Here is a 53,798-nt window from a genome sequence, read left to right as displayed (position 1 = left end):
GCGGCCAGCAGGCCGATCAGAACGCCGATCCCGAGCGCATAGAGCGTCATGCGGATCGGCTCATCGCGAATCGCTTCGCAGGCCCGAGAGCCGCGATGACGCGCCCAGTCGCGCACCTCGGCCGCATCCTCGCGCACGGCCCGGCGCAAGGGACGCGGTCGGGCGCCCGCCGCCAGAATCTCATCGGCGGCTCCTTCAAGGCGGCCGCTGCGCGTCGAGCGGCCTTCGGTGATGTCCTCAGGCGAAGGCGCGTTGTCGGCGCGTGGGGTCGGGTCGTTGGAAACCGGCATGGGCTGAACTCCTGACTTCTGCACTCAGAGCCTCGAAGAACCCGCCGAAATCGTCACGGTTCCGCCGCCTGCACATGGGCGCGGTTCGTGTCGACCGAACAGGGTTTTAATCCTTTCTCGGAACCTCCGCGCCGGCGCCGGGTTCTTTTGCGCAAGCGCCACCGTCTACGAAAGGAACATCTGAAATGACCGAAGGTCAGCCCACCCGCGGCTCCGGTGTTTCCAAGCGAGGCTTCGCCTCAATGGACCCGGAACGTCAGCGCGAAATCGCTCGCAAGGGCGGCGCGAGCGTGCCCAGCGAGAAGCGCAGCTTCTCTCAGGACCGCTCCCTCGCGGCCCAGGCCGGACGCAAGGGCGGCGAAGCCTCCCACGGCGCACGAAACAAGACCGGCCAGGATCCGGCGCCGCCCAAGCGCTGATCGCTGCGATCGATTTCAGAACTTTTCGACGGCGCGGGAAACCTCGCCGTTTTTCTTTGCCTGACGCGCAGGACGATGTGTTTAGCAGGCCAGAAGAGCCAGGGCCACGCGCGGATTTTCGCTGACCTCGAACGCTTCGACGCGCCAGCCGGCGGCTTCAGCCAAGGCGCGCACGCGGGTTTCGTCGAACTTGCGCGAGTTCTCGGTGTGGATCGTCTCGCCCTGCGCCAAACGGAAGACCAGCTTGCCCAACCGCACCGTCATCGGGCGAAGGGCCTCCAGATGCATCTCCATCCGCGCCTCGGCCGCGTTCCAGACGGCGCGATGAGCAAAGGCGTCCAGATCGAAGTCGGCGCCCAGGTCGCGGTTGGCGCGCGCCAGGACGTTCAGATTAAAGCGGGCCGTCACCCCCTCGGCGTCGTCATAGGCGGCGATCAGGGTCGAGGGTTCCTTGATCAGATCGACGCCCAGAACGAACAGGGCGTCCGGCCCCAGCATGTCGCGCATGCCCCGTAACAGGGCCTCGGCCGTCTCCGGCGCCAGATTGCCGATGGTCGAACCGGGGAAGAAGCCGATACGACGCCCCTGCCCCGCCTCAGGCGGCAGAACGCCCAGGTGTTCAAAATCGCCGACGATGGGCAGCACTTTCAGGTCGGGATAGGCCTGCCTCAGCCGCGCGGCCGCCTCGTCCAGCGCCGAAGAGCTGATGTCGATGGGAACATAGGCCGCCAGGTCCGGCGCGGCGTCCAGCACGATGCGCGTCTTCTCGCTGGCGCCCGAACCCAGCTCGACCAGAACGGCGTCGGAGCCGAAGCGGTCGGCCCAGTGCGGGGCGACCCGGCGCAACAGGGCCGCCTCCTGCCGGGTCGGATAATATTCCGGCAGGCGGGTGATGGCCTCGAACAACGCCGACCCGCGCGCGTCATAGAACCATTTAGGCGGCAGGCTCTTGGGCGACGACGCCAAGCCCGCGACCAGATCACGGCGGAAGGCCTCGTGCTCGTCGTCGGCGCCGTCGCGATAGGCGTCGTCGCCTGGATCGCAAGCCAGACGGACGCCCGCAAAGGCCCAGCGCTGATCCGGGTAGAAGAAGTTGCGATAGGTCGGCCGCGCATGTCCCGGCGCCGTGGCGAAGGCGCCGCCGCGCAGCACCATCTGATTGGCCATGAACTTGCCGTTGTACTCGGCCGCCGTGCCCTCGGTCGGACGAAAACCGGGGTAAGGGGCATAGGCGCTAGCGGCCCACTGCCACACCTCGCCGTCCAGGTTGGAGAAGGCGTCAGGGCGGCTGCGCGCCGCATGCTCCCACTCCGCCTCTGTCGGCAGACGCCGGCCCGACCACCGCGCGAAGGCGTCGGCCTCGTAGAAGCTGACATGGCGCACCGGCGCAGCGGGATCGACGGAGCGCCGGCCCGCCAGCGTCATGACCGTCCAGCCCTTCCCCTCATCCTCTCGTCGCCAATAGAGGGGCGCGGTCCAGCCGCGCGCCTGGACCGTCGCCCAGCCGTCGCTCAGCCACAGTTCGGGCCGCGCGTAGCCGCCGTCATCCATGAAGGCCAGCCAGTCGCCGTTGGTGGTCAGGCCGGAGGCCAGAACGAACGGCTCCAGCCAGACGCGGTGCGCGGGCCGTTCATTGTCGAAAGCGAACCCCTCGCCCGAAGCTCCCATCTCGATCAGACCGCCCTCGAACGCCTCCCAACCGCTACGCGCCGGTTGCAGCAACGCCGTACGTGGCTCGTTCTCATAAGCCGCCGGGTCGAGCGGCGAACGGGACATCAGATGCAGTAGGTCCATCAGGAACAGCTCCTGATGTTGCTGCTCGTGGTTGAGACCCAGCTCGAACAGGTAGCGCTCCAGCCCTTCCAGCGGGGCCGAGGCGTCGGCCAGGCGCACCTCCATCCGTCGGTCGATCTCGGCGCGATAGGCCATGACCTCAGCCAGAGACGGGCGCGTCATCAGACCTCGCTCATCGCGGCCGATGCGTTCGCCGAGCGCCTCATAGTAGGAATTGAAGACCTCCTTCAGCCGAGGATCGAACGGCTCATAGCCCGGCCTGTCCAACAGCATGATTTCGAAGAACCAGCTCACATGGCCCAGGTGCCACTTGCCCGGACTGGCTTCGGCCATCGACTGCGCCTGCAGGTCTTCGGCGGACAAGGATGCCGCCAAGGCGGGCATCACCGCGCGCACGCGGCGATAGCGCTCCAGATCCCCGGCGACGCGCGCCGGCCTGCGCTGCGTTCCGGCCATAGTCCCGCCTGCCCCTGGGTGAGTGTTCGCTGTGGTCACCCTGTAGAAATGCAGGCTGAGACGAGGCGGTTCCGCGTGATTGAAACCCGTCTCCGCGCGCCTTCACGGTCCTGTTTCAGAGGAACAGTCACGATCAGAGAGCGTTCTGATTCAATCAAGTCGCCGTAACGGCGCAGGTTTTTCAGGATCCCGCCGCATGCCCGAAGTTCGCATGCCCGAGGGGCCGAACGCCATCGAGCCCCCGCCATCGCCGCACCCGCTTGATCGGGCGCCGGATCTGGCCGACCCGGCCAACTGGCGCGCCATGCTGGCCTGTCAGATACCGGCGCTGAGAGCCTTCGCCTTTTCGCTGGCCCGCAACAGGGCGGATGCGGACGACCTGGTTCAGGAAACCCTGGTCAAGGCCTGGGCGCATCGGGCGCGGTTCGAGACGGGGACCAATCTGCGGGCCTGGCTGTTCACCATCCTGCGGAACAGCTGGTACACCGGCGCCGCCCGCCGTCGACGCGAAGTGGCCGATGAAGAAGGCCGCCACGCCGCCAGCCTGACCTCCGAGGCCAACCAGGAATGGACCGCTGAATTGACGGCGCTTCAACAGGCGCTGAACACCCTGCCGCCCGACCACCGTGAGGCCATCATCATGGTCGGCGCCGCCGGTCTTTCCTATCAGGAGGCGGCCGATATCGCCGGTTGCGCCGTAGGCACGGTCAAGAGCCGGGTCAATCGCGCGCGGCGCCGCCTGGCCCTGCTGCTGGCGCACGAACTCCCGCTCGGCGACACAGAAAATAATGAGGGCGACGACAGCTAGGCGGAGGGAACGGAGGAACCGGCGAAGGGGTTCAATTCCCGATCTCAGGAGAGTCCGTCATGATGACTCCGCAACGTCCTCCCTCCCCCGAACCCCCGCGCACGGGCAAGCGCGGCTTCATGGACTGGCTGTTCGGTCGCACGCCGCAGCCGCCCAGCAAGGCCAGCCCCAACCTCTATCTGGGCGACATCGTGGACGGCGACTTCAGTTCGCCCTCCGCCCATCATCATCACAAGCGGCCGCCCAGCGACGGGCTATGAGCTGAGCGACAGCCTAGCGTCCTGCCCGCCCGGCATACTCCAGTCGGGCGATGGTGCGGTTGTGCACCTCGTCCGGACCGTCGGCGATGCGTAGGGTCCGCACCATGGCGTAAAGCTCGGCCAGCGGCGTGTCGCCCGACACCCCCGCCCCGCCGAACGCCTGAATGGCGTCGTCGATGACCTTCAACGCCATGCGCGGCGCGGCGACCTTGATCTGGGCGATCTCGGACTTGGCGCCCTTGGCCCCGACCTCGTCCATCATCCAGGCGGCCTTCAGCACCAGCAGGCGGCACATCTCGATATTGGTGCGCGCCTCGGCCACCCGCTGTTCCCACACCGAATGCTCGGCGATGGTCTTGCGGAAGGCGGTCCGGCTGAGCAGGCGGTCGACCATCAGCTCCAGCGCCTTTTCGGCCGCGCCGATGGTGCGCATGCAGTGGTGGATGCGGCCCGGCCCCAGGCGGCCCTGGGCGATCTCGAAGCCGCGCCCCTCCCCCGCGATCAGGTTGGAGGCCGGGACGCGGACGTTCTCCAGCACCACCTCGGCGTGGCCGATCGGCGCCTCGTCATAGCCGAACACCGACAGCATCCGCTCGACGCGGAAGCCGGGCGTGTCGACCGGGACGATGATCTGGCTCTGCTGCTGGTGAACGGCGGCGTCGGGATCGGTCTTGCCCATGACGATGGTCACGGCGACGTTCGGGTGCGCCATATTGGTCGACCACCACTTGCGGCCGTTGACGACGTAATGGTCGCCGTCGCGCTCGATCCGGGTCTGGATGTTGGTGGCGTCGGACGAGGCGACCTCAGGCTCGGTCATCAGGAAGGCCGAACGGATTTCTCCCGCCATCAGGGGCTTGAGCCACCGCTCCTGCTGGGCGGCGTCGCCGTACATGTGCAGGACTTCCATATTGCCGGTGTCGGGCGCGTTGCAGTTGAACGCCTCGGCCGACCACAGCGCCCGGCCCATCAGCTCGGCGATGGGGGCGTATTCCAGGTTCGACAGCCCCGCCCCATGCTCGCCCGGCAGGAACATGTTCCACAGGCCCTCAGTCCTGGCCCTGGCCTTCAGCGCCTCCATCACCGGCGGCTGGCGCTTGGGATCGGCGCGGACCTGGGCGCGATAGTCCGCCTCGCGCGGCAGAACCTCCGCCTCCATGAAACGACGCACCCGCTCGCGCCAGTGCTCGCCCCGCTCGCTCAGCCGGAAATCCATCTTACGCCTCTCCCGAAATGAAAACGGCGCGGCCCCGTCGGAGCCGCGCCGTTGAACATCAAGCCTCAGCCCGCGCTCACCCCTTGAGCAGCGGCGCCAGCTTCTGGGCGATCATCATGTCGCCCGCGATCTTCAGCTTGCCCTGCATGAAGGCCATCATCGGGTCGAGGCGGCCTTCGGCCAGCGCGACGAAGTCGTCCCACTTGATCGAAACGGTGGCGTCGGCCGGCTTGTCGTCGTTGCTGACGGTGTTCGGAGCCGAGGCGCCGTCGATGAAGATCTTGCCGTCATCGCCGAAGTCCAGCTTCACGGTCTTGCCCAGACCCGAGTTTTCGCCGACGGCGGCGCGAATCTTGTCGGTGGCGAGGGCCAGATCGGCCATGTGCGTCTCTCCCGTTGAGAAGTTGAACCACACGCCTAACCCGCGCGCCGGGCGGCGCCAAGATCACGCAAGGGAAGGCCAGGTCAGGAAGTCCCAATCGCGCCGGTTCCATCACATATGGCTCAGCTTACATGAGTTTGCGTTCGGCCGCGGCGAGATGGCCTAGAAGTTGCGCGTTTGCGTAACAAGGACTCGCCAATGACCCGCCTGCTCACTCCGGAGGAAGTTCGCCTTGACCAGTTGTGGCGCGAACACTTCGGCCAGCCCCTGCCCATGATCGGCGCCCCCGAGGTCGCCCGGCGCATCCTGCGCCAGCACGGCGTCGCCGTGCGCCGCCCCAGCGACGCCAAGGCCGCCGCCCCTTCGGAGGGCCGCGACTGACGTCGGATTTTTCGGAAAGAATTCTGGCGGAGACGGAGGGATTCGAACCCTCGGTACCCCTTACAGGGTACGACGATTTAGCAAACCGTTGCCTTCAGCCACTCGGCCACGTCTCCAGCAGGCCGCGTGGATAGCGAGTCGCGCGACGCTTCGCAATGCGGAACTGACGCCCTTTGTGTTAACCCGGCATAAGAGTGGCATGTGACACGGGGTTCGCACCTCATTTTGCTCGATATCGGGAAAAAGACTTGGCTATCACCCCTGCTGACACTCTGGGCTCCGCGACCGAAGGCGCGCGCGCGAATCGCGCGGCGCGGGTCGAATCGCGTGCGCCGACGGCAGAGACAGGGCGTGCGGGCCGGGCTCGGCGCGGGCCCTTGCGGCCGGACGTCTGGCTGAACACCCGACAGCGGGCGGCGGCGCGGCGGCGCGTCTTCTACTTCCGCGGCGTCGACATCGTCGCATCGAGCTTCCTGTGCCTTGTGGCGATCGGCCGCATGAACGCCGGCGGACTGGCGCAGGTCACCCTGTTCGAAGCCGCGCCCATTCTGATCGGCGCGCTGATGACCCTGGGCCTGATGCGATCGCTGGGCCTGTATCGTTTTGACAATAGCCGGGCGCCCGCGCGCCATCTGGCAGGGGTCGCCGCCGTGGCGGGCCTGGGCGGCGCCTTCGCCTGCCTGCTGGGCCTGGCCCTGCCCAACGGCGAGACGCCGCTGGCCGAGTACGGCTGGTGGGCGATCGCCTCAGCGGTGCTGCTGACCGGCCTGCACACCATCTGGCGGATGCTGGTGGCCCAATGGCGCAGCCGAGGCGATCTGACGCCCAACGTCGTCGTGGTCGGCGCCACCCGTCACGCCGAATCGCTGATCCGCGAGGCGCTGGACCGGCGCGACCTGAACATTCTGGGCGTGTTCGACGACCGCCTGGCCCGCACGCCCGACGCCCTGGCCGGCGTGCCGGTTCTGGGCGGGACAGACGCGCTGCTGGAACACAGGCTGACGCCCTATATCGACCGGGTCATCCTGGCCATCGATCCCAAGGCCGAGGCCCGCGTCCGCGCCCTGACCCATCGCCTTGAGGTTCTGCCCATTCCCCTGACCCTGCTGGTCGACCCCAAGGGCGCGGCCCAGCGGAACGAGGCGCTGGAAAAGCTGGCCTCCTCCTCCCTGCCCCTGCTGGGCGGCGCGGTGGACGGCGAGCGGCGCGCCTTCAACAAGCGCATTCTCGACATCATCCTGTCGGCCCTGGCGCTGGTCGTGCTCAGCCCCGTGCTGTTCCTGATCGGCCTGGCCGTGCGGATGGACAGCAAGGGCCCGGCCCTGTTCCGCCAGCGCCGCCACGGCTTCAATCAGGAAGAGATCGTGGTGTGGAAGTTCCGCACCATGCGCCAGGAAGCCTCTGACGCCACCGCCAGCCGTCAGGTGACCGCCGGCGACGACCGGGTGACGCGCCTGGGCAAATTCCTGCGCGCCACCAGCCTGGACGAGTTGCCGCAGCTGGTGAACGTGCTGCGCGGCGAGATGTCGCTGGTCGGGCCGCGCCCCCACGCCATCGGCATGAAGACCGGCGACGCCGAGTCGGCGCGTCTGGTCGCTGAATACGCCCATCGCCACCGCATCAAGCCCGGCATGACCGGCTGGGCCGCCATCAAGGGCTCGCGCGGGCCGCTGCATACGGCGGATGAAGTGCGCGACCGGGTTCAACTCGACATCGAATACATCGAGCGTCAGTCCTTCTGGCTGGATTTATGGATCATCGCCGTGACCGTTCCCGTGCTTCTGGGCGACCGGATGGCCGTGCGCTGATGTTCTGGCGGGGGGTGTTCGGCTACCTGCCGGCCAATATCGTGCAGGGCGTGGTCGGGTTTCTGACCATCATCATCTTTACGCGCCTGCTGTCGCCCGAGGATTTCGGCCGCTATGCGCTGGCCTATGCAGTGCTGACGCTGGCCCATGTGGCGACGTTCAGTTGGCTGGAAGCCTCCATGGCCCGCTTCTGGGCGGCCCAGTCCGACGAGGCGCAGATGGCCGGGCATTTCGCCAGCCTGTATCGCGCGGCCTTCCTGATCACCGCCGTCTTCGTGCCGGTCGCCGGGCTGCTGGTGTGGCTGTGGCCCATGCCGGACAACTTCCGCCTGCCGCTGGCCGTGGCGCTGGCGGGGATTCCCGTGCGCTGCTTCCTGAAGCTGGCGCAGGAGCGGTTCCGCGCCGCGGGCGAGGTCGGCCCCGCCGCCGCCATCGACATCTGGAGCGCGGTCGCGGGGCTGGCCTTCGGCGTCGGCCTGGCCCTGCTGGGGATGGGGGCCGAGGCGCCGCTGGCCGGGATGCTGCTGGCCCCGCTGGTCGCCCTGCCCTTCGTCCTGCCCGCCGAACTGCGCGAAGCCCGGCGCGGGCGGCTGGATCGTCAACGGCTGAAATCCTACGCCGTCTATGGCTACCCGATCGCCGTCGGTCTGGGACTGACGGTAGTGCTGGCCTCAACGGACCGCTTCCTACTGGCCCTGTTCATGAACGAAGCGGCGGTCGGCGCCTATCACGCGGCCTACAGCATCGCCAACCGGACGCTGGACGTCATGTTCGTCTGGCTGGGCGCGGCGGGCGCTCCGGCTCTGGTTATGGCGCTGGAGCGCGGCGGACGCGAGGATCTTCAGGCCGCTGCGCGCGAGCAAGCCTCGACCCTGGTGCTGATCGGCCTGCCCGCCGCCGTGGGCGTGGCGCTGGTCGCGCGGCCGCTGGCCGAGTTCATGATCGGCGAAGACCTGCGCACCGTCGCTGCCTCGGTCACGCCGTGGGTGGCGCTGGGCGCCTTCCTGTCGGGCATGACGACCTATTACTTCGGACAGGCCTTCACACTGGGCCGCCGCACGGGCTGGCTGTTGCTGGCCATGAGTATCCCGGCGGGGAGCAACGTCATCCTGAACATCCTGCTGATCCCGCGTTTCGGCGTCATGGGGGCGGCCTGGGCGACAGCGATCAGCTTCGCTTTAGGCCTGATGGCCTCCATGGCCATCGGACGGCGCATCCTGCCCCTGCCCGTGCCTTGGAACGCGCTGGCGCGCTGCGGTCTCGCGGCCGTCGTCATGGCGGGCGTGGTGCTTCTGCTGCCCCCGATTGGGGGCTTCCCTGAGTTGATGATGGACGCCGGGGTGGGCGCCGTCGTCTATGGCGCCGCCGCCTTCGCCCTGAACGCAGGCGGGGTGCGCGACCTGCTGCGCCGTCTGCGCGGCTTCCTGCAGGCGCGGAGGGCTGCGGCATGAAAGTCATAATCCATGACAACGCCGCATGGGACGAGGCCCGTCCCCCCCTGTCGGTGCTGATGCCCTTCCTGCGCGACGATCCGTCGAACCTGTTGCAGATGCTGGACCGCGAGGCGCAAAGCGTCGGCGGCCGCGCCGAGTTGATCGTGCTGGACGACGGCACGGCGGACCCAGCCCTGACAGCGCGCCTAACCGCCCTGATCGACGCCCTGTCCCTGCCCGCCCGGCTGATCACGCTGGGCGCCAACGAAGGACGGTCCAAGGGCCGCAACCGCCTGGCCCAGGAGGCCCGCGGCCGCTTCCTGTTGTTCCTCGACAGCGACATGCGCCCCGACCATGCGCGTTTCCTGACCGACTGGGTCGATCTGGCGGTGAACGACAATCCCGCCGTAGCCTTCGGCGGCTTCTCCCTGCTCCAGGCGCCGACCGACGCGCGTTACGCCGTCCATCGCCAGATGGCCGCCCGGTCCGACTGCATTTCCGCCGATCAGCGCACGCTGCAACCTGAGAAATACGTCTTCACCTCCAATCTACTGGTGCGCCGCGACGTCTTCGACACCGAAAGCTTCGACGCCGGGTTCAGCGGTTGGGGCTGGGAAGACGTGGAATGGGCCATGCGCGTCTCGCGCCGATTCCCGGTCGTACACATCGATAATCCAGCCACCCACATGGGCCTGGACACGGTCGAGGCCCTGGCCGCCAAATATGAGCAGTCAGCGCCCAACTTCGCCCGCGTCGCCGCCCGACACCCTGATTTCGTCGCCGCCTATCCCAGCTATCGCGTGGCGAAGAAGCTGAAGGCCGTGCCCGGTCTGCGCATGATCCGCCCCCTGTTCAAGCTGGTCGCGTGTCTCGGCCTGCTGCCGCCCGCCCTGCGTGGTTTCAGCCTGCGCCTGTACCGCGCCGCCTTGTATGCGGAGGCGATATGAGCGCGCCCGATGTCGCCGTCGTCATTCCTACCCTGCGTCGCCCCGATGAACTGACCCGCGCCTTGCGCTCCATCTTCGCCCAGCAAGGCGCTGAAGGTCGCCTGCGCGAAATCATTGTCGCCGACAACGACCCTGAAGCCAGCGCCCGCAAGACAGTCGAGGCGCTGACGTCGGAATCGCCAGTCCCCCTGATCTGGACCCATGCGCCGCGTCCGGGCGTGGCCACCGCCCGCAACACGGGCCTGGCCGCGACCCAGGCGCCGCTGATCGCCTTTCTGGACGACGATGAGGCGGCCAGTTCCGGTTGGCTGGCCGCCCTGTTACGCGGACAGGCCGCGACCGGCGCCGACGCCGTCTTCGGTCCGATCCAGGGCCGCGTTCCTGACGGAACCGGCTGGGCGTCGCCGTATCTCGAGCGGTTCTTCGGCCGCGAAGGGCCTGAGCACGACCAACAGATCGAAGAGCCCTACGGCTGCGGTAACGCCCTTCTGGTGCGCGCGACTGCCTTGCCCGGCGATGCGCCCTTCCACGTCGGATCGGATCAGATCGGAGGCGAGGACGATGTCCTGTTCGCGGCGCTGAAGACGCGCGGCGGACGATTCGGCTGGGCAGCGGACGCCTGGGTCGAGGAGTTCCCACCTCCGCACCGTGCGACCCTGCGCTACGCCCTGACCCGCGCCTTCGCCTATGGTCAGGGCCCCAGTCAGACGGCGGCCGAAGCGCGCGACGGGCTGAACGTCGGCCGCTGGATGATCATCGGCGTCGCCCAGACGCTGGTGTGGGGCGCAGCAGCCCTGGTCCTGACGCTGCTGGGCCGCGACAGCCGCGCCGTCATGGCCGACCGCGCCGCACGCGGTCTGGGCAAGGTGCTGTGGATGAAGAATTTCGAGCCGCGCTTCTACGGCCAGAGCGAACTGGACCGCCTGAACCGCCAGCGCGCCTCTAGCTGAAGAACCGCTTCAGCAGCTTGGGCGGACTCCAGGTCGAGCGGTTCATCACCAGACCAGCGACCCGACCGCCGGCGGCGTCGATCTCTTCACGCAGGGCGGCGGGCGCGGCGGCGCCCGTGCTGTCGGCCGCGACCACCATCACCGTGGAATCGACCAGCGGCGCCAGGGTCAGGGCCATGTCGCTGCGATCCGCCGCCGGTGCGTCGATCACCACCGTATCGGCATGGGCGCGCAGCCGGGTCCAATAGCGAGGGTCGTCCACCGCCTCGACGCGCTGGCCCGCGCGCAGCAGCTCCATATGGAAGCGGGTGACATACAGCCGTCCGCCCAGGCAGGCCTTGGCCGTCAGGATGCGTCCCGGAGCGGCGGGCTTGCCGTCGCGTCCGCGCAAGGGCGGCGACACAGCATAGAAAGCCGATCCGTCCGGCGACGCCTGCACCGACGGTCCCAACCGTCCGAACCGATCCGGTTCAGCAGCGATCTGCTCCATCTGGCCTTGCTGCGGCAAATCCCCGTCGATCAGCCAGACCGGTCGGCGTCCGCGTACGGCGGCCATGCGGGCGAACTCGCGCGCCACCGTCGACACGCCCTCGCCTGAGGTCGAGGCGGCGAACAGAATTACGCGGCCGCGATGCGCCGGCGCTGGTCCCAGCGCGGCCCACAGACCAGCCATCTCGGTTGTCAGATCGACCATGCGAATCGTTTACGCGCGCGCCATTTGGAACAGCCTAGCACGACACAACCGTCGGTTTCTGCGGCCTGTCGGCGTCATGAGGCGGATCAGCCGCCCTTGACGGGTGCGACGGCCAGAACCGGCGCGTGCAGGGTACGGCTCAGGGTCGACGGCATGGCGAACCCCGGGCGCAGGAAGACCCGCAGCAAACCGACGCACAGAGCGGTGAAACCCGCGAACAGCAGCACGGCGACCATCAGCGGAATCCGCATGCTCTTGCCCTTCGACGGCGGCTGGGCGCGCTCGATAACGGTGACGTTGTCGGCGCCCGCCTTGACCAATTCGTTGTCGGCGCGGCTCTGGGTCTCGCGTTGCTGGAACTCGCGGATCGAGGCGGTCAGAACTTCGCGATTGCCCGCCAGGGTCGAGTTGCGCGATTCCAGCTCCGTCAGGCGGGTCTGGCGCGAGCGCAGGTCCGACAACTGACGATCAAGCACAGCCAAGCGCGCCGCCAGGGAATCACGGTCGGCCTGGGCGTTGATACGGGTCGTCTCCAGCTCGACCCAGACAGGGTTCGGACCGGTGCGAACCTCCTTGGCGCCCACGGCCGTGCCGGTGCCCACATAGGCCTGCATCTGAGCGATCTTGGAATCGATTTCACGCACAGGCTGGGCGTCTGGTTGATAGCGCGCCAACAGGCTCTCGCGCTCGGTGCGTAGTTGCAGGATCTGGTCCTGAGCCGACACGTTCAGATCCTGGTGCAAGGCCACCTCCGCCGGCGTCCGCGACATTTGACCGACCAGGGTCGCCAGACGCTGCGAAGCCTGCTGCAACTGAGCTTGCACGCCCATGCGCTCTGTGAAGACGGATTGATAGCTGTTGGCGATAGTCGACTTGGCCGTGGCGAAGTCGCCGATGTTATTCGTGCGCAGGAACTCTTCATAGGCGCGGTCGGCGTCGCCCAGCTCATCCTCGAACGTCTGACGCTGCGTGCGGATCGCAGCCGTGGCGCGGTCCTGGAAGACCTCGCGACGATAGGTCAGATACTGGTCGATGACCGTGTTCAGGATGCGCGCCGACTTGGCCGGGTCATTGCTCTTGTAGCTCAGGCCGATGACCGGGCTCAGCGGCGTCACCTCGACGCCCAGTCCGGCGGCGACGGCGCGCACGGCGGCGGCCTCCTGGCGGGTCGGGTCCGCAGGCGCCGGCGCGCCCGGCTCCTGGAAGCTTTCGACGCCCAAGGCGCGCACAACCCGGCGTTTGACCTCTAGGCTGTTCAGTATGGCGGCTTCGGACTGGGCCACCTCCGCAGCCGACGGCGGCATGGCGCGTTCGCCCATGCCGACGCGCGGCTGATAGACGTACTCCTGCCCTACCCCAACAAACAGGCTGGCGCCGGCGGTATAGGTCTTCTTCATCGTCATCACGACAGCGGCGCCGATTCCGAAGATCACGGCAAAGATGAGGATCATCAGCAGCAGTTCGCGGAACAGCAGGGCCACGACGTCCATGACGCCGTAACGGGGACGGGTAGCTGTGACGTGCGAACGCATACGGGCTGGATCATCCACCAGTGTCAGACCGGGACACCTTGAAGCGTTGGCGTTAACCGGCCGTTACCCATAAGGCGTCAGCTTGGCTGAACTTCAGTTTTGCAACCGACCGGACCGCCCGCCCATGGACGTTGATCGCCGCCTGCTTCTACTGGCGCTGGCCGCCGGCCTGTCGGGTTGTGCGGCGTCCGCAGGGCGAAGCGCGTCCAGCGGCCTGCCCCGGCCGCAGACCGTCTCGGATCTGCCGGCCGACCTGCCTTTCGCCCCCTGGACCGATGTCGAACCGGAGTATCGGCTTTATACCGGGGACGAAATCGAAGTGGTTCTGCCTACCGCCACTGAGCTGAATCGCCAGTTGAAGATCGGCCCCGATGGGCGCGTCTCCCTGCCTTTGGTCGGCCATGTGACGGCCGCCGACCGCAGCCTGTCGGAGTTGGAAGGCGACATCTCCGCCGGGTACGCGCCTCACCTGCTGCGCCCCGAGGTCGAGGTGACGTTGCGTCAGGCCGGACCGCTGAAGGTCTGGATCGACGGCGAAGTACGCAATCCGGGCGTTTTCGACATGCCGGGCCAGATCGACGCCTATCAGGCCCTGATCCTGGCGGGCGGCGCCCTGCCGACCTCAAACGCCCGCAACTGCGCCCTGATCCGCCGTGGCCCTGGCGATCTACGCATGCTGAAGGTGCTGGATCTGCGCGCGCCGCGCGGCGAGATCCTGCCCCTGCGCCGCGGCGACATCGTGTTCGTGCCGCGCTCGACCCTAGGCGAACTGGCCGCCTTCTTCACCCAGGTGCGTAACGCCCTGCCGATCGGTTTCTCCTACGCGATCAACGGAAGCTACGCCTCGACTTGACGCAAGAAATGCGTCCGCGATTCCGATCTTCGCTCAGGCAATAGAACGTCAGCGCTAAACGACATTAGATGGTCTCGAGAGGCATGCGCGCCCAAGTATCGCTTTCGACCCATTGCGGACATTTACGGATTGAACCTAGGGAGAGATGATGATCATCGCCTCGATGTTGTTCGTTGTTTATCAATCGGCGCCGCCTGCCGCAGCGCGACCTGAACCTACCGTCTGTGAACGATCCGAGCGTGACCTAGCGACAGGATCTCGCCTTTGGTGCCCTGCCGAGCTCCGGAAGCGAGTACCGCAAAGCCTAATGACGACGATGCCCATCGATGGAAGCGGCAAGGGATGGGCGCTGTTGAAATGCGACCTAGGCGAAGGCGGCGTCACGACGGCGTGCAGCCTTGTCGATGAGTCGGAACCGGGTTCTTCGTTCGGCGTATGGGCGACACGCGTTCAGCTCAAAGCGACGGCGCGGAGCACCGATGGCAGTTTTCCCCCGGCTGGCGACAGCTACTACGCCTTTGCTCGATGGGAGGTTCGCTAACGCCTACTGTCCACCCGCGGCGAACATTCTCAAAATCTGCTCTTGGGGGCGAAAGCGCAATGCCAACACAGCCGATCAAAAGCCAACGCCCAGCTCTCAGACAAATGTAAAACTCATCCAGCCCAAACGGGCTTAAACCGTGGTCGGGGCGAGAGGATTCGAACCTCCGACCCTCTGGTCCCAAACCAGATGCGCTACCAGGCTGCGCTACACCCCGGACCGACGGAGCGCCCTCATGGCACGTCGGGTGAGTCTCCGCAACGGCCTAAGACGCAAGTCGCGCCTCAGGGACGAAAGAAGGGGTGCTTGATCGTATCGCCTGGCTTGGCGCCGATCTCGCCAGCCCGACCCGCACGCAATTCCAGCACGCCGTTGGCGGCGCCGTTCGAGGGAATCGGCGCCTCTGAATTCGGCGTGGCGTGGCTGGCGATGGAGACGATGCGACCACGCGGATCAATGTAGATGATGTCCAGCGAGCTGGGCGTGTTCTTCATCCAGAAGCTCTGCTCGGACGCCGTCTGGAATTGGAACAGCATTCCGCGGTCGTCTTCCAGCGGCGGTCGAAACATCAAGCCCCGCGCGCGCTCGGCGTCATCGTCCGCGATCTCGACCATGAACTTGTGCTCGCCGGACGCCGTGACCACGGACAGCGCTTCCAACGGCTGACCGGACGCATCCATCGGCCCCGTGCGCGTACAGGCCGAAGCCATAAGAACTCCAGACAGAACAACAGCGTACAGCGTTATTCTAACCACGACACGGCGACGGATCATGATATTCGTCCTCTTCGGACGAACTCAACCGCCCTGTCTGATATCGGCGACCACAAGACCCTTCGGCCCCTCGGCGAAACGTACGTTCACCGGATCGCCCGGCAGCAGGTCATCCAGACCGCAACGCCGCAACGTTTCGACGTGGACAAAGATATCCCCGTCCTGGCCGTCGCGCACTACAAATCCATAGCCCTTGGTGCGATTGAACCATTTGACCACGGCGGCTTCCAGAGGCGCGTCCGAAGAGACGCCGACATGACCGATCGACGATGAGCGAACGCTCTCTCGGCGCGTCGGCTGTACGGCAGCGGCTTCCAGCTCGGCAATCGTGACCACCTGCCAACCCTTGGGTCGCTTGGCGCACTCGCAAGTGATCGTCGCCCCCTCGCCCGCCAGCTCGTGCCCCGCCTCGCGCAGGCTGGTGACATGAAGCAGAACGTCGCGCATTTCCGTCAGAAGCGGGTCGTCCGGGACGATGAAGCCGTAGCCCTTCCCAGCGTCAAACCACTTGACCTTGCCCACGACCTTGACGGTCTCGAGCGTATCGCTCTCTTCGAAACTCATCACCTACATCCCCGCCCGAACACACCGGGACAGTCAGAATAACACAGTTACATCAAGATTGGCAATCTCGCGGCCCACTTTACGCCACATTGTCGTCAAAAAGACAAGGCGAACGTGTAACATCCCCCGCTCTTGAAGCGAGAGAAGACAGCCTGGCGATCGAGGGAGGAGCATTGCTCCGCGTGGCAGTCCCTAGGGGAGTCGAACCCCTCTTTTCAGGTTGAAAACCTGACGTCCTAACCGATAGACGAAGGGACCGCTGCGCGGAGGAGCGGCCTGATAGCCGTCCCTTTTCGGCGATGCAAGAGGGCGTTGCGCGCTTTTGCAAAAAAACGACCGACGCGCCGTTTCAATGCCGGATCGCGGACGCCGCAGACATCCAGACGGATAAAACCGCCGTGGAAAAACGCATTCAAATGTCGAGGGAGATAAAACTCCGCGTGGCAGTCCCTAGGGGAATCGAACCCCTCTTTTCAGGTTGAAAACCTGACGTCCTAACCGATAGACGAAGGGACCGCTGCGCGGAGGACCGTGTAGATAGCCGCCGATTCCGCTTATGGCAAGCACGGCGAAGCGGATTTGTGCGACTTTTTCAAAGACCTGCGTCGTTTCACGGCCAAGGCTGACGGTTTCAGGCCATGCGCGGGTCGGCGACGTCCTCGATCTCGAACTGCACGCCGCGACGGCCGTTCCAGTCGTCGGCTTTCAGGCGCCCGACCAGGTTCAGACCGCCCTGCCCCGCCAGCAGCGCCTTGCCCGTCGGCAGGTCAGCGCAGCGCCAGGCGATGGCCCGCACCGAGGCGCCGTCCGGCCCGACCAGACGGCACCGCACATGGCCGCCGTTCACGGCGACCGGCTCGCGCGCCTGGACGCCTTCCAGCGCGAACAGAGGCTCCGGGTTGGCCGGACCATAGGGGGCCAGTTGCTCGAACGCCTCGAACAGGTCGCGGGTGGCGGCGCGCGGATCGATCAGGGCGTCGACCTCGACCCAGTCCTGAGCCACGGCCTCAACGCGCTCGGCTGACAGGCGATCGTTGAGAAAGGCGCGAAGCTCGTCGATGCGGTCCGCCGTCACCGTCAGGCCCGCCGCCATGGCGTGCCCGCCCCCCGCAATCAGCACGCCCTCGTTCCATGCCGCTTGCACTGCCCGGCCCAAATTCATGCCCGGCTGCGACCGGCCCGAGCCCTTGCCCACGCCGTTGACGGCGTCGACGCCGATGACGATGACGGGCTTTCTCCAGCGTTCGCGCAGGCGCCCGGCGACGATGCCGACCACGCCGGGGTGCCAGTCCTCGCCGCTGACGACCACGGCGGCGCTGTCGTCGGCATGGGCGCCGGTCGCCTCGACGCGGCGGACGGCCTGTTCAGTGACTTCAGCCTCGACCTCGCGCCGGGCGAGGTTCAAGGCGTCCAGTTCCTGGGCCAGCATCCGCGCTTCATCCGGGTCGTCGGTGGACAGCAGGCGCGCGCCCAGATCCGACTTGCCGATGCGGCCGCCCGCATTGATGCGCGGGCCGAGGATGAAGCCCGCGTGATTGGTCTTGGCCGGTCCCGGCTCTGCCCCCGCCGCCGCCAGCAGGGCGCGCAGGCCCGGATTGCGCCAGTGCGACATGACCCCCAGCCCCAGACTGGTCAGGGCGCGGTTGAAGCCGGTCAGGCCCGTCACGTCGCAGATGGCGCCCATGGCGGCCAGATCCAGCCACTGACGGATGTCGGGCTCAGCCTTGCCCTCAAACAGGCCGCGCCCGCGCGCCTCGCGGTTCAGGGCCGCCAACAGGACGAAGACCACGCCCGCCGCCGCCAGATTACCCTGCCCCGAGCCGCAGCCCGGCCGGTTCGGATTGACCACGGCGAGGCAGGCGGGCGGCTTTTCACGCATCATGTGGTGGTCGATGACCACGACCTTCAGGCCGATGGCCGCCGCATGGGCCACCGCCTCATTGGCCGCCGCGCCGCAGTCGACGGTGATGACCAGATCGGCGCCGCGCGCCTTCAGCGTGTCGAAGGCCCGCGCGCTGGGACCGTAACCCTCGGTCAGGCGGTCGGGGACATAGATGGGCAGGTCCGCGCCCAGGGTGCGGAACCAGCGCACCAGCAAGGCCGCGCTGGACGCCCCATCCACGTCGTAGTCGGCGAAGACATGGATGCTGGCCTGCGCCTGAAGCGCATCGACGATGGCGGCGGCGGCGGCGTCCATGTCCATGAAGCTGGACGGATTGGGAAACAGCGCCTTCAGCGTCGGCTTCAGGAAATCAGCGCCCTGCTCCGCCCCCACCCCGCGCGACGCCAGCGCCCGCGCCAGCGGCTCGTCCAGACCCAGCGCCTGGATGTGCGCCCGCGTCACGCCCGCCTCGGCGGGGCGCAACCGCCAGGCCCGGCCAGACAGGGATCGGGACACGTCGAGGAAGGCGGACGAGACGGCGCCGTCAGCCATCAGCGCGCGCCGCCGAGACGGCAAAAGGGTTCAGACGGGACATGGGCCATGACGGCTCCTCGCACTCAAGGCGGCGAAACGCGGCCGGAGCGGCAGGATCGCCGGATTCGCCCAGGCGGGCGATGAAAGCCAAACGGCGACCTTGGGCCCCCGCCACGACTATTGCGGACGCGGCCGATCGATGGGGGGCGGCGCCTTGGCGCGCTGACGCAGCGCCTCGGCGTAGGCCTCGACCTCTTCCGCCGTGCGCGCCGTTTCAGGCGACATCCGGCTGGCGTCGATGCGGCGGTTGATCGATTCGGTGAAAACGGCCGGGTCTTCGTTCAACGTCCATTCGATGCGCGCGACCTCGGCGCCCAGGGCGGCGCTACGCCCTTCCAGATTCGCCACACGCCCGGCGATCTCCGCCGGCGCCGGCAGAGGAGCGCTGGACTTCGGAAAGTCCGCCCAGCGCGGATACTGGCGGTTCTCGTCCACCAGTTGCTGCACGCGCGGCGCCAGCGGCGAGGTCGGGTCGGTTTCGGGCGCGAAGGCGCTGACGCAGCCGCTCAGCAACGCAGCCCCGCCCAGCATTGCCGCCAGACCTGTCTTTTTCAGCATCAGCACGTTCATTTCCTGCAACGACATATGCCATCATCGCGCCGGGAGGAAGGCGTGCGCGTCGCGCGCCCCCATCGGAGGTTCCGCGCCCATGGCCAAGCGCCCGACCAAGACCCCGTCCGCCACGCCGAACGCGCCCGCCGCGCCGCGCAAGTCCGGACGCCCCACCTCGGCCAAGCCGCGCGCCGCCAAGAAGCCCGCCCCCGCGGACAAGGTGAAGGCCGCCGCGCCTGAAAAACCCGCCGCCGAGGCCCCTGCCCCGCCGCCCGAAACGCCGAACGCCGCACCCGACTTCATGACCTTCAGCGCCGAACAGCGTCAGCAGCTGGAGACCCTGTCGCTGAACCTGGCCAAGGCGGCGATGATGGCCCAGACGGCGGTGGCCGAGGCGGCTCTGTCGCAGGCCGACCGCCCCGCTGCCCTGTCGCCCGACCCGTTCAATGTGGCCCCGGCCATGTCCTCGGTCATGACCGGCCTGGCCGCCCGCCCCGAAAAGCTGTTTCAGGCCCAGGCCGACCTGTTCGGCCGCTATATGGAGTTGTGGTCGACCACCACCCGCCGGGCGATGGGCGAGACGGTCGACAGCCCCGCCCCGTCCGACAAGCGGTTCCGCGATCCCGCCTGGTCCGAGAACCCCATGTTCGACATGATGCGCCAGTCCTATCTGGCCACCTCGGACTGGATGAACAGTCTGGTGTCCAGCGTCGAGGACGTCGATCCGCGCGTGAAACGTCGGGCCGAGTTCTTCACCCGCCTGCTTACCGACGCCTTCTCGCCCGCCAACTTCCTGGCGTCGAACCCCGTGGCGCTGAAGGCCCTGGCCGAGACCAGCGGCGAATCCCTGGTGCGCGGGATGCAGAACTTCGCCGCCGATCTGGAGCGCGGCGCCGGGTCACTGAAGATCAGCCAGGCGGACTACGGCCGCTTCGTCCTGGGCGAGAACGTCGCCACGGCGCCGGGTCAGGTGGTCTGGCGCGACGAGCTGTTCGAACTGATCCAGTACGACGCCGCGACGGACCAGCAGCACGCCGTCCCGCTGCTGATCTTCCCGCCGTGGATCAACAAATTCTACATCATGGACCTGCAGCCGGCGAACTCCCTGATCCGCTGGCTGAGCGCGCAGGGCTTCACCGTCTTCGTCTGCTCATGGGTCAATCCGGACCGCGACAAGGCCGAGTTCGGCCTCGACGACTACATGAAGAAGGGCGTCTACCGCGCTGTCGAAAAGACGCTGGAGCAGACCGGCCAGACGCATGTGAACACCGTCGGCTACTGCATCGGCGGCACCATGCTGGGCGCCAGCCTGGCGCACATGGCGGCCAAGGGCGATGATCGCGTCGCCTCGGCCACCTTCTTCGCCGCCCAGCACGACTTCGCCGAGGCGGGCGATCTGCTGCTGTTCACCGACGAGCACTGGCTGGCCGAGATCGAGCGGCTGATGGACGAGGCGGGCGGCGTCCTGCCCGGCACGGCGATGGCCGACACCTTCAACGCCCTGCGGGCCAACGACCTGATCTGGTCCTTCTTCGTGTCCAACTATCTGATGGGCAAGGCGCCGCCCGCCTTCGACCTGCTGGCGTGGAACGCCGACCAGACGCGGATGCCCAAGCGGCTGCACCTGCAATACCTGCGCCTGATGTACGGCCAGAACGCTCTGGCCAAGGGCGAGCTGGAGATCGACGGCGAACGCATCGACCTGTCGAAAGTCCGCATCCCCCTCTATTTCCAGGCCAGCCGCGAGGACCACATCGCGCCGATGAACTCAGTCTATCGCTCGGCCCGGCTGTTCAGCGGGCCAGTGACCTATACGCTGGCCGGATCAGGCCACATCGCCGGGGTCATCAACCCTCCGTCGGCCGAGAAGTACCAGCACTGGGTCAACGCCGCCCTTCCCGAAACGCTTCAGGAATGGCAAGCGGAGGCGCAACAGCATCCTGGCAGCTGGTGGTCGCACTGGGCCGACTGGCTGGGCGCGAAGTCCGGCGAAAAAATCGCCGCGCGCGATCCCAAGGCCGGGGCGTTGAAGCCTATCGAACCGGCACCCGGCGCCTATGTGAAAGTGAAGTCTTGAAGCGTATCGAGCCCAACCTGCTGCTGGCGATCGCCACGGCCTTTCCCCTGATCCTGCTGATCGCCACGGCCACCCTGTTCGGCACGCCGGGTCAGTTAGTGAAATACGTGATGATCGCGCTGATCGTGCCGGTCGCTTTCGTCCCCATGAACGCCGTCATGCGCCGGAAAATGGGTTGGGTGCGCCCGCCGATGATCCATCCGCAGGCTGCATCAACCGCCGTCTGGGCCAGCCTGTTTCCCGCGCTGATCATCCTGGCGGCAGGCGTGCCGCTGATCTTCCCCGGCCACGATTACGGCCTGCTGATCATCATCGCCGCCGTCTTCTTCGCCGGAACGGTGGAGTCGGCGATCAAGGCGGCACGGGCGGGTTAAGCCCGCCCCTAACCGGCCTCAGCTGAGGCCGGTCGCCTCGTCCAGGCCCAGCATGATGTTGAGGTTCTGAACCGCCGCGCCCGAGGCGCCCTTGCCCAGATTGTCCAGCAGGGCGACCAGACGCGCCTGCTCCCCGCCGCGATCGCCGAAGACGTGCAGGCGCATCCGGTTGGTGCCGTTCAGGCCCTCGGGTTCGATACCGGTCATGGCCTCGGTCTCGTCGATCTCGGCGACCTCGACGAAATGCTGGCCCTCATAAGCCTCGACCAGGGCGCCGTGCAGCCGTTCGACCGAGGGCGTCTCGGGCAGGGCCGACAGGTGCAGCGGAACCTCGACCAGCATTCCCTGGCGATAGTTCCCCACGGCAGGCGAGAACAGCACCGGGCGCGACAGCCCCGCGTGCTTCGTCATTTCCGGCACATGTTTATGCTTCAGCGTCAGGCCATAGGCGCGGAAGGCGGTCGCAGCCCCTTCGGCCTCGAACTCCGCGATCATGGCCTTGCCGCCGCCGGAATAGCCGGACACCGCATTGATCGTGACGGGCCAGTCGGCCGGGACCAGCCCCGCCTTCACCAGCGGCCGCATCAGGCCGATGAAGCCGGTCGGATAGCAGCCGGGGTTAGACACCCGCGTCGAGGCGGCGATGGCCGCACGCTGGCCCGCATCCATCTCGGCGAAGCCATAGGTCCAGCCGTCCGCCACCCGATAGGCGGTCGAGGCGTCGATGACCCGCACCGACGGTGTCTCGATCATCGACACCGCCTCGCGGGCCGCGTCGTCCGGCAGGCAAAGGATGACCGCATCGGCGCTGTTCAGCGCCTCGCGCCGCGCCTCGACATCACGACGGCGGTCGCCCAGCAGCATCAGCTCCAGATCGTCGCGCGCCTCCAGACGCTCGCGGATTTCCAGACCGGTCGTTCCAGCCTCGCCGTCGATGAAGATGGTGTGGGTCATCTCGTGCCCTCGGACATGCAAAAAGAAAAAGGCGCCTCGGGTTTCCCCGAAGCGCCCTTGTATTCCCAGTCGCGGGTTCGCGACTTAGCGCTTCGAGAACTGGAAGCTGCGGCGAGCCTTGGCGCGGCCGTACTTCTTACGCTCGACGACGCGGCTGTCGCGGGTCAGGAAGCCGTGCGGCTTCAGAACCTTGCGCAGTTCCGGCTCGTAGTGGGTCAGGGCGTGCGACAGGCCGTGGCGGATGGCGCCGGCCTGGCCCGACAGGCCCGAACCTTCGACGGTGCAGATCACGTCGTACTGCGTGGCGCGGTCCGAGACGGTCAGCGGCTGGGCGACCATCATCTGCAGCACGGGACGGGCGAAGTAAGCCGCCACGTCCTTGCCGTTAACGGTGATCTTGCCGGTGCCGCGCTTCACCCACACGCGGGCGATGGCGTTCTTGCGCTTGCCGGTCGAGTACGAACGGCCCAGGGCGTCGATCTTCGGCTCGCGGACGATTTCCTCGGCGGCGGCGGTGCCCAGGCCCTTCAGGGCGTCAAAGCCGGCGGCGGTGTCTTGAGTCACGTCGGTCATGCTCAGGCGCTCCGGGTGTTCTTGGACGACATCGACTTGAAGTCGATGGTCGTGGGCTGTTGGGCTTCGTGTTCGTGAGCCGCGCCGGCGAACAGGCGCAGGTGGGTCATCTGCTTGCGAGCCAGCGGCGACTCCTTGGGCAGCATGCGCTCAACGGCCTTTTCGAGGACGCGCTCGGGGAAACGACCGCCCAGAACCTTCTCCGGGGTGGTTTCCTTGATGCCGCCCGGGTGGCCGGTGTGGCGATAGTAGACCTTGTCGGTGGTCTTCTTGCCGGTGAACACCACCTTGTCGACGTTGGTGACGACGACGTAGTCGCCGCAGTCAACGTGCGGGGTGTAGGTCGGCAGGTGCTTGCCGCGCAGACGGTTGGCGATGAAGGTCGCGAGGCGGCCCACGACGACGCCTTCGGCGTCGATGTGGATCCACTTCTTCTCGACCTCGGCCGGCTTCAGCGAAGCCGTAGTGCTCTTCAGCATGATGAGGGTCCTGGAAGACGAAAAACGCGGCCCGAACCAAATGGATCAGGCGGAGGCCGGGGTGATAGAGGTTCCCTAATCAGAGGTCAATGCCAGTGCTGATGCCGATAACAACCTATCTAACTGATATATAATCACTTTTTATGAACGGTATCAAAATACCCGATCATTGCCACTCAAACCGCCCCGCCCCTTGCAACATCGCTCGCTCACAGCCCAGGCGTTTTCATCTTCTCGCAGGAATCCAGACGCGGTAATCGCCAGTCATGGCCCTTCGCTCGCTGTTCCCGACCCAAGTCTATGAAGCTTTTGTCAGTGCTGGGCGCGGCTGGAGCGATTTGCATGAAGAACTACTGGACCTCTGCCTGGTCATGGCCGAGGAGGACGAGGCCGGGATCGAGTGGTGCCGGGCCAACCACTATCCGGGCTACACCTCCTACGGCTCGATCAACGACCTGCCGCAGCGGTTCCCCGAGTTCGCTGAGCTGAAGAAGCTGCTGGACAAGCACGCGGCGAGCTTCGCCGAAAGCCTGCATTTCGACCTGGCCAAGAAGCTGCGGCTCGACAATCTGTGGGTCAACGTCCTGATGCCCGGCGGCGGTCACACCGGCCACATCCACCCGCACGCCGTCCTGTCCGGCACCATCTACATCCATGTGCCTGACGGCGCCTCTTCGCTGAAGATCGAAGACCCGCGCCTGGTCATGATGATGGCCCGCCCCGGCCTGACCGCCGCCGCCGGCGAGGCCGAGCAGCCCTTCGTCTATCTGAAGCCCGCGCCCGGCACGGTGCTGATGTGGGAAAGTTGGCTGCGCCACGAAGTGCCCGCCAATCGCGCCGAAGAACAACGCATCTCAATCAGTTTCAACTACGCCTGACGCCGGCTCGCCCTTCCCTCGCCGCATTTGCCCCGAACCTTGCGTCAACGGCGAAGCTTTGGAGGGAATGGATGCGGGTTTTCAGCGCGGCGGCGGCGATCGCCATGTTCACGACGGGCGCCCTGCTTCTAGGCGCATGCGGCGAAAAGGCGGATGCGCGAACGGCCCCTGCCCCTGATCCCGCCGTCGCGACCGAAGGCGCGCCCTATGTCCTGACGGGCACCCAGGTCTGGAGCGTGCCCGACCCCGTGTCCGGGCGGAACTATCAGGTCTTCGTCAGCCTGCCCGCCGGTTATGAAGCCAACCCCGGCCGCCGCTATCCCACGCTCTATGTCACCGACGCGGACTACGCCTTCCCCATCATCCGCCAGATCGCCAGGCGGGTGAATCTGGAGGGACCGGTCGTGCAGGAGTTCATCCTGGTCGGCCTGTCCTACGCCGACGGCGACAAGGGCGCCGAAAGCCGCCGCCGCGACTACACGCCGACGTCCAACGGCCCGCGCAGCTCAGGCGCCGCCGTGCATGGCGGCGGCGCGGCCTATCAGACCTATCTGAAGACCCAGGCCCTGCCCTTCATCGAGAAGACGTTCCGCGCCGACCCGGCGCACCGCGTCCTGCTGGGTCATTCCTACGGCGGCTTGCTGGGCGCCCAGATCCTGTTCAGCGACCCGGCGATGTTCCAGTCCTACGTCCTGGGCAGTCCCTCGCTCTGGTACGACAAGGGCTATATGATGGGGGTCGAGGCCGACTACGCCCGCAACCATCGCGATCTGAACGCCCAGGTCTTCATGTATGTGGGCGGTCACGAGAAGCCCGGCCCGACACGCCGCAACAGCGAAGCCGACATGGTCGGCGACATGCAGACGCTGCACCGCAACCTGGAATCGCGCGGCTATCCCGGCCTGAAAATCAGCTCCGTGGTGCTGGAGGACGAGGACCACCTGACCGTCGCCCCCGTCGGCTTCACGCGCGCTCTTGAGGCCGTGCTGCCCGCGCGCTGAGACCGCCTCCGAAAAGCCGCGCGCCTATCCGAAGATTTGCCCAAAGGCGTCGGGATCGCTACATCCCCCGTCAACTTCCCCTCCGCACTGAATCAAGGGCGCGACGCGACGTATGGCGCAGCAATATATCTTCCAGATGCAGGGTCTGACCAAGACCTTCCCCGGCGGCAAAAAGATCTTCGAGAACATCTGGCTGAGCTTCTACAACGACGCCAAGATCGGCGTTGTCGGGGTCAACGGCTCGGGTAAATCCACCCTGCTGAAGATCATGGCCGGCCTGGACAGCGAGTTCCAGGGCGAGGCCCGCGCCGCCGACGGCGTCAAGCGCGGCTATCTGGAGCAGGAGCCCCACCTCGATCCGGCGCTGAACGTGCGCCAGAACGTCGAGGCCTGGTGCGAAGAGAAGCAGTGGGTCAACCGCTTCAACGAAGTCGCCGCCGAACTGGGCGAAAACTACACCGACGAACTGATGGAGGAGATGACCGCCCTCCAGGAGAAGATCGACGCCGGCGACGTCTGGGACATCGACAGCCGCATCGATCAGGCCATGGGCGCCCTGCGCTGCCCGCCTGACGACTGGGAAGTCACCAACCTGTCCGGCGGTGAAAAGCGCCGCGTGGCGCTGGCCCGCCTGCTGCTGTCGAAGCCCGACATGCTGCTGATGGACGAACCGACCAACCACCTGGACGCCGAGTCGGTGGCCTGGCTGCAGCACCACCTGGAGAACTTCCCCGGCTGCGTCATCCTGGTGACCCACGATCGCTACTTCCTGGATCAGGTCACGAAGTGGACGCTGGAGCTGGACCGCGGCAAGGGCCACCCGCACGAGGGCAACTATTCCTCGTGGCTGGAAGCCAAGCAGAAGCGCGTCGTGCAGGAACAGTCGGAATCCGAAGCCCGTCAGCGCGCCCTCACCCGCGAACTGGAATGGGTCCGCTCGGGCGCCAAGGCCCGTCAGGCCAAGTCCAAGGCCCGTCTGGCCGCCTATGAGAAGATGGTCGCCGAGCAGGAAAATTCGCGTCAGGCCCAGTCCTTCGCCGTCATCCAGATTCCGCCCGGCCCGCGCCTGGGCAACGTCGTCCTCGAGGTCGACGGCCTGAAGAAGTCCTATGGCGACAAGGTTCTGTTCGACAACCTGACCTTCAAGCTGCCGCCCAACGGCATCGTCGGCGTCATCGGCCCCAACGGCGCCGGCAAGTCGACCATGTTCAAGCTGATCACCGGCCAGGAAACGCCCGACGGCGGCACGATCAAGGTCGGCGAAACGGTCAAGCTGGCCTACGTTGATCAGTCGCGCGACGACCTGAAGCCGGACGACACCATCTGGCAGGCCATCTCGGGCGGCACCGACATCATGATGGTCGGCAAGCGCGAGATTAACACCCGCGCCTATGTCGGCAGCTTCAACTTCAAGGGCGGCGACCAGCAGAAGAAGGTCGGCCAGCTGTCGGGCGGTGAGCGCAACCGCGTCCACCTAGCCAAGACCCTGGCCACCGGCGGCAACCTGATCCTGCTCGACGAACCGACCAACGACCTGGACATCGAAACCCTGCAGAACCTCGAAGAGGCTCTGGAAGAGTTCGCCGGCTGCGCCGTGGTCATCAGCCACGACCGCTGGTTCCTGGACCGTCTGGCCACCCACATCCTCGCCTTCGAAGGCGACGGCCACGTCGAATGGTTCGAGGGCAACTTCGAAGCCTATGAACAGGACAAGATGCGCCGCCTGGGCGCGGACAGCATCATCCCCAAGCGCATTCAGCATCAGAAGTTCGGTCGCTGATCCAGCTGACAGATTGACAAGCGGCCCTCCGAGCGATCGGGGGGCCGTTTTTCTATGCCCCCTCTCCCGCTCATCCCGGCGGACGCCGGGATCCAGTAAGAGCCCAAGACACCAGAGGGTCGAACGTCGCTCCTGTCGCCAAAGCACTGGATCCCGGCCTCCGCCGGGATGAGCGGTGAATGAGAAGGCTGGCGCTCCGACGAAAGCGGGATAGTCTGTCCCCATGACCCAGCGTCCCGCCGTCCTGATCATGCAGCGGCATCTGGCCCCGCTGAGCGCCTTTCTGGAAGGCGCCTACGATGTCTATCGCTTCTGGGAAGGCCCGCCGATCGAGGCCGCGCATGACATCCGCGTTCTGATCGTCGCGGGCGAGTTCGAGCTGGACAAGGCCCTGATCGAGCGCCTGCCCAATCTGTCGCTGATCGCCTGCTTCACCGCCGGATACGACGGCATCGACGTCGACTGGTGCCGCGCGCGCGGCCTGCCCGTCACCCATGCGCCCGGCGTGAACCACGAAGACGTGGCCGACCACGCCATCGGCCTGATCCTGGCCGCGCGGCGTCAGATCGCCGAGGGCGACCGCACGGTCCGGGCCGGCCAATGGAGCCTGTCCAGCCGCAGCATCACCACCTCCCTGAGCGGCCAGAGGCTGGGAATCGTCGGCCTGGGCCATATCGGCGAGGCCGTGGCGAGACGCGCCGAAGTCATGCGGATGGAGATCCGTTGGTGGGGCCCGCGCCAGAAAGAAGCCGCCTGGCCCCGTGCCGACAGTCTGATCGACCTTGCGCGCCGTTCCGACATTCTCGTCGTCGCCTGTCGGGCGGATGAGAACAATCGGGGTCTGATCTCGGCCGAGGTGATCGAGGCCCTGGGTCCAGCAGGCCTGCTGGTCAATGTCGCGCGCGGGCAACTGGTCGATGAGGACGCCGTCATCACCGCCCTGAAGGACGGCCGACTGGGCGGCGCCGCGCTAGACGTTTTCGCCCAGGAGCCGACCGAAGCGGCGCGCTGGGCGGGCGTGCCCAACACCGTCCTGACGCCCCATACCGGCGGCGCCACGACCGAAGCGGTGCAGGGGATGCTGATGCTGCTTCTGGAGAATCTCTCGGCCCACTTTGCCGATGAGCCGCTGAAGACGCCTGTCGCAGACTGAAACTCTGCTCCACCGGGCTGTCTCGCCCCCCATTCCAGACACGCAAAGAACGATCCGTGCCTGCATTACGCCCATAGAAGACCCGCGCGACCAGATTTCGCTTGCATAAACGTATAAGGATATCTTTATACGACCTATGACACTGACCGCTGACCAGACTGTAGAAGCCCTGCGCGCCGCCGGCGAACCGACACGCCTGCGCGTCCTGTCCCTGCTGGCTGCGGAAGAGCTGTCGGTGATGGAGCTGTCGCGGGTTCTGGACCAGAGCCAGCCGCGTGTCTCGCGCCATCTGAAGCTGATGGCCGACGCCGGTCTGATCGAGCGATTTCCCGACGGCGCGCGCGTCTTCTACCGCCTGTCGCACGACGCCCTGTCGCGGCGTCTGATCGACACTGTTCTGGACCTGCTGGACGACGGCGAGGGCGAGGCCGACCATCGCCGTCTGGACGAGGTGCGCAAGGAGCGCGCCATCGACGCCGCCCGCTATTTCGAGCAGATCGCGCCCCAGTGGGACCAGATGCGCAGCCTCTATGTCTGCGAAAGCGCGGTCGAGGCGGCGGTCGCGCGCGCGGCCGGGTCCGGCCCGTTCGAGCGCGTGGTCGATCTGGGCACCGGCTCTGGCCGGATGCTGACCCTGTTCGGCAGGAAGGCGAAGATGTCGGTCGGCCTCGACCTGTCGCAGAACATGCTGAACATCGCTCGCGCCAACGTCTCCAAGGCCGGGCTGGACAAGGTCGAGCTGCGCCACGGCGACATCTTCTCGACCCGCCTGCCGCACGAAAGCGCCGACCTGGTGATCGTCCATCAGGTGCTGCACTACCTCGCAGATCCCGCCGCCGCCGTGGCCGAGGCCGCGCGTCTGGTCATGCCGGGCGGCAAGCTGCTGATCGTCGACTTCGCCCCCCACAAGTTCGAACACCTGCGCGAGGCGCACCAGCACCGCCGTCTGGGCTTCGCCGACACCGAGATTCGCGAATGGCTGACCAAGGCGGGCCTGACCCCCTCGGCGCCCATCGCCCTGCCCCCCGACACCGAGGGCCTGACTGTTCACATCTGGACCGGCGAGCGCGCCGCGAGCCCTGCCCGAAAGAGCGCCTGATGGCCCCCTCCTCTCTCGCCGAAGCCCGCGCCCTGCTGTTGTCGCCGCTGGGCCCAGTCGCGCGCGCCGGTTCCAACCGCAGCAGCGTCAACGTCTCCTTCGAGTTCTTTCCGCCCAAGACGGACGCGGCCGAGGCCAATCTGTGGTCAGCGATCCGACGGCTGGAACCGCTGAATCCGGCCTTCGTCTCCGTCACCTATGGGGCGGGCGGCTCGACGCGCGAGCGGACCCACCGCACCGTCCAGCGCATCATCAGCGAGACCACCCTGCGCCCCGCCGCCCACCTGACCTGCGTCGAGGCCAGCCGCGCCGAGGTCGATGAAGTCATCGAAGGCTATAAGGCCATCGGCGTCGACCACATCGTCGCCCTGCGCGGCGACCCGCCCGGCGCGGCTGGCATCGGCGGCGCCTATACGCCCCGCGCCGACGGCTACGCCAACGCCACCGAACTGACCGCCGCCCTCAGCCGCATCGGCGGGTTCGAGGTCACGGTCGGCGCCTATCCGGAAAAGCACCCGGAAAGCCCGTCCATCGACCACGACATCGAGGTGCTAAAGGCCAAGGTAGACGCCGGCGCCACGCGCGCCGTGACGCAGTTCTTCTTCGACATCGAGGCCTTCCTGCGTTTCCGCGACCGGGTGCGGGCGGCGGGCGTGACCATTCCCCTGATCCCCGGCGTCATGCCGGTGTCCAACTTTGCGGGCCTGAAGCGGATGACGGCGGCGTGCGGCGCAGCCCTGCCCGACTGGCTGGCGGGCCATTTCGACGGCCTGGACGACGACCCGGAGACGCGCAAGCTGCTGGCCGCCTCCATCGCCGCCGAGACCTGCGCCCGCCTGCAGGAAGAGGGCTTCTCGGACTTCCACTTCTACACACTGAACCGGGCCGAGCTGGTCTATGCGATCTGCCGGGTGCTGGGCGTGCGCGAAACCAAGGCTGTTGCGTAGATGATTTCCCCCCTCACCCGCGCCGAACGGATCGCCGCCCTGCACGCGGCGGCGAAGGAACGCATCCTGGTGCTGGACGGCAGCTGGGGCGTGATGATCCAGCGCCGCGATCTGACGGAAGAGGACTTCCGCGGCGAGCGTTTCCGCGACCACAACCATCCGCAGAAGGGCAACAACGACCTGTTGATCCTGACGCGGCCGGACATCGTCGCCGATCTGCACGACGTCTATTACGCCGCCGGAGCAGACATATCGGAGACGAACACCTTCTCCTCGACCACCATCGCCCAGGCGGACTATGGGCTGGAGGACGCGGTCTATGACCTGAACTATGAAGGCGCCCGCATCGCGCGCGAGGTCGCCGACCGCTGGACCGCGAAGGAGCCGCACAAGCCCCGCTTCGTCGCCGGCGCCATCGGCCCGACCAACCGCACCCTATCGTTGAGCCCCGACGTCAACGACCCCGGCTATCGCGCCGTCACCTATGACGAGGTCTATGAGGCCTATAAGCAGCAGGCGCGCGCGCTGCACCACGGCGGCGTCGACATCTTCCTGATCGAGACGGTGTTCGACACCCTGAACTGCAAGGCCGCGATCAAGGCGATCAAGGATCTGGAGGACGAGGGGCTGGAACCCCTGCCCCTGTGGATCTCGGGGACCATCACCGACCGCTCGGGCCGCACCCTCAGCGGCCAGACGGCCGAGGCCTTCTGGAACTCGGTGCGCCACGCCAGACCGTTCGCCGTCGGTTTCAACTGCGCCCTAGGCGCCGAGCTGATGCGGCCGCACATCGCCGAACTGAGCCGCGTCGCCGACACCCTGGTCAGCGCCTATCCCAACGCGGGCCTGCCCAACGCCATGGGCCAGTATGACGAACAGCCGCACGACACGGCCCACTTCCTGGAGGAATGGGCGCAGTCGGGCCTCGTCAACATCGTCGGCGGCTGCTGCGGCACCACCCCCGACCACATCCGCCACGTTGCTGAGGAGGTCGCGGACGTGACCCCGCGCGCCGTGCCGGAGCGCCCCACAGCCCTGCGCCTATCGGGCTTGGAACCGTTCGAACTGGTGTCGTGATGCGTCCTGTCTTCATCAACGTCGGCGAGCGGACCAACGTCACGGGTTCGGCCAAATTCCGTAAGCTGATCGTCGACGGCGACTACACCGCCGCCCTTTCGGTCGCGCGCCAGCAAGTCGAGGCGGGCGCCCAGGTCATCGACGTCAACATGGACGAAGGCCTGCTGGACGGCCCCGTCGCCATGCGCACCTTCCTGAACCTGATCGCGGCCGAGCCTGACATCGCCCGCGTGCCGATCATGATCGACAGCTCCAAATGGGAGGTGATCGAGGCGGGCCTGAAGTGTGTTCAGGGCAAGCCGATCGTCAACTCGATCTCGATGAAGGAGGGCGAGGACGCCTTCCGCCACCACGCCGTCCAGTGTCTGCGCTACGGAGCCGCCGTCGTGGTCATGGCCTTTGACGAAGTGGGTCAGGCCGACACCGCCGCGCGCAAGATCGAAATCTGCACCCGCGCCTACGACATTCTGGTCAATGAGGTCGGCTTCCCGCCCGAGGACATCATCTTCGATCCCAACATCTTCGCCGTGGCGACGGGGATCGAGGAACACGACAACTACGCCGTCGACTTCATCGAGGCGGTCCGCGCGATCAAAAAGACCCTGCCCCACGCCCGCGTCTCGGGGGGGGTGTCGAACGTCTCATTCAGCTTCCGCGGCAATGAGCCGGTGCGCCGCGCGATCCACAGCGTCTTCCTGTACCACGCCATCAACGCCGGTCTGGACATGGGCATCGTCAACGCGGGCGACCTGCCCGTCTATGACGACATCGACGCCGAACTGCGCGAAGCGGTCGAGGACGTGATCCTGAACCGGCCGCAACGGACCAATGTGTCCAACACCGAGCGGCTAGTCGACATGGCGCCCCGCTACAAGGGCGAGAAGGGCGCGGCCAAGGTCGTGGACCTGAAATGGCGCGACGCCCCGGTCGCCAAGCGCATCGAACACGCCCTCGTCCACGGCATCACCGACTACATCGTCGAGGACACGGAGGAAGCCCGTCAGGCGTCCGAACGTCCGCTGCACGTCATCGAAGGTCCGCTGATGGACGGCATGAACGTGGTCGGCGACCTGTTCGGCTCGGGCCGGATGTTCCTGCCGCAGGTGGTGAAGTCGGCGCGGGTGATGAAGCAGGCCGTGGCCCACCTCGAACCCTTCATGGAGGCCGAAAAGGCCGGTCAGGAGCGTCAGGCCGCAGGCAAGATCCTGATGGCCACGGTCAAGGGCGACGTCCACGACATCGGCAAGAACATCGTCGGCGTCGTGCTTCAGTGCAACAACTACGAGGTCGTCGATCTGGGCGTCATGGTCCCGGCCGACCGCATCCTGGACGCCGCCATCGAGCACAAGGTCGACATCGTCGGCCTGTCGGGCCTGATCACGCCGTCGCTGGACGAAATGACCTTCGTCGCCGCCGAGATGGAGCGGCGCGGCTTCGACATTCCCCTGTTGATCGGGGGCGCCACGACCAGCCGCACCCATACGGCCGTGAAGATCGAGCCGAAGTATCACAAGGGCTCGACCACCTATGTCATCGACGCCAGCCGCGCCGTCGGCGTGGTGTCAGGCCTGCTGTCCCCGACCGACAAGGCCAAGAACGAGGCGGCCACCCGCGACGAATACATCCGCATCCGCGAGCAATACGCCCGCGGCCAGGAAGTGAAGGCCCGCGCCACGATCGGACAGGCGCGCGACAACCGCTGGCGGCCCGATGAGGCGCAACGCCCCGCCCCGGCGCCGTCCTTCCTCGGCGTGCGCGCCTATGAGGCCTGGGATCTTCAGGATCTGGCCGACCACATCGACTGGACGCCCTTCTTCGCCAGTTGGGAGTTGATCGGGCGCTATCCGCTGATCCTCGAAGACGAGATCGTCGGCGAGGCGGCGCAGGATCTGTTCCGCGACGCGCAGGCCATGCTGAAGCGCATCGTCGAAGAGAAATGGTTCACGGCCAAGGGCGTCGTCGGCTTCTGGCCCGCCAACGCTCGCGACGACGACGTGGTGGTCTGGACCGACGAAACCCACACGACGGAAGCCGCCCGCTTCCACGGCCTGCGGCAGCAGATCAAGAAGTCCAACGGCAAGCCGAACCTGTGCCTGTCCGACTTTGTGGCGGAAGACGGCGCCGATTATCTGGGCGCCTTCGCCGTCACCGCCGGTCATGGCGAGCTGGAAAAGGCGGCCGAGTTCAAGGCGGCTGGCGACGACTATTCCGCCATCATGGCCACGGCCCTGGCCGACCGTCTGGCCGAGGCCTTCGCCGAGCGGCTGCACAAGGAAGTGCGCACCCAGCTGTGGGGCTATGTTCCCGACGAACAGACCTCGGTGCAGGATCTCATCGAAGAGAAATATCAGGGCATCCGCCCCGCCCCCGGCTATCCGGCCCAGCCCGACCACACGGAGAAGGCCACGCTGTTCCGGCTGCTGGACGCAGGCTCCAACGCCGGGATGGAGTTGACGGAATCCTTCGCCATGACCCCGCCCGCCTCGGTCAGCGGCCTCTACTTCGGCCATCCGGGCAGCCACTACTTCGGCGTCGGCAAGATCGATCGCGACCAGGTCGAGGACTACGCCGCCCGCAAGGGCTGGGAGGTGGAGACGGCCGAGCGCTGGCTGGCGCCGATCCTGAACTATGATCCAGCCGCCATCGGACGAGACGACGCCGCCTGACCCGCGACCGGGGCCGCCATGTCCCCGACAGCGCGGGGGTGCTAAGGGTCAGGGCGTCGTCTTTTTCGCCGGATGCCTGAGACCTATGAAGCCCCTGCCCGCCCTCGCCGCCCTCGCCTCGGACATGACCGCCTGGCGCCGGGATTTCCACGCCCACCCCGAGCTCTCGGGCGAGGAAAGCCGCACGGCGAAGATCGTCTTCGACGCCCTCAAGGACATGGGTCTGTCGCCTGAAGGCGGCATCGGCGGCGCGGGTGTTGTGGCGGTGGTTCAGGGACGCGAGCCCGGCCCGTCCATCGGCCTGCGCGCCGACATGGACGCCCTGCCCATGAACGACGACAGCGGCGCCGAGCACGCCTCGACCAAACCCGGCGTCTCGCACGCCTGCGGCCACGACGGCCACACGGCGACCCTGCTGGGCGTCGCCCGCCACCTGGCGGCCAATCCGCCCTCGCGCGGGCGCGTCGTCCTGATCTTCCAGCCCGCCGAGGAGAACGGCCTGGGCGCCAAAGCCATGATCGACGACGGCCTGTTCGACCGCTATCCGTGCGACGAAATCTACGCCTATCACAACATGCCCCTGCTGCCGTTCGGAGAGGCGGCGGTGCGTCCAGGCGCGACCTTGAACGGCTACAAGATCTGGGACATCGACATTCAGGGCGTCGGCGGCCACGGCGCCGCCCCGCACAAGACCAAGGATCCCCTACAGGCCGCCGTCCGCGTCGCCTCGGAAATCTCGTCCATCATCGGCCGTCATGTCGATCCGATGGAACCGGCCCTGATCACAGTGACCAAGCTGCAGGCTGGCGCCTCGCACAACGTCGTGCCGCACGAGGCCAGCCTGGCGGGCACCCTGCGCGCCACCTCGCCCGAGGTGATCGAAACCATGTGGAACCAGCTTCAGGCCATCTGCGACGGCGTCAGCCGGATGACCGGCTGCACCATCACCATGACCGAAATCGCAGGCGTGCCGCCCTGCATCAACGCTCCGGACCAAGCCGCCCTCGCCGCCGACGCCTGCGCCTCCGTGTTGGGCGCGGACAAGGTGCTGCGCGACTTGAAACCCTACCCCTTCACCGACGACTTCGCCTACATGCTGCAGCACGCGCCCGGGGCTTACATGTTCTTTGGCCAGGGCGGACCAATGGTCCATCAAACCGTTTATGACTTCAACGACGCCGTCCTGCCGGTCGCGTCATCGATCTTCGCGCGGATCGTGGAAGATCGCCTGACCTGACGACGTCAGGCGGTCGGCGGCGAGACATAGGATCATGCCCCGTCGCCCCTGATCCTTAAAGCGTATTCTTGTGGACGCGTCCGGCCTTCATGATCAGCTTCATCGTGCGGTCGGGGTCCGCGATCACCGAGATGTCCGTCAACGGATCGCCCTCGACCACCAGAAGGTCGGCGTAGGCGCCTGCCTCGATACGCCCCAACTTCGCCGGATAGGGATTACGCGGCCCTGACAGGCTCAGAATCTCTGCGTTGCCGCCCGTCAGCATCCGCAGCACTTCCGCCGCGCCATACCAGCGCGCGAACTTGGCCAGTTGCTTGCCCTGCGTCGTCGTACCCTTGGGGCTGAACAGGATATCCGTGCCCAGGGCCATGTTGACCTTGTGCTTGCGACCCCATTCGACCGCGCGAGCCGTGCCCTCAGCGATGGTCTGCTGTTGGGCGCGCTGCTCAGGCGAGGGGTAAACATTAGCGTCCTCATCGGCCAGGAAGGGCTGGATGCTCCACCAGGCGCCGGCGTCCGCCATGCGTCGCACGGTCTCCTCGTCCGCCATCTGTCCATGCTCGATGGACTTCACGCCGCTGGCGACCGCCCGCTGGATGCCTGCCGGCGTATAGGTGTGGGCGCAGACATAGACGCCCCAGTCGGTGGCGGCCGCCACCGCCGCCTTCATCTCGGCCTCCGTATATTGCAGGGCGTCGACCGGATCGTAGGTCGAGGCGACGCCGCCGCCTGCGTGGATCTTGATCTGGCTGGCGCCGAGCATCAGTTGTTCGCGCACACGGCGCAGCACCTCGGCCTCGCCGTCGGCGATGGCGGCGATTCCAGCCTGTTCGGCGACGCTGAGCGTGCTTTGGGACGTCCGGGGCAGATCAGCCCGCATCCGGAAGTCGCCATGTCCCGAGGTCTGGGAGATCATCGAGCCCGACGGATAGATGCGCGGCCCGGCGAAACGACCTTCGTCAATCGCCCGCTTCAACGCAAAGCTGGGGCCGCCCATGTCGCGAACGGTCGTGAAACCCCGCATCACCGTGCGTTCGGCTTCCTGAGCCGCCACGAGGTGCAGATAGGGAATATCGGCGGTCATCGCCGCCATCTGGGAAATGCCCGCCAGCATGGCGTGCCAGTGGGCGTCGATCATGCCCGGCATCAGAATACGTCCGCCGCAATCCACGACATCGGCGTCCGCGACAATCTCGCCCGCCGGAACCAGCGCCTGGATCATGTCGCCGACGATGAGGACGTTGCGGCCTTCGATCAGGCGGGCGCTCGCTCCGTCGAAGATCCTCACATTGGCGAGCAGGCGCGGCTTGGCCGACGCCTGGGCGAACGCCGGCGAAGCGACGCCAAGCCCGGCCGCAGCGAAGCCCGCCGCCGCACCAGCCAGAATGGAGCGCCGCGACATGCTGGCTTCCATGCGGGCCAGCAGTTTTTGCGCCTGGGGAGAATGACAGGCGCAGGTCACGCCATGTTGCAGAGGCCGCTGCTGCGCGATTCCGCCGAACCAGCTCTTCAAGAGCACATCCTCACCAATCGAGCGGCCATGGCCGCGTGCCAACGCGATAAGAACGGCTACGCTATTTCGATTCCGCAAACGATCGGGGGGATTTCACAGGCCGCGACCATCCGTCGGCGACGACGGTTGTTCTTCGCCACGAAGCTTGAGGTCATGATGTTCGGAGGGACGCCCCGAAGGGCGATTTCTTCAGCGAAAACCGATGGCTGGGGAACTAGGACTCGAACCTAGAATGACGGTACCAAAAACCGTAGTGTTACCATTACACCATTCCCCAGCGGTCCGGTGTTCCCGCCGCCGCAGTGCGTCGCGGCGAGGAGCGGTCATCTACGCCAAGGCTCCGGGGGATGCAACACCTGAAAACGAAAGAAATTTCATCGACCCGAGACTTTTTTCCGGAGCCTCATTTACCCGCTTGCGAGGGCCGGTCGGCATGGCTATAAGCCCCCTCCTCGACGCAAGCGGCGGCCCACGGCACGTGTGATTGCGAAAGTCGGAGTGTGGCTCAGTCTGGTAGAGCACCGCGTTCGGGACGCGGGGGTCGTAGGTTCGAATCCTATCACTCCGACCATCTTTCCTTAAAATGTGAATGTAGGCGACACCGCTCAACTCGTGCCTTTTCACGCCCTGCTGCTAGGCTTGCAGCATGACGCGACTCCTTTCCTCGACTGAAGTGCTGGATTTCTGGTCCGACGCTGGACCGGATAAATGGTTCGCCAAGGACGCCGCTTTCGACCGCGCCTTCACTGATCGCTGTTGCGACACCCACTACGCCGCCGCGCGACGCGAACTGGATCACTGGATCGAGGCGCCCGCGTCGGCGCTCGCTCTGATCATTCTATTGGATCAACTGCCTCGAAACGCCTTTCGCGGCACGGCCCATATGTTCGCAACCGATCCATTGGCCCTCGGATTCGCCAAGGAGGCGATCCGACGAGGCCATGACAGCAAGCTCCCCTCGGAACTACGCGCCTTCATGCTGATGCCCATGATGCACGCTGAATCCTTGGAGGATCAGGAACGATTGCTGACCCTCCTAGACGAAGAACGTGAACCGGAAACCTACAAGTTCGCCGTCATCCACCGCGACATCATCGCCCGTTTCGGGCGCTTTCCCCACAGAAACGCCTGCCTATATCGCAGCACCACGCCTCAGGAGGCCAAGTTTTTGACTTCAGGCGGTTTTTCCGGATGATATCTAGGTGCGTTTGGTTGTCCTAATTTCTGGACGGCGACGACAACATCGGCTGGGTGCAGAACGAACGCCTAGCGCCCGCACACTAAGCGTATCGCTGCCGCTCATAGGGAGGCGCCCGCTGGTTCGATCAGCGGGCGCTTTCTCTTTTCTGTGAGCAAGCGAATCAGGCGCCTGCCCTCGAGCACGAATCAGCGTCATCCTTGTAGCCATGAACGCCGCCGTCGCCCTCGCCGATCTCGAAGCCCGCACGGCGGCCGCGCCCGCCGACCACCCCGAGTGGCAGTATCTGAACCTGCTGCGGGATATCCTCGACAACGGCGTACGGCGCGACGACCGCACCGGCACGGGAACGCTGGGCGTCTTCGGGCGCCAGATGCGCTTCGATCTGTCCAAGGGCTTCCCCCTGCTGACGACGAAGAAGCTGCATACGCGGTCGATCTTCATCGAACTGCTGTGGTTCCTGCGCGGTGAAACCAACATCGCCTGGCTGAAGGACAACGGCGTCAGCATCTGGGACGAATGGGCCGACGCGAACGGCGACCTTGGCCCCGTCTATGGCAAGCAGTGGCGCTCCTGGGCAGCCCCGAACGGCGCGAGCATCGACCAGATCCAGAAGCTGGTGCACGGCCTGAAGACCAATCCCAACAGCCGCCGCCACATCGTCAGCGCCTGGAACCCGGCCGATGTGGACGACATGGCGCTGCCGCCCTGCCACTGCCTGTTCCAGTTCTTCGTCGCTGACGGAAAGCTAAGCTGCCAGCTGTATCAACGGTCGGCCGACGTTTTCCTGGGCGTGCCGTTCAATATCGCCTCCTACGCCCTGCTGACACACATGCTGGCCAAGGTCGTGGGGCTGGAGCCGGGCGATTTCGTCCACACTTTCGGCGACGCCCACCTGTATTTGAACCATATTGAACAGGCTCGCCTTCAACTGACTCGCCAGCCCTTGGATTTCCCGAAGCTCAACCTCAAGCGACAGCTGCGAGATATTTTTGAATACGCCTATGAGGACATTGAACTCGTCGGCTATGCGGCCCATCCGCATATCCCGGCCAAAGTGTCCAAATAAAACATGGACAGACCCGCGCTGTTCATCGGCTCCTCGCGCGAGGCGATGGATGTCGCCTATGCCTTGCAACGCAATCTTGAGTACGAATCTGACCCAACAGTCTGGGATCAGGGCGTGTTTCGCCCGATGCGTCAGACGCTGGTCGATCTTGTTGCCGAAGCCGCTCGAACCGATTTCGCAGTCTTCGTCTTCGCCCCGGACGACGTGGCGGATATTCGTGGCGAAACGAAAGCTATTGTTCGCGACAATGTCCTGTTTGAGCTGGGAATATTTATCGGTGCACTCGGACTTGAACGCTGCTTCATCGTAGCGCCGCGCGATGCGCCCAATCTCCACCTGCCCAGCGATCTTCTGGGGCTGGAGCCATTACGCTATGCGGCGGATCGCAGAGACGGAAGGCTGCTCGCCGCCCTCGGGCCCGCCAGTCATGAAATCCTTGGCGTCATTCGTCGCTCCGACGCACACTGGCGCGGTGTCGATTCCGCGCCGAAGCCTTCGGCTCCCGCCGACATCACGCTCGACATCCAGCGATTGACCAACCGCTTTCTCGCCGACTGGGCTGGCGAAAATCTTGCCCCCTTCCGCGAGCGGCTCAGAAGCCCAATTCCCATGCACATGGTGGAAGATGAGGATGGATCGGCGACGGCGGCGATCAAAGCTGTCTTCGGTTTCCTCAACACCATGGCCGAAGCGTTGCTTTCGGGCAGGGTCGATGAAGCCAGGCTTCGCCCCGTATTCGAGCAACCCGTCCGGCATGTCTGGGGCCGAGCTTTCACCTACCTCGCGCCTCCCAATCATGCCGACGACGCTTGGGATCCATCTCCATACATCGCCTTGCTGGATCGTCGCTGGCGACGAGATACGCTTTGAAACTCACCGATCTTCAAGCGGATGTCCTGCGCATCTCCGACATCTATGCGCGCGAGCATTCCATCGACCGCGATCGCGATTGGGCCCTGCTGAAGCTGCAGGAAGAGCTGGGCGAGCTGACTGCCGAGCATCTGCGCCTCACCAGCCGCGCGCGCGGCGCCGCCGACCCGCAAGCCCTGGCCGATGAGGCGGCGGATGTTCTGGGCATGCTGCTGATCTATTGCGACCGCGCCGGCGTCGACCTGAACGCCGCAATGCAGCGCAAATGGTTGAGTTGGTTGAGGGCTGACACGTAAACTCACGTAACGACGACTGGCGAATTGGGCCGTTTGAGCGCACCCTCCCCGCGATCCGCCATCAGGCGGTGTCTGGAAACGGGAGGGTTCCATGGTCAAGAAGTTCGCCGCCGAACTGGTAGGCACGCTGGTTCTGGTGCTTTTCGGGTGTGGGGCCGTCGTGCTGGGCGGGTTCGATCACGTCGGACAGCTGGGCATCGCCCTGGCCTTCGGGTTCGCCATCGTGGCCATGGCCTATGGCATCGGGCCGATCTCGGGCTGCCACGTCAATCCGGCCGTCAGCCTGGGCGCCTTCGTCGCCGGACGGATGAGCGCCAAGGACATGATCGTCTATTGGATCGCCCAGTTCATCGGCGCGATCATCGGCGCGGCCATCCTGGGCATGATCGCCAAGACGGGCTTCGCCAGCCTGGGCCAGAACGGCTTCGACGCCGGATCGCCCGGCGGGTACGGCCTGCACGCAGCCCTGGTTTTCGAGGTCGTGGCGACCGCCATCTTCCTGATCGCCATCCTGGGCGTAACGGGGGCCAAGGGACACGGGGCCTTCGCCGGGGTCGCCATCGGCATCACCCTGGCCGTCATCCACATCGTCGGCATCCAGGTGACGGGCGTGTCGGTCAACCCGGCTCGCAGCTTCGGCCCCGCCCTGCTGGTCGGAGGCCAGGCGCTGAGCCAGGTCTGGGTCTTCTTCGTCGCCCCGGCGATCGGCGCGGTGATCGGCGGTCTTCTGTTCCGCTCGAAACTGCTCGAGCCGGACGCCTGATCAGGTCGAGGCGGCGCGGTCCGGCGCCGTCATCGGCATGCGCGCCAGCCTAGCGCTGAGTGCGTCCCTGTCTTCGGGCGCGGGCACGAGCACGACGCTGTTCTTGACCGCGCCCATCGACACCGTGGCCCGATAGGCGAAGAACATGCCTTCACGCGCGACAAAGCTGACAACCGCGGCGTTGTTCTGAGGACCGGCCAACCCGCCAAAGCCGGCGGCCAGTTCGTGTTCGCCCGGATCCACTGCGACGGCGGTGAACTTGCCGCCCTTGATCTGGGCGAACTCCCGGCCGTCCAGCGCCAGGTTCATGCCCGCGGCCATGGCCACGAATCCCTCGCGATAGACGATAACCAGGGCCTTGCCGGGCGGCGGCGTCAGGCTGGCGACGTTAGCGCGCTCGGCCTCGGACGCGGCGACGCCGGTCCGGTTGCCCGCCAGATTGGCCATGATGTAGGCCGTGAAGGCGCCGGCGAAGAGGCCCGCCATCATCGGCAACACGCCCAGGTCCGCACCAACCGCTCCGCCCAGGAAGCCGAGAACGAAGGAAACGACCAGCAGGACGATGAATCCGACGATCAGCGGCTTGGCGTACTTGTTCACACGGGGCTCCGAGGGCATTTGACGATGAAGTTCCAGCAAACAACGGACAATCAGCTTGGCTGTTCCCTCCATCGCCCTCGTCGTCGCCCGCGCCCGCAACGGCGTCATCGGTCGGGACGGCGACCTGCCTTGGCGACTGCGCTCGGACCTACAGCGCTTCAAGGCCGTGACCGTGGGAAAGCCCTGCATCATGGGCCGCAAGACCTGGGAGAGCCTGCCGTTGAAGCCCCTGCCCGGCCGCCTGAACATCGTGCTGACCAAGGATGAATCCTACGCCGAGGCGGGCCTGGCCAAGGGCGCCGTGGTCTGCGCCACCCTGGACGAAGCCCTGTCCATCGCACGTGAACAGGCGGCGGAGGACGGCGTGGACGAAGTCTGCGTCATCGGCGGCACGGCGGTGTTCGCCGCCGCCCTGCCCCGCGCCAAGCGTCTTTACATCACCGAGGTCGAGGCCGACCCTGAAGGCGACGCCGTCTTCCCGCCCTTCGACGAAACCGCCTTCGTTCGCACCGCGTTCGAACCGCACGAAGCGGGCGAGAAGGACGACCACGCCTTCGCCTTCACCGTTCTGGACCGTCGCTGAATCAAGGAGAGCCGTATGATCGTCGCCACCACCAATGACCTGGCCGGTCATCGCGTCGTGCGCCAACTGGGCGTAGTGCGCGGCATCACCGTGCGCTCGCGCAACGTCATCTCCGACGCCATCGGCGGGGTGCAGTCGATGATCGGCGGCAAGGTCGGCGCCTATGTCAAACTGGCCGAGGCGGCGCGGCAGGAAGCCTATGACGACCTGATCGCCCATGCGCAGGAGATCGGCGCCAACGCCATCCTGGCCATGCGCTACGACGCCAATGAGATCATGCCCGGCGTGACTGAGGTTCTGGCCTATGGCACCGCCGTGGTGGTCGAACCCGTCTGAGAACTCGACAGGCGCGACCTGTCTCCAACTACGCGCGCGCCTTTTCCCCTTCCGGGCCCAGTCCCAGGGCCCCGGCGACCTGGCGCGCCACGACGTCAAACCGGCGCGCGATGTCGCCATCAGGCTCAGCCACGATCAGGGGCCGTCCTGCGTCGCCCGCACGGCGCAGCGCCCCGTCCAGCGGCAGATCGCCCAGATAGGGCGCGCCCAGACGCGCGGCCTCGGCCTCGGCGCCGCCGGTCCCGAACACTTCGCCGCTCATGTTCTCGATCAGACCCAGGGTCGGCACGCCGACCTTTGCGAACAGGACGTGCGCCCGGCGCGCATCGGCCAGGGCCACTTCCTGAGGCGTCGAGACGATCACGGCTCCATCCAGCGGCGTCTTCTGGATCAGGGTCAGTTGCACGTCGCCGGTGCCCGGCGGCAGGTCGATGACCAGGACGTCCAGCGGCTGCTCTTGCGTCCCCCAGCGCGTCTGGGTCAGCATTTGGGTAATGGCCTGCGACGCCATCGGCCCGCGCCAGATCATCGCGTCCTCGGCCTTGGTCAGCAGGCCGACCGACATGGCTTTCAGGCCGTGGGCCGTATGCGGGACCATGGCCCCGTCCTCATAGGCGGGCTGGCCCGACAGGCCCAGCATGGTCGGCAAGGACGGGCCATAGACATCGGCGTCCAACACCCCGACCGACAGGCCGCGCGCCGCCAGCGCCGCCACCAGGTTGACCGCAACCGTCGACTTGCCGACGCCGCCCTTGCCGCTGGCCACGGCCAGGACGCGCTTCACATGGGCGGGGCGATCCGTCGGGACCGGCGCCTTGGGCCGTCCCTGATCGGTCGCGGCTTTCGACAGACCTGCCGTGCGGCGCGGCGGCACGGCGACGGCTTCAGCGGTCAGGACGACCGACACCCGCTCCATGCCCGGCATCGCCTTCAACGTCGCCTCGGCCGCGTCGCGAACGGGAGCGTACAGCGCCGTTTCCTTGGCCGGAACCTCCATGACGAAGCCCGCACGGCCATCGGCCACGACCAGCCCCTGCACCAGCCCCGCCGTCGCCAGCCCCTGGCCCGACTTCGGATCGATCACGGCGTCAAGGGCGGCGAGAACGGCGGCGCGGTCGGTCACGATAGAAGCTCCTTGTGGCCCGACGGACTTGCCGGGCCGGTGACGGGCGTTCTATCGCCCTAAGCGTCCGTTCGCGAGTTGATCCTTTGTCCCAGCCTCACATCACCCTGATCGCCGGGCCCACCGCCTCAGGCAAGTCGCGCCTGGCGATGGAACGCGCGCGCGAGACGGGGGCCGTCATCATCAACGCCGACAGCCAGCAATTGTACGCCGACCTGCGGGTGCTGAGCGCCCGCCCCTCGGTCGAGGACGAGGCCGAAATCCCGCACCGTCTGTATGGCGTCGCTGACGCCGCCGACGCCTGGTCGGTCGGTCGCTGGAGTCGGGCGGTCATGAACCTGCTGGCCGAACTGGCGGCTGAGGGGCGCCCCGCCCTGCTGGTCGGCGGCACCGGCCTCTATTTCAACGCCCTGACCAAGGGGCTGGCCGATATTCCGCCGGTGCCGGTCGAAACCCGCGACGCCGTTCAGGCCGAGTTCGACGCGGAAGGCGAAACCGCCTTCCGCCGTCGCCTGAGCGAAATCGACCCCGCCGCCGAAGCCGCCGTCTTTCCCGGCGATCGGCAGCGTCTGGTCCGCGCCCTCAGCGTGCATCGCGCCAGCGGCCGCGCGCTCAGCGCCTGGAAGGCCGACACGCAACCGCTGCTGCCCCCCGACGGCTATGACGCCCTCGTCGTTGAGCCGTCGCGCGAGCGCCTCTACGCCTCATGCGACGCGCGCGTGGACTTGATGATGGCGCACGGCGCGCTGAACGAGGTGCGCGCCCTCGTCGCCCGCGATCTCGACCCGGACTTGCCCGCGATGAAGGCGGTCGGCGTGCGCGAACTGGCGGCGTATCTGTCGGGCGAACTGTCGCTGGACGGCGCCGTCGCGGCGGTGAAGCAGTCCACCCGCAACTACGCCAAGCGCCAGCTGACCTGGTTCCGCAACCAGCAGCGAGACTGGCCCCGCCATCCCGGTTTCGCCTGAACTTCTTCGCCAGCCTCTTGGAAGGCCGCGTCGCCCATACTATATTGATCCTGCTCGGGTTCGCCCGAGCTATGGCGATAAACGCGCCTGTAATAAGCGGACCGGACCCGGGTGCGATTCCCGGCGGCTCCACCAACTTCTTCCCCGCGTTATCGGCGGAGGCAGCATGGGGCCGACTAGCATCGACGGACGTGTAAAGAGGATTGCTTTCGCTCGTCCTGGCCCACCGTATCGGGCCTTTATCTAACTGCGAACGATAACTTCGCTGGAGAAGTCCGCCTCGCCGCGTAATGCGGTTCGGTTGATTTCGAACACTTAAGTCCTAGGGGTTCAGATCCTTAGGCGGGGCCTGTCGGGAGCCTGGCAACAGAATCCCGGCGCTTCTCTCGACATTGAAATTCCTTTGCCGCAGGCGACTCTGCGTCTTCCGTCGCTCGCCTTGGGCGGGTAACAGTCGCGCGTTCCCCTTTCTTGAGGCGCCGATGACGGATCAAACTCCCCCTGTCGACGAGATGCACTATGAGCAACTCGCCCAGGACGCCCTGCGCGGCGTGATCCGCCTGGCGCTTGAGCGCGCGGCCGAGCCCGAGGGCATTCCCGGCGCCCACCACTTCTACATCACCTTCAAGACCCGCGGCGCGGGCGTCAGCGTCCCGCCGGACGTCCTGGCCAAATACCCGGATGAGATGACGGTCGTGCTGCAGCACCAGTATTGGGATCTGGCGGTCGAACCGGACCTCTTCTCGGTCATGCTGAAGTTCGGCGGCGCGCCCAAGGTGCTAACCGTGCCCTACAGCGCCGTGGTCCGCTTCTACGACCCCAGCGTGCAGTTCCTGCTGCAATTCGACGAGCCGGAAATCGTCGAGGCCGAGGTCGCGCCCCTGTCGCCGCCTGCGCGCGACCCGGACGCCGCCCCGCCTCCGCCCTCGGACGACGACGGCCCGAAGGTCGTTTCGCTGGACCAGTTCCGCAAGAAATAACGCCTTCGCGCCAAGGGCGCGCAACCTTTGGCTGCAGACAAGCGTTGCCGTAACCTCCCCTTCCTTACCTAAGCGAGGTCGCTTCCATGCGTCTGTCCCTCATGTCCGCCGCCGCCGTTTCCCTGACGCTGGCCGCCTGCAGCCAGCCTGAAGCGACCCCGCCGGCGGAAACCCCGACCGCCTCGACCGAAGCCGCGCCCGCAACCGCTGAAATCGCCGCCGCTGACTGGAATGCCCTGAACACCCAGATCGGCAAATATCCCAACGAGACCAAGCTTCTGGAAGACAGCGCGATCACGGCTGATCTGAAGGCGCTGCTGGGCGACAAGTTCGACGTCCTGACGACCAATATGCAGACCCAAGCGCCGCTGCAGAAAGACGGCGCCGTCCTGTTCACTTCGGGCAACAAGCAGCATGAGGGCGGCGTCAACGCGGCCTATCTGCTGATCGACCCGGCGACCAAGGCGCTGGAAGTCGGCCTGTGGGAAGGCGGCAAGCTGACCTCCTACAAGACCGCCGGCTCGAACATCGCCAAACCGAAAGACGTACAGACGCTGATCTCCAACGCAGCAGGCTGATCCGCCTTCAAGACTGACCTTAAAGATAGGGGTCGCGTCCAGCGCGGCCCCTATTTTCGTGGCTCTATTTGCGGGGAAAGACTCGAATGGTGATGCGCTCGCGCTCGCCTTCGCGGCGCTCAACCAGCAGGCGGGCGACCTGGCTGTCGTCGTGGAACAGATAGCCCTTGATCGCGTCCAGCAGGGCCTTGGCGAGGTTGTCCAGGTCCATCCACGGCGGATCCCCGACGTGCTCCATCACGATCTCGACGACGTAATCGCCCCACGATGGTCGCGACGTCCATTCCTTGCGCATGAACTCATAAACCAGCGGCTTGTAGTATTTGGCCTGGGTGGTCAGGCCGTCGATGGCGATCTCGACCGCCTCGCCCTGCTCGCGCGCCCTGACCTTTCCGGTTCCGATCCAGCCGTCCACGCGCCGTCCGCCTTTCGTGAAGTGCGGCTCGCCTTGCCCCGCCGCGCCTGCGTGCTACACCGCCCGGCATCTTCCCGCCACGCCTGAGAGACGAGTCCCGCGCACATGAGCAACGTTCGTATCGAAACCGACACCTTCGGCCCCATCGAGGTCGCCGCTGATCGCTATTGGGGCGCGCAAGCCCAGCGTTCGCTCGGCAACTTCAAGATCGGCTGGGAAAAGCAGCCCCTGCCGGTCGTGCGCGCCCTGGGCATCGTCAAGCGCGCCGCCGCCGAGACCAACCGCGACCTGGGCAAGCTGGACGCCAAGCTGGCCGACGCCATCATCGCCGCCGCCAATGAAGTGATCGAAGGCAAGCTGAACGACCACTTCCCCCTGGTCGTCTGGCAGACGGGCTCGGGCACCCAGTCGAACATGAACGCCAATGAGGTGATCTCGAACCGCGCCATCGAGATGCTGGGCGGCGAGATGGGCTCCAAGAAGCCGGTCCACCCCAACGACCACGTCAACATGAGCCAGTCGTCGAACGACACCTATCCGACGGCCATGCACGTCGCCTGCGCCGAGCAGGTGGTCAACGACCTGCTGCCCGCGCTGAAGCACCTGCACGCCGCGCTGGACGCCAAGGCCAAGGCCTGGGCCCACATCATCAAGATCGGCCGCACCCACACCCAGGACGCCACGCCCCTTACGCTGGGCCAGGAATTCGGCGGCTACGCCCACCAGGTCGCCATGGGCATCGAGCGCATCGAGCAGACCCTGCCGCGCCTGATGGAGCTGGCCCAGGGCGGCACCGCCGTCGGCACCGGCCTGAACGCGCCCATCGGCTTTGCTGAAAAGGTTGCGGCCCAGATCGCAGGCATCACCGGCCTGCCCTTCACCACGGCGCCGAACAAGTTCGAGGCCCTGGCCGCGCACGACGCCATGGTCTTCACCCACGGCGCGATCAACACGGTCGCCGCCTCGCTGTTCAAGATCGCCAACGACATCCGCTTCCTGGGCTCGGGTCCGCGCGCGGGTCTGGGCGAACTGTCGCTGCCGGAAAACGAGCCGGGCTCGTCCATCATGCCGGGCAAGGTCAACCCGACCCAGAGCGAAGCCCTGACCCAGGTCTGCGTCCAAGTGTTCGGCAACAACGCCGCCCTGTCGTTCGCCGGTTCGCAGGGCCACTTCGAGCTGAACGTCTATAATCCGGCGATGGCCTACAACTTCTTGCAATCGGTCCGCCTGGTCGCCGATGCGGCCATCAGCTTCACCGACAACTGCGTCGTCGGCATCGAGCCGCGCGAGGACAACATCAAGCACGGCCTTGAAAACAGCCTGATGCTGGTCACGGCTCTGAACGCCAAGCTGGGCTATGACACCTGCGCCAAGATCGCCAAGACGGCGCACAAGAACGGCACCACCCTGCGCGAAGAAGCCGTCGGCGGCGGCTATCTGACCAACGAAGAGTTCGACGAGTGGGTCCGCCCCGAGAAGATGATCTCGCCGCAGTAAGCCGCGGTCATCGTCAGAGTTGAAGACGCCGGCCGGGTTCGCCCTGGCCGGCGTTTTTCATGCTCAGCCCTTGTCGCGAATGGTCCGCCCCACCGGGGCCAATGACAGCTTGGCCAGCTCGACGTTCTTCAATGCGAACGGAATGCCGATCAGGCTGACGAACTGGGGTACGGCGATCAGGATATGCGCCAGGGCGATGTACCAGCCCGCCAGCACCAACCAGATCACGTTCAGCCCGACGCCCAGGCAGCCCGTGCCCAGATCAGCCGGGTTCGGATCGCGCCAGACAATCTCGCGCCCGAACGGCCAGAAGGAATAGCTGGCGATCCGCCATGCCGAAAACGCCCAGGGCAGCCCCACGACCGTCAAGGCCAGCAACAGCCCGCCGAACAGCCAAGCCAGGCCCGAGGCGAAACCGCCCAGGAAGAACCACAGCAGGTTCAGGATCAGTCGGATCAAGTCTGTCGCCCCTTCGCGTCAATCACACCCTCTATATGGCGAAAGGCCCTGCTGATTGCAGCAGGGCCTCGGGTGAAATCGCGGTAAGGCGACGCCTTAGTGTTTCTCGGTCCAGCGCGCCTTGGCCTCGTCCTTCGTCATGTTCAGATGCACATGTTCATCCACGCGCGTGACCCAGGTGACGGGGATCATGTGGTGCTTGAGGCCTGAACCCAGATCCAGCTTGGCCAGTTCGATCTGGTCGCCCATCACATGGTCCACGCGACCGACGTGACCGCCGTCCGATCCGACGACTTCCTGATGTTCCTTGATCATCGAGGCGTTTATCATTGACGCTCTCCGTTACTATGGGGACCGTCCCGGAACGGCCCGCGCGCTAGAGGGTTCACCGCAACGCCAGGCGAGGAAGTTCACAATGTCGATGATCGTTCATCACGCGCCGCAGTCCCGATCGACTCGCCTTCTGTGGCTTTTGGAGGAGTTGGGCGCCGACTATCGCGTCCACTACGTCGACATTCTGCGGCGTGATGGTCAGGGCCGCACCGACCCGGCCAACCCCCATCCGCTGAAGCAGGCCCCGGCGCTCGAAGTCGACGGCCAGGTGCTGATCGAATCCGTGCTGATCTTCCTGTTCCTGACCGATCGCCACCCCGAGGCAGGCCTGGCGCCGGGACCGGCCGATCCGCGCCGGGCCGAATATCTGTCGTGGCTGGGCCTCTACAACAATGTGCTGGAGACGGTGCTGACCTCCGGTCCGCCCGCCGGTTGGAACGAGACTCAGAAGGCCGCCTATGCCGAACTGGACCGGCGTTGGCGCACGGCGATCCAGGGCGGCGACTACATCCTGGGCGACTTCTCGGCCCTCGACATCCTGTTCGGCAGCCTGCTGCAGTGGTTCCGCGCCGCCATGCCTGCGGGCGAGCCTTATGACGCCTATGTCCAGCGCATCGGCGCTCGCCCGGCGCTGAAACGCGCCTGGGCCAAGGATAGCCCGGACGGTCATGTCTGATGGGTGAGATCGTCAACCTGAACAAGGCGCGAAAGGCTCGCGACAAGGCCGCCGCCAAGCGCACGGCCGAATCCAACCGCCTGACCTTTGGACGCACCCGCGCCGAACGCGAGACCATGCAGAAGGAACGCGATCGCGACGCGGCCCGCCTGGACAGTCACAAGCTGGACGAGCCGGACGCCTAGGCCGCCGAGCGTTTCGGCGCGCGGATCAGGAACAACTGCCCGGCCAGGACCAGGGCCAGGCCGACCAGCGCCAGGACGCCGAAGCGCGCCCCTTCGAACATCACCGACACCAGCATGGCAATCGGCGGCGTCAGGGCCGAGATATAGCTGGCCACGGCGTACCCCCTCGCCCGCGCGATGGTGAAATACAGGCCGAAGGCGATGACCGAGCCGAACACCGCCAGATACAGTAGCGAGATCACATAGGCCGGGCTCCACGCCACCGACCAGGACACGCCCGTGACCAGGGCGTAGAGCGCCAGCGTACCCGTGCCGTAGGCCATGGCCCAGGCGGTGGACGGCAGCACCTGTGATCCCGCCTGCTGCCCCCTCCAGGCGAACCAGTTGCCGAAGGCGGAGGCGACGACGGCGATCACGGCGAAGCTGACGCCTGCGACCGCGTGGGCGCCCAGGCCTGCGCCCATCACCTCGCCCGCCGACAGGACGCCGACGCCGATCACGCCCAATCCCGCGCCCAGCCAGGCGGCGCGCGCCGCCTTCTGGCCCGATGCGACGCGGAACAGGATCAGGTTCAGGAAGGCCAGGGCGGCGAAGATCACCGCCACGACGGCCGAGGCGATCTTCTCCTCCGAAGCGTAGACGAAGGCATAGCTGATGGCGAAGGAGAACAGCCCCTGCCCCAGCGCCGCCAGATGCTGGCCGCGCGTCAGGGCCAACCGCCCGCCCGTCGCCTTGACGATCAGCGCCAGCAGGGCCGAGGCGATGCCGAAGCGCAGCACCACCGAAACCATCGGATCGACAGCCCCCAGCTGGAAGGTGATGGCGTACCAGGTCGTGCCCCAGATCAGGGCGCAGATTCCGACGCCGCCGAAGGCCAGCATGGCCGGCGACAAGAACCGCGACGACGCATTTTCGGACTGGGGAGCTTCAGACTGGGACACGCCGGCGACTCGGTCGAAACGAAACAGGAACTCCCGATAGCACCGCTTCGGGTCCGCCGTCTCTCACCTGTTGCAGCCTTATGCGACGCTGGCGCGTTCTGTTAAGCTAGTCCTTCAAAGGAGACGCTGATGCGCCTGTTCCTCGCCCCCCTCGTCCTGGCCCCGGCCCTGCTGGCCGCCGCCTGCTCCACCCTGCCAGAGACCTCCATGACCGAAGTCCAGGTCACCGCCACCTATCGCGAACGCATCATGCTGCCGCCCGGCCATGTCCTGACGGTCAAGGTCGAGGACGTCAGCCTGATGGACGCGCCGTCCCGCACCATGGCCGAGGTGCGCCAGCCGCTGAACGGTCGCGCCCCGCCCTACGCCGTCACCCTTTCGGTGCCCAGCGACAAGATCGACGCCCGCCACCGCTATGCCGCACGTGCTGAAATCCGCGACGCCTCCGGCGCCCTGCGCTTCACCACCGACACCAACTACGCTGTGCTGACCAACGGCGCCTCGAACAGCGCCGACATCGTCATGGTGGGCGTGCGCTAAGCCTTGAGCGGCCTCGCCAAACGATCGGTGCTGCTGTCCGGCCACGCCACCTCGGTGGCGCTGGAGCCTGAGTTCTGGGCCGTGCTGGACGCCATCGCAGCCGAACTGGCGCTCAGCCGGTCCGGCCTGCTGATCCGCATCGACGCCTGGCGGGGCCGCCGCCCCCTGGCCTCCGCCTGCCGCATCCTGGCCCTGCAATGGACCGGCGGCGACCGCAGTTTCGCAGAAGAGAAGACGCCATGAGCGACGCTCGCATCGACAAGAACCGCCTGATCCCCGCCGCCGTCTTCGGCGGGCTGTTGGCCGTAGGCCTGATCGGCGGCGGCGCCCTGATCGGTCAGGGCGTGGTCAACGCCCGCGCGGGCGACCGCTCCGTCACCGTGCGCGGCTTGGCGGAAAAGGACGTGAAGGCCGATCTGGCCGTCCTGCCGATCCGTTTCACAACCTCGGGCGACGTGTTGTCCGAGGTGCAGGCCCGCATCGACGGCGACCTGGCCATCGTGCGCCAGTTCCTGAAGGCGCAGGGCTATGCCGACGACGCCGTGGACCTGGGTCAGTTGGGCGTGGCCGACACCCGATCGCGCGAATACGCCAGCCAGACGGGCGGACCGCGCTTCATCCTGACCCAGACCGTGATCGTGCGCACCACGGACGTTGACCGGGTGCAGACCACGACCCGCAACCTGAACGATCTGGTGCGGCAAGGCGTGGTGCTGCAGGATTTCAACGGTCCGTCCTACATCTTCACCAAGCTGAACGACGTGCGCCCGGCCATGATCGCCGAAGCCACCGCCGCCGCCCGTAGCGGCGCCGAACAGTTCGCCAAGGATTCCGGCGCGCCGCTGGGGCCGATCAAGACGGCGGGACAGGGCTCGTTCGAGATCCTGTCGCGCGACGGCACGGGCGACGAAGCCGGCACGCCGAACAAGAAGGTCCGGGTCGTCACGACGATCAGCTATCGACTGAAATAGGTCCGCGCCAATGCGCCCGCCTAATCAGAGGTCCGTCAGATAGGCCGCCAGCACGACGGCGTCATTGTGCTCTTCGTCCTTGGCCCCATAGACCAGGGTCGCCGGGCCATCGGCGAGCGCGGCCTTCAGTTCGGATACGACATCGCCGTTGGCCTCCAACTCCGCGCGATAGCGGTGCTGGAACTCCGTCCATTTCGCCGGATCATGGCCGAACCACTGCCGCAGTTCCGTCGTCGGCGCGATCTGCTTGAGCCATAGGTCCACGCGGGCCTTGTCCTTGCTGAGACCACGCGGCCAGAGGCGGTCGACCAGGATGCGCGTCCCATCCGCATCGGACGGCGGTTCATAGACGCGCTTCAAGGCGACCTTCACGGCCTCATCCGCCCTGCGGTTCGGGCGCGGCCACTTGGGGCGGTTCAGAGGGGCGCGGCAATTCGGGCGGAACCGGGCGGTCTGGAACCTCAGGCAGGCGCGGCGTCGGCACATTGATGTCGACGTTCAATTCGGGCGTTGACGGCGCCGACGCCCTTCCTCCGGCGAAGACGAACCAGGCTATCACCGCCACGGCGACGAGAAGCCCCCCGACGATGAAGGCCAGACCCGCCCCGCCGCCCTTTCGCGGCGCCGGGACGTTGTTGACGGTAGTCTGATGGACGACGCGCTCAGGCGGGATATTGGGATCGGTCATGACGCGGCCTCAGGACCGCTCGGCGCAGCCGGCGCCGAGACTTCAGGCAGCTTGACCTCGACATCGACATTCCTGGTGTCCGACGCCCCGCCTCGGCCCAGAAGGAACCAGGCCAGGACAGCCACAACCACGACCAAACCGCCGACGATGAAGGCGAGACCGGCGTTGCCGCCGCCGCTTGAGTTTTCCGCCATAAGGCATCCCTTCCCTTTGCTGACCCTGTCGTGTGCGAGAACGACGCTCTGACTGCGCGGTTCCGGAACGGCCCTGTGCGAATAGGCCTGACTTTGGCCGCTGTGCTGCTTATGTTCTCCCATTCAGATTCCGGCGGCTCGCCCGCCTGTCCCGCCGCCTGAGTATCCGCCCCTGTGACCGACCTGCCCGCTCCCCGCATTTCCGACCTCGCCCGCGCCCAAACTCCGCAAGGGCCGGCGGCCGACTATCTGTCGGGCCTGAACCCCGAACAGCGCGAGGCGGTGGAGACGACCGAGGGGCCGGTGCTGGTGCTGGCGGGCGCGGGCACGGGCAAGACGCGCGTCCTGACCACCCGCCTGGCGCACATTCTGGCGACCGGCCGGGCCAAGCCGTGGGAGCTGCTGGTCGTCACCTTCACCAACAAGGCCGCGCGCGAGATGCGCGAGCGGATCGGCCATCTGATCGGCCTGTCGTCCGAGGGCTTACGCTGGCTGGGCACCTTCCACTCGGTCGCGGCCCAGATTCTGCGTCGCCATGCGGAACTGGTCGGGCTGAAGTCCAGCTTCACCATCCTGGATACGGACGATCAGGAGCGGC

At 66.4% G+C, this 53,798-nt stretch carries 60 protein-coding genes, 6 tRNA genes and 1 other RNA gene (2 of these 67 running past the window's edge); 39 read left to right on the top strand and 28 right to left on the bottom strand.

What is annotated here, in order from left to right:
* A protein-coding gene (locus tag AC3A3G_RS03755; RefSeq protein WP_368924834.1) for a hypothetical protein crosses the window boundary here: on the bottom strand, positions 1–290 show its 5' portion. Its footprint begins 7 nt before the window's first position; only the first 290 of its 297 coding nucleotides appear in the window; the start codon lies at positions 288–290; the stop codon falls past the left edge of the window.
* A gap of 185 nt (positions 291–475) precedes the next feature.
* Here AC3A3G_RS03755 and AC3A3G_RS03750 point away from each other — a divergent pair, with 185 nt between their 5' ends.
* Positions 476–709: a con-10 family general stress protein gene (locus tag AC3A3G_RS03750; protein WP_125900964.1), complete on the top strand. Its 234-nt coding sequence runs from the start codon at positions 476–478 to the stop codon at positions 707–709.
* An 81-nt stretch (positions 710–790) separates the two neighbouring features.
* Here AC3A3G_RS03750 and egtB read toward each other — a convergent pair whose 3' ends face one another.
* A complete protein-coding gene (egtB, locus tag AC3A3G_RS03745) occupies positions 791–2,959 on the bottom strand; it encodes an ergothioneine biosynthesis protein EgtB (RefSeq protein WP_487487570.1) in 2,169 nt (722 codons plus the stop codon).
* A 196-nt stretch (positions 2,960–3,155) separates the two neighbouring features.
* Between egtB and AC3A3G_RS03740 the strand changes: the two genes are divergently transcribed.
* On the top strand, positions 3,156–3,767 hold the full coding sequence (locus AC3A3G_RS03740; protein ID WP_487487569.1) for a sigma-70 family RNA polymerase sigma factor: 612 nt from the start codon (positions 3,156–3,158) through the stop codon (positions 3,765–3,767).
* Between the two features lie 59 nt (positions 3,768–3,826).
* Positions 3,827–4,027, top strand: coding sequence for a hypothetical protein (locus AC3A3G_RS03735; RefSeq protein ID WP_487487568.1), 201 nt, complete (start codon positions 3,827–3,829; stop codon positions 4,025–4,027).
* A 13-nt stretch (positions 4,028–4,040) separates the two neighbouring features.
* Here the strand turns inward: AC3A3G_RS03735 and AC3A3G_RS03730 are convergent, their stop codons facing one another.
* Positions 4,041–5,243, bottom strand: a complete 1,203-nt coding sequence (locus AC3A3G_RS03730) for an acyl-CoA dehydrogenase family protein (RefSeq protein ID WP_487487567.1) — start codon at positions 5,241–5,243, stop codon at positions 4,041–4,043.
* Positions 5,244–5,319: 76 nt separating this feature from the next.
* Complete coding sequence (locus AC3A3G_RS03725) at positions 5,320–5,625, bottom strand: SCP2 sterol-binding domain-containing protein (protein WP_024354161.1); 306 nt, start codon at positions 5,623–5,625, stop codon at positions 5,320–5,322.
* Between the two features lie 198 nt (positions 5,626–5,823).
* On the opposite strand from AC3A3G_RS03725, the gene AC3A3G_RS03720 reads away from it, so the two are divergent.
* Positions 5,824–6,006: a hypothetical protein gene (locus AC3A3G_RS03720; protein WP_200167444.1), complete on the top strand. Its 183-nt coding sequence runs from the start codon at positions 5,824–5,826 to the stop codon at positions 6,004–6,006.
* Between the two features lie 24 nt (positions 6,007–6,030).
* On the opposite strand, the gene AC3A3G_RS03715 is transcribed toward AC3A3G_RS03720, so the two are convergent.
* Positions 6,031–6,122 (bottom strand) — tRNA-Ser (locus tag AC3A3G_RS03715).
* Between the two features lie 261 nt (positions 6,123–6,383).
* Between AC3A3G_RS03715 and AC3A3G_RS03710 the strand changes: the two genes are divergently transcribed.
* The 4 genes from AC3A3G_RS03710 to AC3A3G_RS03695 are packed head-to-tail and all read left to right on the top strand — an operon-like array spanning position 6,384 to position 11,144.
* The gene (locus AC3A3G_RS03710; protein ID WP_487487566.1) at positions 6,384–7,814 is read left to right on the top strand and encodes an exopolysaccharide biosynthesis polyprenyl glycosylphosphotransferase; all 1,431 of its coding nucleotides are present in this window, start codon (positions 6,384–6,386) and stop codon (positions 7,812–7,814) included.
* Positions 7,814–9,265, top strand: a complete 1,452-nt coding sequence (locus tag AC3A3G_RS03705; protein ID WP_487487565.1) for a lipopolysaccharide biosynthesis protein — start codon at positions 7,814–7,816, stop codon at positions 9,263–9,265. The genes AC3A3G_RS03710 and AC3A3G_RS03705 overlap by 1 nt, the downstream gene beginning before the upstream one ends.
* Complete coding sequence (locus AC3A3G_RS03700; protein WP_487487564.1) at positions 9,262–10,194, top strand: glycosyltransferase family 2 protein; 933 nt, start codon at positions 9,262–9,264, stop codon at positions 10,192–10,194. The genes AC3A3G_RS03705 and AC3A3G_RS03700 overlap by 4 nt, the downstream gene beginning before the upstream one ends.
* Positions 10,191–11,144: a glycosyltransferase family 2 protein gene (locus AC3A3G_RS03695; RefSeq protein WP_487487563.1), complete on the top strand. Its 954-nt coding sequence runs from the start codon at positions 10,191–10,193 to the stop codon at positions 11,142–11,144. Before AC3A3G_RS03700 ends, AC3A3G_RS03695 begins: the two co-directional genes overlap by 4 nt.
* Here the strand turns inward: AC3A3G_RS03695 and AC3A3G_RS03690 are convergent.
* A complete protein-coding gene (locus AC3A3G_RS03690; RefSeq protein WP_289648027.1) occupies positions 11,137–11,838 on the bottom strand; it encodes a P-loop NTPase family protein in 702 nt (233 codons plus the stop codon). The two genes, AC3A3G_RS03695 and AC3A3G_RS03690, sit on opposite strands and share 8 nt — an antisense overlap.
* Before the next feature lie 86 nt (positions 11,839–11,924).
* Positions 11,925–13,370, bottom strand: coding sequence for a GumC family protein (locus AC3A3G_RS03685; protein WP_487487562.1), 1,446 nt, complete (start codon positions 13,368–13,370; stop codon positions 11,925–11,927).
* Between the two features lie 124 nt (positions 13,371–13,494).
* Here AC3A3G_RS03685 and AC3A3G_RS03680 point away from each other — a divergent pair, with 124 nt between their 5' ends.
* Positions 13,495–14,223, top strand: a complete 729-nt coding sequence (locus AC3A3G_RS03680) for a polysaccharide biosynthesis/export family protein (protein WP_200167492.1) — start codon at positions 13,495–13,497, stop codon at positions 14,221–14,223.
* Positions 14,224–14,904: 681 nt separating this feature from the next.
* Here AC3A3G_RS03680 and AC3A3G_RS03675 read toward each other — a convergent pair.
* From AC3A3G_RS03675 to AC3A3G_RS03645, 7 genes are all read right to left on the bottom strand, one after another.
* A tRNA-Pro gene (locus AC3A3G_RS03675) sits at positions 14,905–14,981 on the bottom strand.
* 67 nt (positions 14,982–15,048) lie between these two features.
* Complete coding sequence (locus AC3A3G_RS03670) at positions 15,049–15,537, bottom strand: DUF192 domain-containing protein (RefSeq protein WP_200167433.1); 489 nt, start codon at positions 15,535–15,537, stop codon at positions 15,049–15,051.
* A gap of 24 nt (positions 15,538–15,561) precedes the next feature.
* Complete coding sequence (locus tag AC3A3G_RS03665) at positions 15,562–16,101, bottom strand: cold-shock protein (RefSeq protein ID WP_125900941.1); 540 nt, start codon at positions 16,099–16,101, stop codon at positions 15,562–15,564.
* Positions 16,102–16,284: 183 nt separating this feature from the next.
* Positions 16,285–16,359: transfer RNA gene (locus AC3A3G_RS03660), tRNA-Glu, on the bottom strand.
* 183 nt (positions 16,360–16,542) lie between these two features.
* Positions 16,543–16,617 (bottom strand) — tRNA-Glu (locus AC3A3G_RS03655).
* 115 nt (positions 16,618–16,732) lie between these two features.
* A complete protein-coding gene (gene recJ, locus AC3A3G_RS03650; protein ID WP_487487561.1) occupies positions 16,733–18,535 on the bottom strand; it encodes a single-stranded-DNA-specific exonuclease RecJ in 1,803 nt (600 codons plus the stop codon).
* Positions 18,536–18,694: 159 nt separating this feature from the next.
* Positions 18,695–19,135 carry a hypothetical protein gene (locus tag AC3A3G_RS03645; protein WP_234287819.1) on the bottom strand — a complete coding sequence of 147 codons (441 nt, stop codon included), beginning with the start codon at positions 19,133–19,135 and terminating at the stop codon, positions 18,695–18,697.
* 91 nt (positions 19,136–19,226) lie between these two features.
* Here AC3A3G_RS03645 and phaC point away from each other — a divergent pair, with 91 nt between their 5' ends.
* On the top strand, positions 19,227–21,206 hold the full coding sequence (gene phaC, locus AC3A3G_RS03640; RefSeq protein WP_487487560.1) for a class I poly(R)-hydroxyalkanoic acid synthase: 1,980 nt from the start codon (positions 19,227–19,229) through the stop codon (positions 21,204–21,206).
* Positions 21,203–21,580 carry a hypothetical protein gene (locus tag AC3A3G_RS03635; protein WP_412877325.1) on the top strand — a complete coding sequence of 126 codons (378 nt, stop codon included), beginning with the start codon at positions 21,203–21,205 and terminating at the stop codon, positions 21,578–21,580. The genes phaC and AC3A3G_RS03635 overlap by 4 nt, the downstream gene beginning before the upstream one ends.
* Positions 21,581–21,598: 18 nt before the next feature.
* On the opposite strand, the gene argC is transcribed toward AC3A3G_RS03635, so the two are convergent.
* From argC to rplM, 3 genes are all read right to left on the bottom strand, one after another.
* Positions 21,599–22,534 (bottom strand): N-acetyl-gamma-glutamyl-phosphate reductase, encoded by a 936-nt coding sequence (gene argC / locus AC3A3G_RS03630; RefSeq protein WP_487487559.1) that lies wholly within the window; start codon positions 22,532–22,534, stop codon positions 21,599–21,601.
* Positions 22,535–22,618: 84 nt separating this feature from the next.
* Positions 22,619–23,107 carry a 30S ribosomal protein S9 gene (gene rpsI, locus AC3A3G_RS03625; RefSeq protein WP_003165345.1) on the bottom strand — a complete coding sequence of 163 codons (489 nt, stop codon included), beginning with the start codon at positions 23,105–23,107 and terminating at the stop codon, positions 22,619–22,621.
* A 2-nt stretch (positions 23,108–23,109) separates the two neighbouring features.
* The gene (gene rplM, locus AC3A3G_RS03620; protein WP_172575532.1) at positions 23,110–23,583 is read right to left on the bottom strand and encodes a 50S ribosomal protein L13; all 474 of its coding nucleotides are present in this window, start codon (positions 23,581–23,583) and stop codon (positions 23,110–23,112) included.
* A 269-nt stretch (positions 23,584–23,852) separates the two neighbouring features.
* Between rplM and AC3A3G_RS03615 the strand changes: the two genes are divergently transcribed.
* From AC3A3G_RS03615 to AC3A3G_RS03575, 9 genes are all read left to right on the top strand, one after another.
* The gene (locus tag AC3A3G_RS03615) at positions 23,853–24,464 is read left to right on the top strand and encodes a TIGR02466 family protein (protein ID WP_487487558.1); all 612 of its coding nucleotides are present in this window, start codon (positions 23,853–23,855) and stop codon (positions 24,462–24,464) included.
* 71 nt (positions 24,465–24,535) lie between these two features.
* Positions 24,536–25,465, top strand: a complete 930-nt coding sequence (locus AC3A3G_RS03610) for an alpha/beta hydrolase (RefSeq protein WP_487487557.1) — start codon at positions 24,536–24,538, stop codon at positions 25,463–25,465.
* A 112-nt stretch (positions 25,466–25,577) separates the two neighbouring features.
* The gene (gene ettA, locus AC3A3G_RS03605; RefSeq protein WP_076223197.1) at positions 25,578–27,245 is read left to right on the top strand and encodes an energy-dependent translational throttle protein EttA; all 1,668 of its coding nucleotides are present in this window, start codon (positions 25,578–25,580) and stop codon (positions 27,243–27,245) included.
* Between the two features lie 223 nt (positions 27,246–27,468).
* Positions 27,469–28,398, top strand: coding sequence for a 2-hydroxyacid dehydrogenase (locus tag AC3A3G_RS03600; RefSeq protein WP_200167419.1), 930 nt, complete (start codon positions 27,469–27,471; stop codon positions 28,396–28,398).
* 136 nt (positions 28,399–28,534) lie between these two features.
* A complete protein-coding gene (locus AC3A3G_RS03595) occupies positions 28,535–29,497 on the top strand; it encodes an ArsR/SmtB family transcription factor (RefSeq protein WP_412877321.1) in 963 nt (320 codons plus the stop codon).
* Positions 29,497–30,444: a methylenetetrahydrofolate reductase [NAD(P)H] gene (gene metF / locus AC3A3G_RS03590; protein WP_487487556.1), complete on the top strand. Its 948-nt coding sequence runs from the start codon at positions 29,497–29,499 to the stop codon at positions 30,442–30,444. The genes AC3A3G_RS03595 and metF overlap by 1 nt, the downstream gene beginning before the upstream one ends.
* Positions 30,445–31,521 carry a homocysteine S-methyltransferase family protein gene (locus AC3A3G_RS03585; protein WP_487487555.1) on the top strand — a complete coding sequence of 359 codons (1,077 nt, stop codon included), beginning with the start codon at positions 30,445–30,447 and terminating at the stop codon, positions 31,519–31,521.
* Positions 31,521–34,187 carry a methionine synthase gene (metH, locus tag AC3A3G_RS03580; protein ID WP_200216012.1) on the top strand — a complete coding sequence of 889 codons (2,667 nt, stop codon included), beginning with the start codon at positions 31,521–31,523 and terminating at the stop codon, positions 34,185–34,187. The genes AC3A3G_RS03585 and metH overlap by 1 nt, the downstream gene beginning before the upstream one ends.
* Before the next feature lie 85 nt (positions 34,188–34,272).
* Complete coding sequence (locus AC3A3G_RS03575; RefSeq protein WP_412877318.1) at positions 34,273–35,424, top strand: amidohydrolase; 1,152 nt, start codon at positions 34,273–34,275, stop codon at positions 35,422–35,424.
* A gap of 55 nt (positions 35,425–35,479) precedes the next feature.
* On the opposite strand, the gene AC3A3G_RS03570 is transcribed toward AC3A3G_RS03575, so the two are convergent.
* The gene (locus AC3A3G_RS03570) at positions 35,480–36,943 is read right to left on the bottom strand and encodes a metal-dependent hydrolase family protein (protein WP_487487554.1); all 1,464 of its coding nucleotides are present in this window, start codon (positions 36,941–36,943) and stop codon (positions 35,480–35,482) included.
* 197 nt (positions 36,944–37,140) lie between these two features.
* A tRNA-Gln gene (locus AC3A3G_RS03565) sits at positions 37,141–37,214 on the bottom strand.
* Between the two features lie 217 nt (positions 37,215–37,431).
* Between AC3A3G_RS03565 and AC3A3G_RS03560 the strand changes: the two genes are divergently transcribed.
* The 6 genes from AC3A3G_RS03560 (at position 37,432) to AC3A3G_RS03535 (ending at position 41,133) form a co-directional block, all read left to right on the top strand.
* Positions 37,432–37,508 (top strand) — tRNA-Pro (locus AC3A3G_RS03560).
* Positions 37,509–37,583: 75 nt separating this feature from the next.
* The gene (locus AC3A3G_RS03555; protein ID WP_200216018.1) at positions 37,584–38,132 is read left to right on the top strand and encodes a DUF924 family protein; all 549 of its coding nucleotides are present in this window, start codon (positions 37,584–37,586) and stop codon (positions 38,130–38,132) included.
* Positions 38,133–38,343: 211 nt separating this feature from the next.
* Complete coding sequence (locus tag AC3A3G_RS03550) at positions 38,344–39,204, top strand: thymidylate synthase (protein ID WP_412877315.1); 861 nt, start codon at positions 38,344–38,346, stop codon at positions 39,202–39,204.
* A 3-nt stretch (positions 39,205–39,207) separates the two neighbouring features.
* On the top strand, positions 39,208–40,074 hold the full coding sequence (locus tag AC3A3G_RS03545) for a TIR domain-containing protein (protein WP_412877314.1): 867 nt from the start codon (positions 39,208–39,210) through the stop codon (positions 40,072–40,074).
* Positions 40,071–40,370 carry a nucleoside triphosphate pyrophosphohydrolase family protein gene (locus AC3A3G_RS03540; protein WP_125900904.1) on the top strand — a complete coding sequence of 100 codons (300 nt, stop codon included), beginning with the start codon at positions 40,071–40,073 and terminating at the stop codon, positions 40,368–40,370. The genes AC3A3G_RS03545 and AC3A3G_RS03540 overlap by 4 nt, the downstream gene beginning before the upstream one ends.
* 91 nt (positions 40,371–40,461) lie before the next feature.
* The gene (locus tag AC3A3G_RS03535; protein ID WP_487487553.1) at positions 40,462–41,133 is read left to right on the top strand and encodes an aquaporin; all 672 of its coding nucleotides are present in this window, start codon (positions 40,462–40,464) and stop codon (positions 41,131–41,133) included.
* Here the strand turns inward: AC3A3G_RS03535 and AC3A3G_RS03530 are convergent, their stop codons facing one another.
* Positions 41,134–41,733, bottom strand: a complete 600-nt coding sequence (locus tag AC3A3G_RS03530; RefSeq protein WP_200167401.1) for a hypothetical protein — start codon at positions 41,731–41,733, stop codon at positions 41,134–41,136. It lies immediately after the preceding gene.
* A gap of 55 nt (positions 41,734–41,788) precedes the next feature.
* On the opposite strand from AC3A3G_RS03530, the gene AC3A3G_RS03525 reads away from it, so the two are divergent.
* Together AC3A3G_RS03525 and AC3A3G_RS03520 are read left to right on the top strand one after the other, a co-directional pair.
* Complete coding sequence (locus AC3A3G_RS03525; protein ID WP_200167399.1) at positions 41,789–42,316, top strand: dihydrofolate reductase; 528 nt, start codon at positions 41,789–41,791, stop codon at positions 42,314–42,316.
* A 15-nt stretch (positions 42,317–42,331) separates the two neighbouring features.
* The gene (locus tag AC3A3G_RS03520; RefSeq protein ID WP_003165113.1) at positions 42,332–42,652 is read left to right on the top strand and encodes a YbjQ family protein; all 321 of its coding nucleotides are present in this window, start codon (positions 42,332–42,334) and stop codon (positions 42,650–42,652) included.
* Positions 42,653–42,680: 28 nt separating this feature from the next.
* On the opposite strand, the gene AC3A3G_RS03515 is transcribed toward AC3A3G_RS03520, so the two are convergent.
* Positions 42,681–43,775 (bottom strand): Mrp/NBP35 family ATP-binding protein, encoded by a 1,095-nt coding sequence (locus tag AC3A3G_RS03515; RefSeq protein WP_487487552.1) that lies wholly within the window; start codon positions 43,773–43,775, stop codon positions 42,681–42,683.
* 86 nt (positions 43,776–43,861) lie between these two features.
* On the opposite strand from AC3A3G_RS03515, the gene miaA reads away from it, so the two are divergent.
* The 4 genes from miaA (at position 43,862) to AC3A3G_RS03495 (ending at position 46,301) form a co-directional block, all read left to right on the top strand.
* A complete protein-coding gene (gene miaA / locus AC3A3G_RS03510) occupies positions 43,862–44,743 on the top strand; it encodes a tRNA (adenosine(37)-N6)-dimethylallyltransferase MiaA (RefSeq protein WP_487487551.1) in 882 nt (293 codons plus the stop codon).
* Positions 44,744–44,756: 13 nt separating this feature from the next.
* Positions 44,757–45,125, top strand: a transfer-messenger RNA (tmRNA) gene (gene ssrA / locus AC3A3G_RS03505).
* 100 nt (positions 45,126–45,225) lie between these two features.
* Positions 45,226–45,723 carry an SspB family protein gene (locus AC3A3G_RS03500; protein WP_125900893.1) on the top strand — a complete coding sequence of 166 codons (498 nt, stop codon included), beginning with the start codon at positions 45,226–45,228 and terminating at the stop codon, positions 45,721–45,723.
* A gap of 86 nt (positions 45,724–45,809) precedes the next feature.
* Complete coding sequence (locus tag AC3A3G_RS03495) at positions 45,810–46,301, top strand: Ivy family c-type lysozyme inhibitor (RefSeq protein WP_487487550.1); 492 nt, start codon at positions 45,810–45,812, stop codon at positions 46,299–46,301.
* A 64-nt stretch (positions 46,302–46,365) separates the two neighbouring features.
* On the opposite strand, the gene AC3A3G_RS03490 is transcribed toward AC3A3G_RS03495, so the two are convergent.
* Positions 46,366–46,716, bottom strand: coding sequence for a RusA family crossover junction endodeoxyribonuclease (locus tag AC3A3G_RS03490; protein ID WP_125900891.1), 351 nt, complete (start codon positions 46,714–46,716; stop codon positions 46,366–46,368).
* A gap of 105 nt (positions 46,717–46,821) precedes the next feature.
* Between AC3A3G_RS03490 and fumC the strand changes: the two genes are divergently transcribed.
* The gene (gene fumC, locus AC3A3G_RS03485; RefSeq protein ID WP_487487549.1) at positions 46,822–48,213 is read left to right on the top strand and encodes a class II fumarate hydratase; all 1,392 of its coding nucleotides are present in this window, start codon (positions 46,822–46,824) and stop codon (positions 48,211–48,213) included.
* Between the two features lie 63 nt (positions 48,214–48,276).
* On the opposite strand, the gene AC3A3G_RS03480 is transcribed toward fumC, so the two are convergent.
* Together AC3A3G_RS03480 and AC3A3G_RS03475 are read right to left on the bottom strand one after the other, a co-directional pair.
* Positions 48,277–48,672 carry a YccF domain-containing protein gene (locus AC3A3G_RS03480; protein ID WP_487487548.1) on the bottom strand — a complete coding sequence of 132 codons (396 nt, stop codon included), beginning with the start codon at positions 48,670–48,672 and terminating at the stop codon, positions 48,277–48,279.
* A gap of 96 nt (positions 48,673–48,768) precedes the next feature.
* Positions 48,769–49,002, bottom strand: coding sequence for a DUF2171 domain-containing protein (locus AC3A3G_RS03475; protein ID WP_087140701.1), 234 nt, complete (start codon positions 49,000–49,002; stop codon positions 48,769–48,771).
* Between the two features lie 85 nt (positions 49,003–49,087).
* Here AC3A3G_RS03475 and AC3A3G_RS03470 point away from each other — a divergent pair, with 85 nt between their 5' ends.
* Complete coding sequence (locus AC3A3G_RS03470; RefSeq protein WP_200216022.1) at positions 49,088–49,681, top strand: glutathione S-transferase family protein; 594 nt, start codon at positions 49,088–49,090, stop codon at positions 49,679–49,681.
* Positions 49,681–49,866 (top strand): DUF4169 family protein, encoded by a 186-nt coding sequence (locus tag AC3A3G_RS03465; RefSeq protein ID WP_200216024.1) that lies wholly within the window; start codon positions 49,681–49,683, stop codon positions 49,864–49,866. The genes AC3A3G_RS03470 and AC3A3G_RS03465 overlap by 1 nt, the downstream gene beginning before the upstream one ends.
* Here AC3A3G_RS03465 and AC3A3G_RS03460 read toward each other — a convergent pair.
* On the bottom strand, positions 49,863–50,807 hold the full coding sequence (locus AC3A3G_RS03460) for a DMT family transporter (RefSeq protein ID WP_325135630.1): 945 nt from the start codon (positions 50,805–50,807) through the stop codon (positions 49,863–49,865). The genes AC3A3G_RS03465 and AC3A3G_RS03460 overlap by 4 nt on opposite strands.
* 129 nt (positions 50,808–50,936) lie before the next feature.
* Here AC3A3G_RS03460 and AC3A3G_RS03455 point away from each other — a divergent pair, with 129 nt between their 5' ends.
* Genes AC3A3G_RS03455 through AC3A3G_RS03445 form a run of 3 tightly spaced genes read left to right on the top strand, consistent with a single transcriptional unit; the run spans position 50,937 to position 52,318 of the window.
* Positions 50,937–51,347, top strand: a complete 411-nt coding sequence (locus AC3A3G_RS03455; protein WP_200216026.1) for a YbaY family lipoprotein — start codon at positions 50,937–50,939, stop codon at positions 51,345–51,347.
* Between the two features lie 3 nt (positions 51,348–51,350).
* Entirely contained in the window at positions 51,351–51,590 is a 240-nt protein-coding gene (locus tag AC3A3G_RS03450) for a ribbon-helix-helix domain-containing protein (protein ID WP_040345615.1), read from the top strand.
* Positions 51,587–52,318 (top strand): SIMPL domain-containing protein, encoded by a 732-nt coding sequence (locus AC3A3G_RS03445; RefSeq protein ID WP_200167389.1) that lies wholly within the window; start codon positions 51,587–51,589, stop codon positions 52,316–52,318. The genes AC3A3G_RS03450 and AC3A3G_RS03445 overlap by 4 nt, the downstream gene beginning before the upstream one ends.
* Positions 52,319–52,342: 24 nt before the next feature.
* Here AC3A3G_RS03445 and AC3A3G_RS03440 read toward each other — a convergent pair whose 3' ends face one another.
* Genes AC3A3G_RS03440 through AC3A3G_RS03430 form a run of 3 tightly spaced genes read right to left on the bottom strand, consistent with a single transcriptional unit; the run spans position 52,343 to position 53,200 of the window.
* Complete coding sequence (locus tag AC3A3G_RS03440; protein WP_200167387.1) at positions 52,343–52,690, bottom strand: DUF488 domain-containing protein; 348 nt, start codon at positions 52,688–52,690, stop codon at positions 52,343–52,345.
* Between the two features lie 4 nt (positions 52,691–52,694).
* Positions 52,695–53,006: a hypothetical protein gene (locus tag AC3A3G_RS03435; protein ID WP_200216069.1), complete on the bottom strand. Its 312-nt coding sequence runs from the start codon at positions 53,004–53,006 to the stop codon at positions 52,695–52,697.
* Positions 53,003–53,200 carry a hypothetical protein gene (locus AC3A3G_RS03430; protein ID WP_200167385.1) on the bottom strand — a complete coding sequence of 66 codons (198 nt, stop codon included), beginning with the start codon at positions 53,198–53,200 and terminating at the stop codon, positions 53,003–53,005. Before AC3A3G_RS03430 ends, AC3A3G_RS03435 begins: the two co-directional genes overlap by 4 nt.
* A gap of 174 nt (positions 53,201–53,374) precedes the next feature.
* Between AC3A3G_RS03430 and AC3A3G_RS03425 the strand changes: the two genes are divergently transcribed.
* Positions 53,375–53,798, top strand: partial view of an ATP-dependent helicase gene (locus AC3A3G_RS03425; RefSeq protein WP_487487547.1) — the 5' end (the start) only. Its footprint extends 1,916 nt past the window's final position; the window shows 424 of its 2,340 coding nt (coding positions 1–424); it begins with the start codon at positions 53,375–53,377; the stop codon falls past the right edge of the window.

The organism is Brevundimonas sp. Soil_N_31 (assembly GCF_057655995.1).
This window is presented reverse-complemented; position numbering and strand designations above follow the sequence as displayed.

Bases quoted from the DNA above. Each gene is read 5' to 3' on its own strand.
- AC3A3G_RS03750 (WP_125900964.1), top strand. From the start codon at position 476: ATGACCGAAGGTCAGCCCACCCGCGGCTCCGGTGTTTCCAAGCGAGGC.
- egtB (WP_487487570.1), bottom strand. From the start codon at position 2,959: ATGGCCGGAACGCAGCGCAGGCCGGCGCGCGTCGCCGGGGATCTGGAG.
- AC3A3G_RS03740 (WP_487487569.1), top strand. From the start codon at position 3,156: ATGCCCGAAGTTCGCATGCCCGAGGGGCCGAACGCCATCGAGCCCCCG.
- AC3A3G_RS03735 (WP_487487568.1), top strand. From the start codon at position 3,827: ATGATGACTCCGCAACGTCCTCCCTCCCCCGAACCCCCGCGCACGGGC.
- AC3A3G_RS03730 (WP_487487567.1), bottom strand. From the start codon at position 5,243: ATGGATTTCCGGCTGAGCGAGCGGGGCGAGCACTGGCGCGAGCGGGTG.
- AC3A3G_RS03725 (WP_024354161.1), bottom strand. From the start codon at position 5,625: ATGGCCGATCTGGCCCTCGCCACCGACAAGATTCGCGCCGCCGTCGGC.
- AC3A3G_RS03720 (WP_200167444.1), top strand. From the start codon at position 5,824: ATGACCCGCCTGCTCACTCCGGAGGAAGTTCGCCTTGACCAGTTGTGG.
- AC3A3G_RS03705 (WP_487487565.1), top strand. From the start codon at position 7,814: ATGTTCTGGCGGGGGGTGTTCGGCTACCTGCCGGCCAATATCGTGCAG.
- AC3A3G_RS03700 (WP_487487564.1), top strand. From the start codon at position 9,262: ATGAAAGTCATAATCCATGACAACGCCGCATGGGACGAGGCCCGTCCC.
- AC3A3G_RS03695 (WP_487487563.1), top strand. From the start codon at position 10,191: ATGAGCGCGCCCGATGTCGCCGTCGTCATTCCTACCCTGCGTCGCCCC.
- AC3A3G_RS03690 (WP_289648027.1), bottom strand. From the start codon at position 11,838: ATGGTCGATCTGACAACCGAGATGGCTGGTCTGTGGGCCGCGCTGGGA.
- AC3A3G_RS03685 (WP_487487562.1), bottom strand. From the start codon at position 13,370: ATGCGTTCGCACGTCACAGCTACCCGTCCCCGTTACGGCGTCATGGAC.
- AC3A3G_RS03680 (WP_200167492.1), top strand. From the start codon at position 13,495: ATGGACGTTGATCGCCGCCTGCTTCTACTGGCGCTGGCCGCCGGCCTG.
- AC3A3G_RS03670 (WP_200167433.1), bottom strand. From the start codon at position 15,537: ATGATCCGTCGCCGTGTCGTGGTTAGAATAACGCTGTACGCTGTTGTT.
- AC3A3G_RS03665 (WP_125900941.1), bottom strand. From the start codon at position 16,101: ATGAGTTTCGAAGAGAGCGATACGCTCGAGACCGTCAAGGTCGTGGGC.
- recJ (WP_487487561.1), bottom strand. From the start codon at position 18,535: ATGGCTGACGGCGCCGTCTCGTCCGCCTTCCTCGACGTGTCCCGATCC.
- AC3A3G_RS03645 (WP_234287819.1), bottom strand. From the start codon at position 19,135: ATGCTGAAAAAGACAGGTCTGGCGGCAATGCTGGGCGGGGCTGCGTTG.
- phaC (WP_487487560.1), top strand. From the start codon at position 19,227: ATGGCCAAGCGCCCGACCAAGACCCCGTCCGCCACGCCGAACGCGCCC.
- argC (WP_487487559.1), bottom strand. From the start codon at position 22,534: ATGACCCACACCATCTTCATCGACGGCGAGGCTGGAACGACCGGTCTG.
- rpsI (WP_003165345.1), bottom strand. From the start codon at position 23,107: ATGACCGACGTGACTCAAGACACCGCCGCCGGCTTTGACGCCCTGAAG.
- AC3A3G_RS03615 (WP_487487558.1), top strand. From the start codon at position 23,853: ATGGCCCTTCGCTCGCTGTTCCCGACCCAAGTCTATGAAGCTTTTGTC.
- AC3A3G_RS03610 (WP_487487557.1), top strand. From the start codon at position 24,536: ATGCGGGTTTTCAGCGCGGCGGCGGCGATCGCCATGTTCACGACGGGC.
- ettA (WP_076223197.1), top strand. From the start codon at position 25,578: ATGGCGCAGCAATATATCTTCCAGATGCAGGGTCTGACCAAGACCTTC.
- AC3A3G_RS03600 (WP_200167419.1), top strand. From the start codon at position 27,469: ATGACCCAGCGTCCCGCCGTCCTGATCATGCAGCGGCATCTGGCCCCG.
- AC3A3G_RS03595 (WP_412877321.1), top strand. From the start codon at position 28,535: ATGACACTGACCGCTGACCAGACTGTAGAAGCCCTGCGCGCCGCCGGC.
- metF (WP_487487556.1), top strand. From the start codon at position 29,497: ATGGCCCCCTCCTCTCTCGCCGAAGCCCGCGCCCTGCTGTTGTCGCCG.
- AC3A3G_RS03585 (WP_487487555.1), top strand. From the start codon at position 30,445: ATGATTTCCCCCCTCACCCGCGCCGAACGGATCGCCGCCCTGCACGCG.
- metH (WP_200216012.1), top strand. From the start codon at position 31,521: ATGCGTCCTGTCTTCATCAACGTCGGCGAGCGGACCAACGTCACGGGT.
- AC3A3G_RS03575 (WP_412877318.1), top strand. From the start codon at position 34,273: ATGAAGCCCCTGCCCGCCCTCGCCGCCCTCGCCTCGGACATGACCGCC.
- AC3A3G_RS03555 (WP_200216018.1), top strand. From the start codon at position 37,584: ATGACGCGACTCCTTTCCTCGACTGAAGTGCTGGATTTCTGGTCCGAC.
- AC3A3G_RS03550 (WP_412877315.1), top strand. From the start codon at position 38,344: ATGAACGCCGCCGTCGCCCTCGCCGATCTCGAAGCCCGCACGGCGGCC.
- AC3A3G_RS03545 (WP_412877314.1), top strand. From the start codon at position 39,208: ATGGACAGACCCGCGCTGTTCATCGGCTCCTCGCGCGAGGCGATGGAT.
- AC3A3G_RS03535 (WP_487487553.1), top strand. From the start codon at position 40,462: ATGGTCAAGAAGTTCGCCGCCGAACTGGTAGGCACGCTGGTTCTGGTG.
- AC3A3G_RS03520 (WP_003165113.1), top strand. From the start codon at position 42,332: ATGATCGTCGCCACCACCAATGACCTGGCCGGTCATCGCGTCGTGCGC.
- AC3A3G_RS03500 (WP_125900893.1), top strand. From the start codon at position 45,226: ATGACGGATCAAACTCCCCCTGTCGACGAGATGCACTATGAGCAACTC.
- AC3A3G_RS03495 (WP_487487550.1), top strand. From the start codon at position 45,810: ATGCGTCTGTCCCTCATGTCCGCCGCCGCCGTTTCCCTGACGCTGGCC.
- fumC (WP_487487549.1), top strand. From the start codon at position 46,822: ATGAGCAACGTTCGTATCGAAACCGACACCTTCGGCCCCATCGAGGTC.
- AC3A3G_RS03475 (WP_087140701.1), bottom strand. From the start codon at position 49,002: ATGATAAACGCCTCGATGATCAAGGAACATCAGGAAGTCGTCGGATCG.
- AC3A3G_RS03470 (WP_200216022.1), top strand. From the start codon at position 49,088: ATGTCGATGATCGTTCATCACGCGCCGCAGTCCCGATCGACTCGCCTT.
- AC3A3G_RS03465 (WP_200216024.1), top strand. From the start codon at position 49,681: ATGGGTGAGATCGTCAACCTGAACAAGGCGCGAAAGGCTCGCGACAAG.
- AC3A3G_RS03455 (WP_200216026.1), top strand. From the start codon at position 50,937: ATGCGCCTGTTCCTCGCCCCCCTCGTCCTGGCCCCGGCCCTGCTGGCC.
- AC3A3G_RS03445 (WP_200167389.1), top strand. From the start codon at position 51,587: ATGAGCGACGCTCGCATCGACAAGAACCGCCTGATCCCCGCCGCCGTC.
- AC3A3G_RS03435 (WP_200216069.1), bottom strand. From the start codon at position 53,006: ATGACCGATCCCAATATCCCGCCTGAGCGCGTCGTCCATCAGACTACC.
- AC3A3G_RS03430 (WP_200167385.1), bottom strand. From the start codon at position 53,200: ATGGCGGAAAACTCAAGCGGCGGCGGCAACGCCGGTCTCGCCTTCATC.